Source organism: Streptomyces sp. NPDC055243, from assembly GCF_044544025.1.
GTDB lineage: Bacteria > Actinomycetota > Actinomycetes > Streptomycetales > Streptomycetaceae > Streptomyces.
Map to the genome: position 1 here is coordinate 1 of NZ_JBITWR010000014.1, position 56,856 is coordinate 56,856.

The window sequence follows — 56,856 nt, forward strand, 5'->3', positions numbered from 1 at the left end:
CGGGTCCGGCCGGGGGCCGGGGGGGGGGGGGCGGCGCCCCCGTGCCGGCGCCCTGCGCCCCGCTGGCTTTCCCCCCTCCCCGGCGGGGGGGGGGGGCGGCGGGGGCCCGCCCCCCCCGCCCGCACGTGCGTCAGCCGGTGTTGCGCAGGCCCGCCGCGACACCGTTCACGGTGAGGAGCAGCGCGCGGCCGAGGAGCGGGTCCGCCTCCTCGCCCGCCGCGGCCGCGTCGCGCTGGCGCTTGAGAAGCGCGACCTGGAGGTAGGAGATCGGGTCCAGGTACGCGTCCCGGATGCCGAACGTCTGCTGGAGCTCCGGGTGGGAGTCGAGCAGTTGCTCGCCGCCGGTGACGCGCAGGACCTCCTGCACCGTCAGCGCGTGCTCCGCCTCGATCACGTCGAAGACGTGCTTCAGCTCGTCGGGGACGAGCGTGTCCACGTAGTGCCGGGCGATCCGCAGGTCCGTCTTGGCCAGGGTCATCTCCACGTTCGAGATGAAGTTCCGGAAGAAGTGCCAGTGCTCCTGCATCTCGCCGAGCACGGTGTCCAGACCGGCCTCGCGCAGCGCCTTCAGGCCCGAGCCGACGCCGAACCAGCCCGGCACGATCTGCCGCGACTGCGTCCAGCCGAAGACCCAGGGGATGGCGCGCAGGCCGTCGAGCGAGACGCCCGAGCCGGGGCGGCGCGACGGCCGGGAGCCGAGGTGCAGGTCGGCGAGCTGGTCGACGGGCGTCGACGCGAGGAAGTACGTCGGCAGGTCCGGGTCCTCGACCAGCTTGCGGTACGCGGAGTGCGCGGCGTCCGAGACGACGTCCATCGCCGCGTCCCAGCGGGCGAGCGCCTCGTCCGACTGGCGGGGAGAGGTGTGCAGGGCCGAGGCCTGCAGCGTCGCCGCGACCGTCAGCTCCAGGTTCTCCCGGGCCAGCGAGGGCACGAGGTACTTGTCGGAGATGACCTCGCCCTGCTCGGTCACCTTGATCTCGCCCTCGAGGGTGCCCCACGGCTGCGCGAGGATCGCGTCGTGCGAGGGGCCGCCGCCGCGGCCGACGGTGCCGCCGCGGCCGTGGAAGAGGCGAAGGCGCACGCCGTAGCGGTGCGCGACGTCACGCAGCCTGCGCTGGGCGCGGTGGATCTCCCACTGCGAGGTGGTGATGCCGCCGAACTTGGAGGAGTCCGAGTAGCCGAGCATGACCTCCTGGACGTCGCCCCGAAGCGCGACCAGCTTGCGGTAGGACGGGTCGGCGAGCATCTCGTCGAGGATGACGTCGGCGGCGCGCAGCTCGTCCGTCGTCTCCAGGAGCGGCACGATGCCGATCTTCGCCCAGCCGGCGTGCAGGTCGATGAGCCCGGCCTCGCGGGCCAGGACGGCCGCCGCGAAGACGTCGTCCGCGCCCTGGCACATGGAGATGATGTAGGACTCGATGACCTCGGGCCCGAAGACCTCCAGGGCCTTCTTGACGGTGAGGAAGACCCCGAGGGTCTTCTCCCCCGCGGCGTCCAGCGGAGCCGGGGAGGGACCGAGCGGCCTGCGCGAGCGCAGCTCCTTGGCGAGCAGCTTCTGCCGGTACTCGCGCGGCATGTCCACGTACCGCCAGGACTCCTCGCCCAGGCGGTCGAAGAGCTGGCCGAGCGCGTGGTGGTGGGCGTCGGCGTGCTCCCGTACGTCCATGGTGGCCAGCTGCAGACCGAACGCGGCGAGCGTACGGATCGTGCGGTTCATCCGGCCGTCGGCGAACAGGGCGCCCTTGTGCGCGCGCAGCGACGTCTGGACGAGGGTGAGGTCGTGCAGCAGCTCACCGGTGCCGAGGTAGTCGCGCCCGTCCTCGTGGGCGGTGCCGCGGGCCAGGCGCTCCTTGGTGTTCTCCAGCTTCTGCCGGATGCAGGTGGCCTTGAGGCGGTAGGGCTCCTCGGAGTTCAGCCGCTTGTAGCGGGGGCTGATCTCGGGCAGCCGCTCCAGGTCGAGCTGGAGGGATGACTTCAGCTCCTCGGTGGCTCCGGTGTAGCGGATGGAGTTCGAGAGGAAGCCGCGCAGCTCGTCGACGAGCAGGAGCGCGTCGTTGATGCCGTGCTCGTGCTGGAGGATCAGGACGTCCCAGGTGACGGCGGGCGTCACGTTCGGGTTGCCGTCGCGGTCGCCGCCGATCCAGGTGCCGAAGGTGAGCGGCCGGGTGCCTTCCGGCAGCTGGACGCCGACGCGCTCCAGCTCGGCGGTGAGGTCTTCGAGTACGTCCCCGACGGCGCCGGCGTGCAGCTCGTCCAGGTAGTAGATGGCGTTGCGCGCCTCGTCCGCGGGTTCGGGCCGGACCACGCGCAGCTCGTCGGTCTGCCACACCAGGTCGATGCTCTCGGCCAGGCGGGTGTCGTGGCGGCGCCGGTCGGACTCGATGACCGGGGTCTCCAGGAGCTCGGCGATGCGGCGCAGCTTGTTGAGGACGGAGCGGCGGGCGGCCTCGGTGGGGTGCGCGGTGAAGACGGGGCGCACGTTCAGGTGCTGCACGGTCTGGCGCAGGTGCTCGGGGTCGGCGTCCTTGAGCCGGTCCGCGGTACGGGACAGGAGTCCGCCCTCGGCGGCACGCCGGGCGCGCAGCTCGCGACCGCGGTGGACCTGCTCGGTCACGTTCGCCAGGTGGAAGTACGTGGAGAAGGCGCGGACCAGCTTGGCCGCGGTCTCCAGTTCGGTGCCACCGAGCAGGCGGGCGGCGGCCTCGCCGTCCTCTCGGGTCAGGCTGCGGACCTTCTCGACCAGTTCGAGGAGCTCTGAGCCCTCTTGACGTACGAGGGTCTCGCCCAGCAGGTCGCCGAGGCGGCGGATGTCGGCGCGCAGCTCGGTGCTGGCTGTGGTGGTCTGGTCGTCGGCACTGCTCACAGGTGCGGCTCCTTGCAGTGTTGAAGCACGTCAGGTCTGGGAGGGGGGTCCCCGGCCGGATAGGAATCCGCGTTCCGGGGGAGTTAGAGAGAGCGGACCGCGCTGTCCGACCGTTTCCAAGGATAGGTGTCACATCGCGGCACGGACTCGCGGCCTCTTGCCGCGGGGTTCCGCGCTGCCATACTTACGACGCCGTAGGTTACGGGACCGTAGATAACGCGGGACCCGTGATCGTGCGCCCGCCGCACTCGCGCCGTGACCCTCATACCCTCGACCCCACAGGGGACGTGCCCATGACCACATCTTCCGATGCGTATTCCGACACCGATGTGATCGAAGACGCTTCGCGATCGACGACCGACGCCCCCACGAACGTCTCCTCGCCTTCTTCGGCCCCCTCCGCGACGCTGGGCGGTGAGCAGAAGCGCTCCCTTGAGCAGATCACGCTGCTTCTGTTCATCATCGTCCCGTTCCTCGCCCTGGTCGCGGCGGTGCCGTTGGTCTGGGGCTGGGGGGTGAGCTGGCTGGACCTCGGCCTGCTGGTGTTCATGTACTACCTGGGCTGCCACGGCATCACGATCGGATTCCACCGCTACTTCACGCACGGCTCCTTCAAGGCGAAGCGTCCGCTGCGGATCGCGCTGGCCGTGGCGGGGTCGATGGCGGTGGAGGGCCCGCTGGTGCGCTGGGTGGCGGACCACCGCAAGCACCACAAGTTCTCGGACGCGGAGGGCGACCCGCACTCCCCGTGGCGCTTCGGCGAGACGGTCCCTGCCCTGATGAAGGGCCTGTGGTGGGCGCACATCGCCTGGATGTTCGACGAGGAGCAGACCTCGCAGGAGAAGTACGCGCCTGACCTGATCAAGGACCCGGCGATCCGTCTGGTCTCCCGCCAGTTCCTGCTCTGGACAATCGTTTCCCTCGCGATTCCGCCGCTGGTCGGCGGCCTGGTGACGATGTCGTGGTGGGGCGCCTGCACGGCGTTCTTCTGGGGCTCACTGGTCCGGGTGGCTCTCCTCCACCACGTCACGTGGTCGATCAACTCGATCTGCCACGCGGTGGGCAAGCGCCCCTTCAAGTCGCGCGACCGCTCGGGCAACGTGTGGTGGCTCGCGGTCCTGTCCTGCGGCGAGTCCTGGCACAACCTGCACCACGCCGACCCGACGTCGGCGCGGCACGGTGTGCTGCGGGGCCAGGTGGACTCCTCCGCGCGGATCATCCGCTGGTGCGAGCAGCTGGGCTGGGCGACGGACGTGCGCTGGCCCTCGGAGTCCCGTATCGACTCCCGCCGGAAGCCGAACACCGTCGGCCCGGCATGATTGACGACGTGGCGACCGACTCCAGCAATTCCAGTTCTGCCAGCAAAGAGAAGCAGCCCCGGCGTACGCGCCGGACGCGGATGACGGGTGCCGAGCGCCGGGAGCAGTTGCTGGACATCGGGCGCACGCTCTTCGCCGCCAAGGGCTTCGAGGGCACGTCGGTGGAGGAGATCGCGGCGAAGGCCGGTGTCTCCAAGCCTGTCGTGTACGAGCACTTCGGCGGCAAGGAGGGTCTGTACGCGGTGGTGGTGGACCGCGAGATGCGGGCGCTGCTCGACGGCGTGACGGGAGCGCTGACGGCGGGCCATCCGCGCGAGCTCCTGGAACAGGCGGCGTTCGCCCTCCTCGACTACATCGAGACGTACACGGACGGCTTCCGCATCCTGGTCCGCGACTCGCCGGTGGCGCAGTCGACGGGCACGTTCGCTTCCCTGATCTCGGACATCGCGACGCAGGTGGAGGACATCCTGGGCCAGGAGTTCAAGACGCGGGGCTTCGACCAGAAGCTGGCGCCTCTCTACGCCCAGGCGCTGGTGGGCATGGTGGCGCTGACGGGCCAGTGGTGGCTGGACGTCCGCAAGCCGAAGAAGGCGGAGGTGGCGGCGCACCTGGTGAACCTGGCCTGGCACGGCCTGGACGGCCTGGAGCCGAAGCCGCGCCTGATAGGCCACCGCAAAAGCTGACGCCCCAGGGCGGACACCTGCACACCGGGGATTCGGACCCCCGGGGTACAGGTGCCCGGGAGGCGCCCCCGCCCGAAACCCCGCGGGCGCCCACCCCACAAGCTCCGGCGAACTCCCCGCGGTCCCCCGGCGAGCACCCCGCAGCACCCGCGCCCTGCACCGCCGAACTTCGCCCGGCCCCCTGCCGTGGGCGCCCCCTCCGAGACCGCCGCCTCGCAGCAGATGTCTCCCTCCCACCCACCCACCCGATCACCCCGCAGCGAGCACGCTGACTGGTGGGGTGATCCCTGAGCATCCGACGCCACGGGGTAATGGGTGGGTGGGTGGGGGCATCCGCCGCGAAGCGGCGGTTCAGGTCGAGACGGACGGAAGGCATCGGGCACTGCCGGGCGCTCGGGTGGGTGGGCGGGAAAGCATCCGCCGCGAAGCGGGGGTTCAGGTCGAGACGGACGGAAGGCATCGGGCACTGCCGGGCGCTCGGGTGGGTGGGCGGGAAAGCATCCGCCGCGAAGCGGCGGTTCAGGTCGAGACGGGCGCAAGGCATCGGGCACTGCCGGGCGCTCGGGTGGGTGGGCGGGGGCATCCGCCGCGAAGCGGGGGTCAGGGTGGAGTGGGAGGGGCCCCCTCCAGGAACTCCAGGCGGTTGCCCACCGGGTCGTTCGTGTAGAAGCGGCGGTGGCCCGGCAGCGCGTCGTCCCACGTCACCGGCGCGCCCCGCGAGGCAAGCCGCTCCGCGTACGCGGTGATGTCCCGCACCCGCAGCCCCGGATGCGCCTTCCTCGCCGGGCGGAAGTCCACCTCTATTCCGAGGTGGAGCTGCACAGCCCCGGCCCCCGCCCCGGCCCCGCCCCCCGCCAGGAACCAGCACCCGCCCCGCCCCACCAGCGCCCCCGGCTTCGGGATCTCCGTCATGCCCAGCACCCCGCAGTAGAACGCCCGCAGCTCCGGCTCGCTCCCCGGGGGAGCCGCCAACTGGACGTGGTCGATGCCAGTCAGCATCCGGCTCAGACCTCCCTCCGGGCCACTCCGAAGACCCGGCGGAAGGGGAAGACCGTGCTGCCCCCCGGCCCCGCCGGGTACGCCTTCCTCAGCAGCTCCCCGTACTCGGAGAGGAACTCCCGCCTCGCCCCCTCGTCGCCCGCCAGGGCCGTGAGCACAGGCCGCAGGCCCGTTCCCTTCACCCAGTCCAGGACCGGGTCCGCCCCCTCCAGCAGGTGCAGGTACGTCGTCTCCCAGACGTCCGCCTCGCACCCCAGGGAGACCAGCCGCTCCAGGTAGGCCGTCGGCGGGAGCACCGCGTCCGCGTGGCGGAGCCGGCCGCCGAGCCGGCCGCGCCAGCGCTCCGACTCGCTCAGCTCCCGCATCAGGACATGGCTCGGGGCGTCGAAGTTGCCGGGCACCTGGAAGGCGAACGTGCCGCCGGGGGCCAGCGCCGCGATCCAGGCGGGGAAGGAGTCCGGGTGACCCGGCACCCATTGCAGCGTCGCGTTGGACAGGATCAGGTCGTACGTTCCCGCGGGCGGCGCCCAGTCCGCCGCGTCCGCCGCGGCGAAGTCCAGGCGTCCACCGCCGGAGGTGGGGCCCGCGAGGCGCTCCGCCTGCTCCAGCATCTGCGGGGAGTTGTCGAAGCCCGTGACGTGCGCCGTGGGCCAGCGCTCGGCGAGCAGCCGCGTCACGTTGCCGGGGCCGCAGCCCAGGTCCGCGATGCGCGGCGCACGCCCTTCGGCGGCGGGCAGTTCGGGGACGCGGGCCAGCAGGTCCACGAAGGGGCGGGCGCGGTGGCCGGAGTGGCGCAGGTACTGGCCGGGGTCCCAGGTGGGGGCGGGGCTACCGGAAGCGGCGGGCATCAGAGGGCCTCCTCGGGCCAAGGGGCAAGGGGCAAGGGGCAAGGGGCAAGGGGCGAGCGGTAAGGACCTCGGCGTCGCACAGACTTCGTGCACGCTTCGGACCGGCGTCACGTCACCTTCGTACCGGCGTCACATCGCTTCGTACCGGCGCCACGGACGTCGTATCGCCATCCTGAACCCCGAAGTATCTTGACGTCAAGAGACTTCATGTCGACAGACCCCCTACACTGATCGTCATGGAGGACGAGGTCGACCGTCTGGTCGCAGCATGGCGCCGGGAGCGCCCCGACCTCGACGTGGAACCACTCGAGGTGCTCAGCCGCGTCAGCAGGCTCGCGCGGCATCTCGACAGGGCCCGTCGCCTCGCGTTCTCCGAGCACCATCTGGAGCCGTGGGAGTTCGACGTACTGACGTCGCTGCGGCGCGCGGGCGCCCCCTACCAGCTCTCCCCCGGACAACTCCTGACCCAGACCCTGGTGACCTCCGGCACGATGACCAACCGCATCGACCGGCTCGCGAAGAAGGGCCTGGTCGAGCGCCTTCCGGACCCCAGCGACCGACGGGGCGTGCTCGTGCGGCTGACCGAGGAAGGGCAGGACCGCGCCGACCAGGCACTCGCCGGGCTCCTCAAGCAGGAGCGGGCGATCCTGGCCGAGCTCTCGCGCGGACAGCGTGGCGAACTGGCCGCGCTGCTACGCCAGTTGACCGCCCCGTTCGACAACATCCCCGGCTAGGTCGACCGGCCCGACCCCTGCCCTGCGCGCCAGCGCGACGGCCGCGAGCGTGGAGTGGACGCCCAGCTTCCCCAGCACGTTCTGCATGTGCGTACGCACCGTGTGCGGGGAGAGGAAGAGGCGCTCGGCCACGGCCTTCCTGCCCAGGCCCGCCACCATGCAGCGCAGCACCTCGCGCTCGCGCGGCGTCAGGGACTCCACCAGGCGCTCGGACTCCGTGCGGTGCTTGCGCGCGGCGGTCAGCTCACGCAGGACGCCGGTGAGCAGCGCGGGCGGCAGATGGGTCTCCTCCCGCAGCACTCCCCGTATGACCGTCAGGAGCCGGGAGAGCGAACAGTCCTTGGCGACCCAGCCCGAAGCGCCGGCCTGCAGCGCGAGAGCGGCCCTGCGCGGGTCGTCCTTCTCGGCGAGCACGACCGTGCGGACCATCGGCTGGCCCGAACGGACCCCGGCCACCAGGGAGATGCCGTCCACCAGACCGTCCGCGTTGCCCTCCTGCACCGAAGGTGCGGGGCGCACGCCCTGCACGGCGCTCGCGGAGGCGCCCAGATCGGCGTCGACGAGCAGCACGTCGTATCTGCGCCCCTCGGCTATCGCCCGCTCCAGGCAGCGCAGCGCGGCCGGACCGCTGCCCGCCGCGGACACGTCCACGTCGGGTTCCGCCGCCAGGGCCGCTGCGAGCGACTCGGCGAAGATGCGATGGTCGTCGACGACCAGGACTCGGATACGAACCACTGAAACCCCCTTCCCCAAGCTCTCCTCGGAGAGCAGGGGATGTCCCCGTCGAAAAGACGTCGGAGGACGTACGGTGCGGGCACGACACTCGGAGCGGGGGTCGCCGCAGTCGCCCGGCCGCCGCCGGGCTGGACCACTACCCCCACGCCGGGTGTCGTACCCGACTGTCTCGCCCCCTGATCAGTGCCGGCCCCCACCGGCACTGCCACTCAGAGTAGGGCCGCACGGCAGGAGCGGAAGGTAATTTACAGAACTGACTGGCCAGCGCGTTTATGGTGAGCCGTATGTTTCGTATTGAGACAGGAGTCGACAAAGACCGGTTCGCTCTGCTCCTTGCCGGGCTCCAGGACGCGAACAACGCCGCGTCACCCGTGATCCGCGCACTGCGCGGCACCCCGCAGGACCGCGAAATACCGCTGGCCGTCTGGCTGCTGGAGCGCACGGAGGGCCTGGTGGGCGGCCTCGCCGGGCACACCTGGGGCCGCTGGCTCCATGTGGACCACCTCTGGGTCAGCGAGCGCCACCAGGGGGCCGGCCTGGGCGCGCGGCTGCTCGCCGAGGCGGAGCGCATCGCGCGCGAGGAGCGGGACTGCCTCAACTCCCGTGTGGAGACATGGGACTTCCAGGCGCCCGGCTTCTACCGCGGGCAGGGGTACGAAGTGGTGGCGGTGATCCCCGACTACCCCGAGGGCGCGAAGGAGTTCACCCTCACGAAGCGGCTGGGGTAGCCGGGGGCTGGATCAGCCGGGGCCGGGGAAAGTCAGCTCTCCCGGCGCGCTCCCGTCGACGGGACCGCCGGGAACACCCGCGGGGCCGTGAAGCCCGCCGAGGCGAACGCCTCCAGGATCGTCTTCGTCACCGGCTCCGCGTCCACCTCCTCCACCAGGACGATCGCCGAGCCGCCGAAGCCGCCGCCCGTCATCCGGGAGCCGATCGCCCCGGCCGCGTTCGCGGTGGACACCACCAGGTCCAACTCCTCGCAGGAGATGCGGAGATCGTCGCGGAGCGAGGCGTGGCCCTCGGTCAGGACCGGGCCGATCGCCCGGACCTCCCCCGCGTCGAGCAGGCCGATGACCTGCTCCACCCGGTGGTCGTCCGAGACGATGTGGCGTACGTAGCGGCGGATCTTCTCGTCCGTCAGCTTCTCCAGGGCGGCGGGGAGTTCGGCGTACGGCACGTCCCTCAGGTGGGAGACGCCGAGGACGCGCGCGCCCTCCTCGCAGCCGGCCCGCCGCTCGGCGTACGCCCCGTCGCCCAGCTCGTGCTTGACCCGGGTGTCGACGACGAGCAGCCGCAGGCCGTGCGCGGCGAGGTCGAAGGGGACCTGCCGTGTCGTCAGGTCCCGGCAGTCCAGGTGCAGGGCGTGGCCCTCGGTGGCGCACGCGGAGGCCATCTGGTCCATGACACCGCAGGGCACGCCGACGAAGGCGTTCTCGGCGCGCTGGGCCAGGACCGCCAACCCGGGCCGGTCCAGGCCCAGTTCGTACAGGTCGTTCAGGGCGAGTGCCGTGACGACCTCCAGGGCGGCCGACGAGGACAGGCCCGCCCCCGTCGGCACGGTCGAGGCGAGGTGGATGTCCGCGCCCCCGGAGATCTCGTGGCCCGCGTCCCGCAGCGTCCACACCACGCCCGCCGGGTAGGCCGCCCAGCCGCCCTGGCCGTACTTCGACAGGGGTGTCAGCTCGTCGACGCGCAGCTCGGCGACGGGAGCGTCGATGTCCGCCGAGTGCAGCCGCAGCACGCCGTCGGTGCGGCGCGCCACCGCCGCCACCGCGGTGTGCGGAAGGGCGAGCGGCATCACGAAGCCCTCGTTGAAGTCCGTGTACTCGCCGATGAGGTTGACCCGGCCCGGCGCCGACCAGACCCCGTCCGCCTCGTACCCGTACAACTCGGCGAACTGTCCCGCTACGTCCATCAGTTACCCCTTGATACCGGTCAACGCCGGGCGAATGCCCACGCGTCGGCGACGATGCCCGCGAGGTCCGCGCGGGACGGATTCCAGCCGAGCCGTTCCCGCGCGGTGGCCGCGGACGCGACGAGGACCGCCGGGTCGCCGCCGCGGCGCGGGGCCATGACCTCGGGGATCGGGTGTCCGGTGACCTTGCGGACGGTTTCGATGACCTCGCGCACGGAGAAGCCGTTGCCGTTGCCGAGGTTGCAGATCAGGTGCTCACCGGGGGTGGCCGCCTCGACCGCCAGGAGGTGCGCCTGCGCGAGGTCCGCGACGTGGATGTAGTCGCGGACGCAGGTGCCGTCCGGGGTCGGGTAGTCGTCGCCGAAGACGTTGATCGCCTCGCGGCGGCCCTGCGCGACCTGGAGGACCAGCGGGATCAGGTGCGACTCGGGGTCGTGCCGCTCGCCGTACTGGCCGTACGCCCCCGCCACGTTGAAGTAGCGCAGGGAGACCGCGGCCAGGCCGTGGGCGGTGGCCTCACCGGTGATCATGTGGTCGACGGCGAGCTTCGAGGCGCCGTACGGGGAGGTCGGGGCGGTCGGGTCGGTCTCGGTGATGGGGGTGCTGACCGGCTCGCCGTACGTCGCCGCCGTCGAGGAGAAGACGAGCCTGCGGACCCCGGCGTCGCGCATCGCGGCGAGCAGCGCCATCGTGCCGCCGACGTTGTTGTCCCAGTACTTCTCGGGCTTCACGACGGACTCGCCGACCTGCGAGAAGGCGGCGAAATGCAACACGGCGTCGAAGGAGGAGTCCAGCCACTTGGCGGCATCGCGGATGTCGCCCTCGACGAACGTCGCGCCGGCCGGGACGCCCTCGCGGAATCCGGTGGAGAGGTTGTCCAGGACGGTCACCTCGTGCCCGGCCTCGATCAGATGCTGTGCCACCACGCTTCCCACATAGCCCGCCCCGCCGGTGACCAGGTACTTACCGCTCATGAACTCGCTACCTCTCGCAGTCGCTGGGCCGCGGCTTCCGGCGGCACGTCGTTGATGAACACGCTCATGCCGGATTCGGAACCCGCGAGGAACTTCAGCTTGCCCGAAGTGCGGCGAATGGTGAAAAGCTCGAGGTGGAGCGCGAAGTCGTCCCTATTGACCCCTTCGTGCTCGTCGAGCGCGCCGAACGGTGCCTGGTGCCACGCCGCGATGTACGGAGTGAGCGCCTGGGCCCCGGTCCCGCCCTCACCTTCGCCGAAGATCCGGTCGAAGCGCCTCAACAGTTCCAGATAGACCTGGGGAAACTCTGTGCGCGCGGCTTCGTCGAGCCCGAGCAGGTCCGGCACCCGGCGCTTGGGGTAGAGGTGCACCTCGTACGGCCAGTGCGCGGCGCGGGGGACGAACGCCACCCAGTGCCCGGTCTCCAGGACCACCCGCTCGGCGGCCGACTCGTCGGCCACGACGTCGTCGAAGAGGTTGCGGCCCGTCGCCTCCTTGTGCGCGGCGAGCGACCTCAGCATCAGGGACGTGCGCGGGGTGACGAAGGGATAGGCGTAGATCTGGCCGTGCGGGTGGCCCAGGGTCACGCCGATCTCGGCGCCGCGGTTCTCGAAGCAGAACACCTGCTCCACGGAGGGCAGGTGCGAGAGCTCGGCGGTCCGGTCGGTCCACGCCTCCAGGACGAGTCCCGCCTGCTCCTCCGTGAGGTCGGCGAAGGACGAGTCGTGGTCGGAGGTGAAGCAGACGACCTCGCACCGTCCGGCGTCCCCGGCCAGCGAGGGGAAGCGGTTCTCGAAGACCACCACGTCGTACGAGGAGTCGGGGACCTCGCTCAGCCGCTCGCCCGCGGAGGGGCACAGCGGGCATTCGTCGGCCGGCGGGTGGTAGGTGCGGCCCTGGCGGTGCGACGCGATGGCGACCGCGTCGCCCAGGAGCGGGTCCCTGCGGATCTCCGCCGTGGTGGCGATGGGGTCCAGGGGCCTTCGGTCGATGGCGTCGCGCACCGCGTCGTCGCGCGAGTCGTAGTAGATGAGCTCACGACCGTCTGCGAGACGGGTCGAGGTCTTCTTCACGTCCGGGGCTCCTCACCAACACCCACCCAACATAACCGAACATAACAAATCACAAGGCAACAGCGGCGTCAATGCGGTCGGAGCCATGGGTCCGATCACAATCCAACAAAGAACACCAACAGAAGTCTTCAGTTATTGAAGTGAGGAGCGTAGGTTCCGGTCTGATCAGTTCGCGCAACGAAGCGAGTTCCCCATGCAGTCCCCCACACAGACCCTGGCCGAGGGGCTTCGGCTGCCCACCAACGGCCTCGACTACGCGATCCTCGCGATCTACTTCATCGTGGTCCTCGGCATCGGCTTCGCCGCCCGGCGCTCCGTGAAGACCAGCCTCGACTTCTTCCTGTCCGGCCGCTCACTGCCCGCCTGGGTCACCGGCCTCGCGTTCGTCGCCGCGAACCTCGGCGCCACCGAGATCCTGGGCATGGCCGCGACCGGCGCCCAGTACGGTGTCGCGGTCGTCCACTGGTACTGGATCGGCGCCATCCCCGCGATGGTCTTCCTCGGCCTCGTGATGATGCCGTTCTACTACCGCAGCAAGGTCCGCTCGGTACCCGAATACCTGCTCCAGCGCTTCGACAAGTCGGCGCACCTGCTGAGCTCGGTGCTCTTCGCGTTCGCCGCGATCCTCATCGCGGGCGTGAACCTCTACGCCCTGTCGATCGTCGTCGAGGCACTGCTCGGCTGGCCGCAGTGGGTGGCGATCGTGGTCGCCGGCTTCTTCGTCCTCGCGTACATCACGATCGGCGGGCTCTCCTCGGCGATCTACAACGAAGTGCTCCAGTTCTTCGTGATCCTGGCCGCGCTCATCCCGATCTGCGTCATCGGCCTGAAGAAGGTCGGCGGCTGGGACGGTCTGTCCGGCTCGATCGAGAAGTCGCACGGCGCGGACTTCATGAGCGCGTGGGGCGGCACCGGCATCGGTGACGCCAACCCGCTGGGCGCGAACTGGCTGACGATCATCCTCGGCCTCGGCTTCGTGCTCTCCTTCGGCTACTGGACGACCAACTTCGCCGAGGTGCAGCGCGCCCTGTCCGCGAAGAACCTCTCCGCCGCCCAGCGCACGCCGCTGATCGCCGCCTTCCCGAAGATCTTCATCGTCTTCCTGGTGATGATCCCGGGCCTGGTCGCGGCCGTACTCGTCCCGAAGATCGGCACCGCCGGTTCGGACCTGACGTACAACGACGCGATCCCCTACCTGATGCAGGAGCTGCTGCCCAACGGCGTGCTCGGCATCGCGGTGACCGGTCTGCTCGCGGCGTTCATGGCGGGCATGGCGGCGAACGTGTCGTCCTTCAACACCGTCTTCACGTACGACATCTGGGCGAAGTACGTGGTCAAGGACCGCGAGGACGGCTACTACCTGAAGTTCGGCCGCGTGATCACCGCCATCGGTGTCCTCGCCTCCGTCGGAACGGCCTTCATCGCCTCGTCGTTCTCGAACATCATGGGGTACCTCCAGACGCTGTTCTCCTTCTTCAACGTCCCGATGTTCGTGGTCTTCATCATCGGCATGTTCTGGAAGCGGGCCTCGATGAAGTCCGGCGTGTGGGGCCTGCTCGCGGGCACGACCGCCGCGATGGTCAACTACTTCTACATCTACAAGCAGGGCGTCATCGACATCCCGACCGACCAGGGCGCCAACTTCGTCTCGGCGATCGTCGGCTTCGTGGCCGGAGCCGTGGTGATGGTCGTGGTCACGCTCTTCACCGCGCCCAAGCCGGAGGCCGAACTGGCCGGTCTGGTCTACGGGACGGCGTCGCCCGGCCTGGAGGAGCCGCCCGCCGAGGGCGACGACGCCTGGTACCGCAAGCCCGCGCTGCTCGGCTGGGGAGCGATCGTGCTCGCCGCGCTCTGCTACCTGCCGTACTCGCTCTAACCCCGATCGGAGGTCTGGAAGAACATGTCTGAACTGCGACGCGAAGTCTCCGAGCTGGAGGCCAAGTCCGCCACGGCGGCTCGCCTCTTCGACATCCGGCGGATCATCGGTGGTCTGTTCGTCGTCTACGGGATCATCGTGACGATCGCCGGAATCTCACCGTCCGACGCCGACCTGAAGAAGGCGGAGGGCATCAGCATCAACCTGTGGACGGGCCTGGCCATGCTGGCGCTCGGGCTCTTCTTCCTCGGCTGGCTCTGGCTGCGCCCCACGGTGGCGCCCGCCGAAGCGCCCACCGAGGCGGCGGAAGAGAAGTAACGCCGGAGAAGTAACGCCGGAGAAGTAACCCTTGAGCGGGGCCCGAGTTCACTGTGCCGGTGGCTCGGGCCCCGTCGGCATCTCCGTGTCGTTCGCGTAGGCCGCGGCGGGCCGCTCCGCCCGGTCGAGCAGGCCGGTCCGCGCGGCGAGCGCGGCGGCCTCCAGGCGGGACCCGACGCCCAGTTTCATCAGGACGCGCTGCACATGCGTGCGCGCCGTGCTGGGCGCGATGCCCATCCCGGCGGCGATCAGCCGGGTGTCCTCGCCGTCCGCGACCCGCACCAGGACCTCGACCTCGCGCGGCGTCAGCATCTGGAGCAGGCGCTGCCCCTCGTCGTCGGGCTGCGCCGCGGGATTGAGCAGTTCGCTGAACGCGCCCTGGAGCAGCTGCGGGGCGACGGCCGCCTCGCCCGCTCTCGCCTTCATGATGGCGCGCTCGACGCCCTCGATCCGCTCGTCGTGGCGTACGTACCCCGAAGCCCCCGACGCGAAGGCCGCGGCGATGCCGCGCGGGCTGGGCACCGGGCCGAGCACCACCACGGCGACCTGCGGACGCTCCCGCTTGATCTTCACCACCGGATCGAACATCCCGGGCTCCGCGGGCGTCGCCGTACCGAGCAGGCAGACCTCGGGAGCGCGGCTGATGACCAGCTCCGCCGCCCCGGCCGCGGGCGCGGCCGCGGCGAGCACACGGTGCCCGCGCAGCTTCAAGGCCGAGGCGAGTGCCTCGGCGAGCAGTCGGTGGTCGTCGACCACCATGAGTCGCACACCCATCGAGCAACCCCCCACCTTCCCCCACGGATCCCCCACGGATCGAGGGCCCCCCGGCCCCGCACCCACTCATCCCCCGGAAGCTACACGCTTGTTCGACGTCGCGCGCCCCCTACCGGCGATAAGCGGCCCGGAATGCCCAAATCCCGGCCATGTACGGGTGAGGGGGAGTACACGCGTACGGAAGACGCGCGGGGAATCGCGGGGGAAAGCGGGGAGAACGCAGCGGCCCCGCTCCTCTTCAGGAACGGGGCCGTCCGGTGCGTACGCGGAGGTCACACGGGTTACTTGGCGACGAACCCCAGGGCCGTGTACTCCTTCTCGTCCTTCGAGTACGGCTTGCTGATCAGCTCCTTGCCGAGGTACAGCCTGCCGTTCCCGTAAAGGAGTTCGTTCGATTTCGGGACCATGCTGCTGATCGCGCTGCCGACGGACTCGGCCGCGGGGGTCTCCAGGAGCTTGGTCTCCTTCATCGTCTTGCCGTTGAGGGAGACGACCTGGGCGCCCTTGTTGTAGCCCGCGTCCTTGTACGCCAGGATGTCGCCGCCGTCCATGCGGATCGGGAACATCTCGCCGTCCTCGCCCGCGTCGGCGCGGTCGCCGGTGGTCTTGCCGGTGGCCAGCGAGAAAGCGATGATCTCGTTCGTCTGGCTGTAGCCGTCACCGCCGCCGTCGTGCTGACGGGTGGGGACGTAGAGCTTGTCGTTGCCGACGGCCAGCGCGGTGCACGCGTAGATGACGTTGACCTCGCAGTCGTGGTCGTACTTGCCGTCGGGCAGCGAGATCTTGGCGCGGAGCTCGCCCTTGTCGTCGATCGAGAAGACGTCCGTGACGCCGCTCGCGGTGATCTCCTGGGTGTCCTGGCCGAAGACGACCGGGCGGGTCGAGATGATCTTGGCGTTGTCGACGCCCGGCGTCACCGGGTAGGTCCACTTGACCTTGCCGGTCTTGGAGTTGAGGAGCTGGACCTTCAGCTTCTCGTCGCCGTAGTCACCGCACTTCTGGACGACGACGAGCTGCTCGCCGCCGGCGTAGCCCTCGTCCTGGCACTTGTCGCCCACGGTGGGCTCCCACAGGTGGTCGCCCGTGGTGAGGTCGAAGGCCGCGCCACCCGCGCTGGAACCGGCGGCGACGGTGCTGCCGCTGATGGTGACCTCCTCGACGCGGGCGGCCGAGCTGCCCTCGTCGATGGTCTCGGTCCAGAGCCGCTTGCCGCTCTTCAGGTCGATCGCGGAGATCTGCGAGCAGGTCTCGTGGTCGCCCTCCTTCTTCCGCTTGGCCTCTTCGTACGCGACCGCGGCGATGCCGTCCTTGGTGACCTCGCGCGATCCCGCACACGTCTGGCCCGCGAGCGGCAGCGTCCACAGCTCCTTGCCGTCGGTCGGGTCGTAGCCCACGATTTCGTTGACGCCCGCCTTGGCGTACACGTCGTCGGTGAGCCAGGAGCCCTTGATGCTCCAGACGGCGTCCTTGGGGACCTCGGGCTGCGGGAGCTGCATGGAGACCGTGGCGCTGGTGTTGGCCGGGACCTTCTCGGTGCCGGGGCCGCTCGGGCCCTGCTCGTTGCCGCTCTTCTCCTCGCCGCCCTTGCCGTCCTTGCCGCCGGTCGAGCCCTCGGAGCTCGCCTCGGTGCTGTCCTTGTCCGACGTCGTGGCGTAGATGACGCCGCCGCCGACGATCAGGGCGATCGCGACGACCGCACCGATGATGATCTTCATCTGGCTGCTGAGCTTCGAACCGCCGCCCGAGCCCGCGGCGGCAGGCGCCATCGGCATCGTGCCGGGCTGCTGGTAGGCGCCGTAGGGCGGCTGCTGCCCGTACGGGAGCTGCTGGCCGTAGGGCTGGGTCGGCTGGCCCGGGTAGCCGTAGCCCTGGGGCTGGCCGGGGGGCGGGGTGCCGGGGGCCTGCGGCGCCTGCGGGTAGCCGTAGTTGGGCTGGCCCTGCGGCGGCGGAGGCGGCGTCTGCGGCGGGCCGACCTGGGGCTGACCCGCGGGCTGCGTCGGCGGCTGGGCCGGCGGCGGGGTCTGCGGGTAGCCGTACGACGGGTTGTTCGGCTCGGGAGCCTTGCCGAAGCCCACCGGCGGGGGGTCCTGGGGGGCGCCGAAACCGCCGGGCGGGGGGTCCTGGGGAGCGCCGAACCCGCCCTGCGGGGGCTCGTTGGGCGGCTGGGGCGGCTGGGTCATGACGTCGATTCCTTGGGGACGAGAGGTGAACTAGGCGACAAAGGGGGCGGCTTGGCCGCCGGAGAAGGTCACTTGCCGTAGGCCAGCATCAGCTTCTCCTGGCCCTTCGCGCTGCCCGAGAGCCGCGTGGTGGAGATGTAGAAGCGACCGTCCACGTAGTCGACCGTCTTGGAGAAGAAGCCGTTCTCGATCTCCGAGATCCCGCCGGGGTTCTTCAGGAGCGTCTTCGGCTTGTGCGAGCCCGAGATCGGGATCGAGACGACCCGGCCGCCGGCGTCGTACGAAGGATTCACGTAGGCGATGACCGAACCGCCCTCGACCTTCATCGGCAGCATCGATTCCTCAAGCGGGGATTTCGTGCGCCAGGCCTCCTTGCCGGTGGCGAGACTGATCGCCACGACCTCGTTGGCGCCGGACGTCGCCTCGGTCGGCAGGTAGAGGTTCTTGTCGTCGGTCGTCGCGCCCAGGCAGCCCTGCAGACTGCCGCCGAGGAACGTCGAGCCGTCGCACTCCGGGGCGAACTTCTCGTCGACGGTGACCTCAGAGCGGGTGGCGCTGCTGTTGGGCTTCAGCGTGGTGATGTTCCACTTCTTCTTGTCCTCATTGGTGAGGTAGACGATCGTGGGGCTCTCGGAGTAGATCCGGCCCACCCGCCAGCCCTTGGGGAACTTCTTCGTCCACACGGCGTCGCCGGTCTTCGGGTCGATCTGCTGAAGCTCGTCGTGCTCGGAGGACGAACCCGCACCGCACGAGTAGGAGACGAGCATCTTCTTGCCGCCGGCGAAGCCGCTGGGGAAGCAGGTGCCCTCCTCCTTCTTGCCGGCCACGAAGAGCTCCTTGCCGTCACGCATCCGCAGGGCGGTGCCGGACTGGGAGCGGCCGACCATCAGGGTGTCGCCGGTCAGGGAGAGGTCGGCGTTGGTGGCGAAGTCGAAGAGACCTTCCTCCTCGACCGGCTTCTTCCATCCCCTGTCACCCGTCTTCAGGTCGACGACCTGAACCTGGCTGCACTTGGCGTCGTCCTTCTGGCCGTCCTTGTACGCGACGACGATCTTGCCGTCGTCCGTCATCTGCGGGGTCGTGCCACAGATCTTCTGCGGGAACTTGATCGTCGGCCAGGCCTCTTCGCCCGACGTGACGTCGTAGGCGGTGATCTCCTTGTACGCGGCCTTGACGGCGACGTTGTCCTTGACCCACATGCCCTTGGCGTCGGCGCCGGAACCGGGCACCTTGGGCGCCTCCTTGTACCAGAGCACCTTCGCCTCGCCGGGCTGACGGCCGGCGTTGAGGTCCTCCTGCTCCTTCTCGCCGTCGCCGTCGCCGTCGCCCGGGTTGACCGGTGCGGAGCCGCTGGCCTTGGGGTCGTCGGTCTTCTCGGCGACCGGCTTCTTCTTGCCGCCGTCGTCACTGCCGACGACCGCCCAGGCGACGCCGCCGATGACGAGCGCGGCGGCCGCGACGGCCGCCACGATCAGACCGGGCTTGCCCTTGAAGGGGTTCTTGCCGCCACCGCCGCCGGGCGGGGTGCCGGGCACGCCGGGGCCGCCGGGGAACTGCTGCTGCGGGTAGCCGTACGGGGGCTGCTGGGCGTAGGGGCCCGGCTGCGTGGGCTGGCCGTAAGGGCCCGGCTGCGTGGGCTGGCCGTAGGGGCCCGGCTGACCGGGCTGCGTGGGCTGGCCGTAGGGTCCGGGCTGGTTGTACGGTCCGGGCTGGCCGGGCTGCTGCGGGTAGCCGTAACCCGGCTGGGGTGCGGGCGGAGTCTGCGGGTAGCCGTAGCCGTAGCCGGGCTGCGGTGCGGGCGGAGTCTGCGGGGTCCCCGACGGTGCGGTCGGCGGGGCCTGCGGCGGCTGGCCGGGCATCTGCGGCGGCTGCGCGGGCTGACCCGGTGGCTGCGGCGCCGCTCCCGGCTTCGGATCCTGCGGAGCTCCGAAACCGCCGGACGGCGGTTGGTTGGGCGGCTGAGTCATCAGCGCTTCCCCCTTCACTGATTTTTCGGCACGCCAAGTGGTGCTCAGGGCGCCCTTTCTATCACCCTGACCGCCTAGCACACCTGACCGGTCCGACCCCTGTTCCCAAGGGAGGACCGGCCCGTGATGCGTCCGTTACGAGACCTCTACGCGCTCTCCGCGAGCTCCAGCCAGCGCATCTCCAACTCGTCCCGCTCGCTGACGAGTTCACGCAACTCGGCGTCCAGTTTGGCCACTTTTCCGAAGTCGGTGGCGTTATCGGCGATTTGGGCGTGCAGCCATGTTTCCTTCGTGGACATCTTGTCCAGCTGCCGCTCGATCTTCTGGAGTTCCTTCTTCGCGGCGCGGGCGTCGGCGGAGGAGACGGTCTTCTGCGCGACGGCCGGCGCCGCGGCGGACGCGGCGGCGACGGGAGCCGCCGGAACACCGGCGTCCGCCATCCGCTTGCGCCGCTCCAGGTACTCGTCGATGCCGCGCGGCAGCATCCGCATGGTGGTGTCGCCGAGCAGCGCGAAGACCTTGTCGGTGGTGCGCTCCAGGAAGAACCGGTCGTGGGAGATCACGACCATCGAGCCCGGCCACCCGTCGAGCACGTCCTCGAGCTGGGTCAGGGTCTCGATGTCGAGGTCGTTCGTGGGCTCGTCGAGGAAGAGGACGTTCGGCTCGTCCATGAGCAGCCGAAGCAGCTGGAGCCGCCGCCGCTCACCGCCGGACAGATCACCGACGGGCGTCCACTGCTTCTCCTTGTTGAACCCGAACGTCTCGCAGAGCTGCCCCGCGGTCATCTCCCGGCCCTTGCCGAGGTCGACCCGCTCGCGCACCTGCTGCACGGCCTGCAACACCCGCAGCGTCGGGGCCAGTTCGGCCACTTCCTGCGAGAGGTAGGCGAGCTTGACGGTCTTGCCGACCACCACGCGACCCGCCTCGGGCTGCACGTCGCCGTCGGAGCGCTGCGCCTGCGCCATCGCCCGCAGGAGCGAGGTCTTGCCCGCGCCGTTGACACCCACCAGGCCGATGCGGTCGCCGGGGCCGAGCTGCCAGGTCAGGTGCTTCAGAAGCAGCTTGGGACCGGCCTGGACGGTCACGTCCTCCAGGTCGAAGACGGTCTTGCCGAGCCGGGTCGTGGCGAACTTCATCAGCTCGCTGGTGTCGCGGGGCGGCGGCACGTCGGCGATGAGCTCGTTGGCCGCCTCGATGCGGTAGCGGGGCTTGCTGGTGCGGGCGGGGGCGCCGCGCCGCAGCCAGGCCAGCTCCTTGCGCATCAGGTTCTTGCGCTTGGTCTCCTCGGTGGACGCGATGCGCTCGCGCTCGGCACGGGCGAAGACGTAGTCGGAGTACCCGCCCTCGTACTCGAAGACGGACCCGCTCTGCACGTCCCACATGCGCGTGCAGACCTGGTCCAGGAACCAGCGGTCGTGCGTGACGCAGACGAGCGCCGAGCGCCGCGTCCGCAGGTGCTCGGCGAGCCAGGCGATGCCCTCGACGTCGAGGTGGTTGGTCGGCTCGTCGAGCACGATCAGGTCGGGCTCGCCGATGAGCAGCTTCGCGAGCGCGATACGGCGGCGCTCGCCACCGGAGAGCGGGCCGATGACGGTGTCGAGCCCCTGCGGGAAGCCCGGCATGTCCAGGCCGCCGAACAGCCCGGTCAGGACGTCCCGGATCTTGGCGCTGCCGGCCCACTCGTGATCGGCGAGGTCACCGATGACCTCGTGCCGCACGGTGGCCTCGGGGTCGAGCGAGTCGTGCTGGGTCAGCACGCCGAGCTGAAGACCGCCGTTGTGCGTGACCCGGCCGGAGTCCGTCTCCTCCAGCTTGGCGAGCATGCGGATGAGGGTCGTCTTGCCGTCTCCGTTGCGCCCCACGACGCCGATCCGGTCCCCCTCGGACACGCCGAGGGAGACACCGTCGAGCAGGGCACGCGTGCCGTACACCTTGCTGACTGCCTCGACATTGACCAGGTTGACGGCCATTAACGCTCCAGGGAAGGGGATCGATCGACCTCCAGCGTAGTCGGAGGCGGCGGCCGCGGGACCGGCGGCCGTTCCCGGGGCGATCAGCCCGTACGGCCGCCGGAGCCGGACAGGGACGAACGCCCCGCCCGCTCCACCAGCAGCCACCCCACCAGCGCCATCCCCACCGCCACGGGCGCCGTCATCCGCACGGCCACCACCATCGCCGTACGCCCTTCGAGCAGTCCCCCGAACCCGACCACGGAGATCCCGAGCACCCCGAAGAGGCAGAGCACGACCCCCACCGCGGCGACGGGACCGGAGCCCCCTCCCGGCTCCCGCGCCGGCCCCGGCCTCTCGAAGCGGCGGAACGCCGCGACCAGCAGCCCGGTGAGCAGCGCCGCGGCCGCCATGCGCGGCGGAACCTGCGCCCACCACTGGCCCGAAGCGGGCTCCGGCAGCGGCACGTCCAGCGCGATCAGCACCCCGTACACCCCGAGCATCGCCGTCAGGTGCCACAGGAACGCCGTCATCGAGACCCCGTTCGCCGCCACCACGCCCCGCCACACCCGAGGCCGCGCGAGCCACCGCACCGCGGGCCCCCGCAGCAGCTCCACCGCGCCCACCAGCCACATCCCGTGGCAGAGCAGCGCGAGGGTCGGCGGGGCCATGTTCGAGACGCGCTCGCCGGGCATGCCGACCATCGAGAGCGGATAGGGCCCGAAGACCACCAGGGCCGATGCGCCCGCGAGCCCCGCCACGGCCAGGGCGGCGGGCACCCGCAGCCTGCCGTCCGCCCGCAGGAAGCCGAGCTGATGCACGGCGAGCCACACGAAGGCGAAGTTCAGGAACTCCACGTACGGCACGCCGAAGGCGAAGCGCGCCACGTCCACCGCCCCCGCGGCCAGCACGAGCCCGCCGAACGCGCCCCACCCGTACCGCTCGTGCAGCCTCAGCAGCGGCGGTGTGAAGGCGACCATGGCCAGGTAGATGCCGATGAACCACAGCGGCTGGGCGACGAGCCGCAGCGTCACGTCCAGCAACGCCCCGCCCTCGCCCAGCAGTTGAACCGCAAGCGCGGCGACGCCCCACACCCCGATGAAGACCATCGTCGGCCGCAGCAGCCGCTGGAGCCGCGCCCGCAGGAAGGCCGAGTAGACGGAACCGGCAGGTGCCTTCCGGCTCAGGGAGCGATACGACAGGGCGTGCGAGAAACCGCCGACGAAGAAGAACACCGGCATGATCTGCAGCACCCAGGTGAGCAGCTGCAGGCCGGGCACGACGGCGAGCAGGTTCCCCACCTCGGTGCGGCCGTCGGCGCCGACGGTCACGGCCGCCATCAGCCAGTGCCCGACGACGACCGTGCCGAGCGAGGCGACCCGCAGCAGGTCGATGTACCGGTCACGCCCGGTGGGCGTCTTCTCGGCCAGTTCGCGAACGCTTGATCCCATGCACGTACGGTCGCGCGCACCGCGGGCCGCGCGTCAGCGCGTACGTACTCAGATCCGCGCCTGAGTACGCAGCGCCCAGCAGTGCCCAGCAGCGCCCTAAAGGACGGTCGCACCCGTCGCGGGCGAGTCCGCCACCCGGGCCGAGCGGCAGGTGCCGGAGGCCGTGAGAGCCTCGGCGATCCGTTCTGCGGCAGCGGCATCCGCGGCCAGGAACGCGGTGGTCGGCCCCGAGCCGGAGACGAGCGCGGCCAGGGCGCCCGCGTCGGTACCCGCGGCGAGCGTGTCGACGAGCGAGGGGAAGAGCGAGAGCGCGGCAGGCTGAAGATCATTGGCAACGGCACCGCCGAGTGCCGTGACGTCCCCCGTGCGCAGGGCGTCGAGCAGTTCGGCGGACGCCTCCGGGGCGGGAGCGTCCGGCGTCAGCCGGTCGAACTCGCGATAGACGGCGGGCGTGGAGAGACCGCCGTCGGCCACGGCGAACACCCAGTGGAAGGCCCCGCCCACCTCGAGGACTTCGAGCTTCTCGCCGCGCCCGGTACCGAGCGCGGCCCCGCCCACCAGACTGAACGGCACGTCGCTGCCCAACTCGGCGCAGATGTCGAGCAGTTCGTCCCGCGAGGCCTCGGTCCCCCACAGCACGTCGCACGCCAGGAGCGCGCCCGCGCCGTCCGCGCTGCCGCCCGCCATGCCGCCCGCGACGGGGATGTCCTTGGCGATGTGGATGTGCACGTCGGCCGTACGCCCATGGCGCGCGGCGAGCAGCTCCGCGGCCCTGGCCGCCAAGTTCGTTCGGTCCAGGGGGACTTGCGAGGCATCGGGCCCGGAGCAGGTCACGCGCAGCTGCTCGGCGGGGGTCACGGTGACTTCGTCGTACAGCCCGACGGCGAGAAAGACGTTGGCCAGGTCATGGAACCCGTCGGCACGGGCGCCGCCCACGGCGAGCCGCACATTGACCTTCGCGGGAACGCGGACGGTCACGCTCACGCGCCCGCTCCCTTGTTCTCGGCGATCCGCGCGAACTCCTCCACCGTCAGCGCCTCGCCGCGCGCCTGCGGCGAGACTCCGGCGGCGACGAGCGCCGCCTCCGCCGCGGCGGCGGAGCCCGCCCATCCGGCGAGCGCGGCGCGCAGGGTCTTGCGGCGCTGGGCGAAGGCCGCGTCGACGACGGCGAAGACTTCCTTCTTCGAGGCGGTGGTCTTGACCGGCTCGGCACGCCGGACGAGCGACACCAGACCGGAGTCGACGTTCGGGGCGGGCCAGAAGACGTTGCGCCCGATGGACCCGGCGCGCTTCACGTCGGCGTACCAGTTCGCCTTCACCGAGGGCACGCCGTACACCTTCGAGCCGGGATCGGCGGCGAGCCGGTCGGCGACCTCGGCCTGCACCATCACGAGCGTGCGCTCGATGGTGGGGAAGGTGTCGAGCATGTGCAGCAGGACGGGCACGGCGACGTTGTACGGGAGGTTGGCGACCAGCGCGGTCGGGGCGGGGCCCGGCAGCTCGCGCACGAGCATGGCGTCGCTGTGCACCAGCGCGAAGGAGTCCGCCTTCGCGGGGAGGCGGGCCTCGATGGTGGCCGGCAGGGCGCCCGCGAGTACGTCGTCGATCTCGACCGCGACGACGCGGTCCGCGGTGTCCAGCAGGGCCAGGGTCAGCGAGCCGAGCCCCGGCCCGACCTCGACGACCACGTCTTGTGGGCCGACTTCCGCGGTGCGGACGATGCGGCGGACGGTGTTGGCGTCGATGACGAAATTCTGGCCGCGCTGCTTGGTCGGGCGTACGCCCAGGGCGGCGGCCAGCTCGCGGATGTCGGCGGCGCCGAGGAGGGTGCCGGGCTCACTGTTACTCACCACCCCAGGTTACGGGTCCTGACCCCTGGCCCCAGCCAGCCGCCGGCGCCCCGCAGCGCCCCTGCCCGAACAAGCCTCTCCCACCCGCCCGATTACCCCGCGGCGACCAAGGGTGGGAGGGGCGACGGGAGATCCGCGGAGGGAGCGGGGCCGGGAACGGCCGCCCCGGCCCTACAGCCGCGCCCCGCAATGCGGCCACGGGCTGGCCCCCCGCTGCACGTACAGCTTCTTCGCGCGGAACGTCTGTTCCTCCGCCGGAGCGTCCTGGGGGCGCCCCGACCCGCCGAGCCCCTGCCACGTCCGCGTATCGAACTGGTACAGGCCGCCGTAGGTCCCCGACGCGTCCACCGCGTTCGGTCGGCCGCCCGACTCGCAGTGCGCCAGCGACCCCCAGTTCAGGCCGTCCGCCCCCGACACCGAATTCGGCAGCTGCTTCGTCCCCACCTTCACGATCCGCGTCTGCGGCTCCCGCACGACCTCCGACCGCACCCGCCGCGGCTTCTGCTTGACGCCGTTGACCGTCCGCAGCGCGTACGTGACCCGCCGGGTCCCCTGGTGCCCCTGCCGCTCCACGACCTCCGTACCGGCGAAGATCGACGCGTCGTCCACCCGCCGCACGTCGAACGGGATCGGCTCCTCCCGCACCTCCTTGCGCCCGGAGATCCGCATGACGGTGACCGTCTGCCCGTCGCGCGGAAAGCTGTCGGCCGCGACGGAGGTCGTGTCCTGGCCGTTCAGGGTGATCCCGGACTCCGCGACCGCCTCCCCCACCGTCGCCGCGTTCGTACGGATGGTCCGCTCACGGCCGTCCGCCATGATCGTCACGGTGCGCTCGGTGCGTACGTCCAGATCGAGCCCGCCCCGCTCGATCCGCTTGCTCCGCGAGGCCGACAGATAGGCGCCCTCGGCCCGCACCCCGAGCTGCCGCAGCGCGCCGTCCACCGTGCGCGCCGTCGTCCACACCTCGCGCCGCTGCCCGTCGAGGGTGAGCTTGACCGGCCGGCCGTAGCGGACGGCGATCTCGTCGCCGCTGGCCAGGGCCGTGCTCGCGGTCGGCGCCACGATGTCGTGGGTGCCGAAGTCCACGCCCTCGTCCTCAAGGAGCTCCCCCACGTCGTCCGCGAAGGTGTGCAGGGTCCGCGACTCGCCGTCGACGCTCAGCCGCACGGCCTTGTCGTTGGCCACGAAGGCGGAGGTGCCGCCCGCGAGGAAGGCGACGACCAGCGCCTGCGGCAGCAGCCGCCGAAACGCCTCGGGCTTCCCCGACGGAGCCTTCGGTCTCGACCGCGGCTTCGTCTTCTTCCGCCGGGCGGCCCGCCGCGCCTCGGCCCGCCCTCCGTCGGGAGCGGACCCGGTGGCCTGCCGGGGGAAGCAGTCCCCGGGCTCGGCCTCGGCGGGCCACGGCTCCGGGTCCAGTTCCGGGTTCAGTTCCGGTTCCAGCTCCGGCTCATAGGTCGCGGCGCCTGCATAAGACGTCTCGTACTGCGGCGCATGACTCACGACGACGCTCCAGCGTTCTCGTTCTGGTCCGGGGTCCGGATCGGGCGAGGCGGACCAGAACCTAGCGGAGCATTCGTCACTCTCCAAAGCAGCACGACTACGCAGTGTCGCGGTGTTGCCCTGAACCGCGGGGCAATGGGCGTAATCGTTCGTTATCGCTCAGTAATCAAATGCGCGCGCCGTATTGACCGAGATCGCCTCGGCCATGGCGTCCTCGCCGATACCGCGCACCTCGGCCATGGCCCGCAATGTGACCGGAATGAGATACGGCGCGTTAGGCCGTCCGCGGTAGGGAGCGGGCGTGAGGAAGGGCGCGTCCGTCTCCACGAGCACCAGTTCGAGCGGGGCGACGGCCAGCGCGTCCCGCAGCCCTTGCGCGTTCTTGAACGTCATGTTGCCCGCGAAGGACATGAAGTAGCCGTTCTCCGCGCACACTTGGGCCATCGCCGCGTCGCCCGAGTAGCAGTGGAAGACGGTGCGCTCCGGCGCCCCCTCTTCCTTCAGGACCCGCAGCACATCTTCATGCGCCTCGCGATCGTGGATGACCAGGGCCTTGCCGTGCCGCTTGGCGATCTCGATGTGGGCGCGGAAGGACCGCTCCTGGGCGGCCTTGCCCTCGGGTCCGGTGCGGAAGTAGTCGAGCCCGGTCTCGCCCACGCCCTTGACCTGCGGCAGCGCGGCCAGCCGGTCGATCTCGGCGAGCGCGGCGTCGAGCGCGCCCTCGCCGCCCGCCTCGCGCGCGCCCTGCCGGGACCAGCCGTCGGGGTCGCCGAGCACGATGCGCGGCGCCTCGTTGGGATGCAGGGCGACGGTGGCGTGCACGCTCTCGTGCGCGGCGGCCGTCTCGGCGGCCCAGCGCGAACCCGCGATGTCGCAGCCCACCTGCACGACCGTCGTCACGCCCACCGCCGCGGCCTTGGCGAGCCCCTCGTCCACCGTCCCCGACTGCATGTCGAGGTGGGTGTGGGAGTCGGCGACCGGAACCCGCAGGGGTTCGGGCAGCGGCGGCGCGGCGTTCTTGGCGTCGGCGCCCTTGGAAGCGGAAGTGGAAGAGGAAGGCATGACCCGATCCTACGAAGGGGTCCTCACACCGACGTCATCCCGGCTCCCCGACGTCATCCCGGCTTCCCGGCGTCATCCCGCCTTGCGGTGGTGGAAGGGATGCAGCAGCGCCGACAGATGCCAGTGGTGATGCTTGGGCTCATGGGGCTCCGCGGCTGCGGCTCCCGAGCCGGCCCCGGCGTCGACCGCTCCCGCCGCCCGCGGCGCGTGATGCCGCTGCCCTCGCATCAGATCGAGCACCGACGACACCTGCCCGGCTCGCATGATCCGTACGACATGTCCGCCGCAGTTCAGGCACGTCGGCCGGGTCAGGGGCGACGGCACATGCCGGCCGTCCGCCCGGTACATCACGAATTCCTTGCCCTTGCCGTCCACGTGATGCTCGATGTCGTAGGACTGCTCCCAGCCGTGCCCGCACCGCATGCAGGCGAAGGCGTACGACTCGTGAACGACGCTTGTCGCGTCTATCGCTCGGGACGCCGTGGTGTGGTGACCGGTGTCGGCGATCTCACTCATGCCAGCTCCTCTTGTCCGCTGGACAAGCGCTGCCGGACCGGGGATTTCCTCCCGACCGGAAGCGTGGGGACGGGTGCGTCCCCTTTGACCAGTGGACGCCTTTCCCGGAGCGAGTGCATCAGACCTGTCGACAGTTGAAGGCGATTTGGCCTTTCCATAGCCTTCAGGCCCGCTGCACGGCCCGCACTTTGCCTTTTACGATAGTCCTTTGCCGTCCGATGGGGCGGCCTGAGCCGCATTCTTTGCCGCCACCACCGCATCGAACACATCGCGCTTGGGTAGCCCCGCGTCGGCCGCCACGGCGGCGATCGCCTCCTTGCGCCGCTCCCCCGCCTCCTCGCGCACCCGCACCCTGCGCACCAGCTCCTCCGGGCCCAGGTCACCGGCGCTCTTCTCCGGTGCTCCCTCGACGACGACGGTGATCTCACCGCGTACGCCGTCGGCCGCCCACTCGGCGAGCTCCTTCAGCGAACCGCGCTTGACCTCTTCGTACGTCTTGGTCAGCTCGCGGCAGACGGCCGCCCTGCGCTCGTCGCCGAACGCCTCGGCCATCGCGACGAGGGTGTCGTCGATCCGGTGCGGTGCCTCGAAGTAGACGAGAGTGCGACGGTCGTCGGCCACCTCGCGCAGCCGCGAGAGCCGCTCGCCCGCCTTGCGCGGCAGGAAGCCCTCGAAGCAGAAACGGTCCACCGGGAGGCCCGACAGGGCGAGCGCGGTGAGCACGGCGGACGGTCCTGGCACGGCGGTGACCCGGATGTCCTTCTCCACGGCGGCGGCCACGAGCCGGTAGCCGGGGTCGGACACCGAGGGCATCCCGGCATCGGTCACGAGCAGCACCCGCGCACCGCCGACCAGCGCCTCGACCAGCTCGGGCGTACGTGCGGTCTCGTTGCCCTCGAAGTACGAGACGACCCGCCCGCCCACCTGCACGCCGAGCGCCTGGGTGAGCCTGCGGAGCCGCCGGGTGTCCTCGGCGGCCACGACGTCGGCCGACTCCAGCTCGGTGGCGAGCCGCGGCGGCGCGTCCGCGACGTCGCCGATGGGCGTGCCCGCGAGCACGAGGGTTCCGGGGGACGGGTTTCCGGGGGAATCAGCGCTTCCTGTCACGGATCCATCCTCGCAGGGGCCGGGAGCGGGACTCACACAGTCGGGTTCCCTACGATGGCGCGGTGACCAGTACCGCGTCTTCCCCGGACACCCGCCAGGGCCAGGCAGCCGAGGAGCAGCAGCCGTCGTGGCAGCACAGGCTGCGCCGCTTCGGACATGTCGCGCGGCCCACGGCCGATGTCCGGGCCCGGCTCGTGCCCGCGTACACCGAGCCGAGCCCGCGGCTGTGGGCGTCGATCGGCATGCCCAAGCGGTACGCCGATCTACTGGTCCGGTGGTCGGGCTGGATCGGCCCGCTGCTGATCACGCTCGTCGCGGGGATCACCCGGTTCTGGAATCTCGGCAGCCCGAAGGCCGTGATATTCGACGAGACGTATTACGCCAAGGACGCCTGGGCGCTGATCCACCGGGGCTTCGAGGTCAACTGGCCCGAGAAGGTCAACGACACCGTCCTGGAGCAGGGATCGAACGTCACGATCCCCACGGACGCCGCGTACGTGGTGCATCCGCCGGTCGGCAAGTACGTCATCGGCGTCGGCGAGTGGATCTTCGGTTTCGATCCCTTCGGCTGGCGCTTCATGACGGCGGTGCTCGGCACCCTGTCGGTCCTGATGCTGTGCCGGATCGGACGGCGGCTCTTCCGCTCGACGTTCCTGGGCTGTCTGGCGGGCGGGCTGCTCGCGGTGGACGGGCTGCACTTCGTGATGAGCCGCACCGCGCTGCTCGACCAGGTCCTGATGTTCTTCGTGCTCGCCGCGTTCGGCTGCTTCCTGATCGACCGTGACAAGGCGCGCGCGAGGCTCGCGGCCGCGCTGCCCACGGACGGGGACGGGATCGTGCGCCCGGACGCGTACGTCGCCGAGAACCTGCGCCTGGGCCGGCGCCCCTGGCGCTGGGCGGCCGGTCTCTGCCTCGGTCTCGCCTTCGGGACCAAGTGGAACGGCCTGTACATCATGGTCTTCTTCTGCTTGATGACCGTCCTGTGGGATGTGGGCGGCCGTCGCGTCGCCGGGGCGACGCGCCCCTACCTGGCGGTCCTGAAGCGGGACGTGTTCCCGGCGTTCGTCTCGACGGTGCCGGTCGCGATCGGCACGTACGTCCTGTCCTGGCTCGGCTGGATCCTCTCCCCGACCGACGGCACGGGCGGCTACTACCGCAACTGGGCGGCCACGGACGGCAAGGGCGGCTCCTGGACGCTCCTGCCGGACTGGCTGCGCAGCCTGTGGCACTACGAACACGCGGTGTACGACTTCCACGTGGGGCTCTCCTCGCCGCACACCTACCAGTCGAACCCGTGGAGCTGGATCGTCGACGGGCGCCCCGTCTCGTACTTCTACGAGTCGCCGCTGCCCGGCAAGGACGGCTGCCCCTCGGGCACGGCGGAGAAGTGCGCGCGCGAGGTCCTCGCGCTCGGCACCCCGATGCTGTGGTGGGCCGGGGCCTTCGCGCTGCTTTACGTGCTGTGGCGGTGGGTGTTCCGCAGGGACTGGCGCGCGGGCGCGATCGTGTGCGGGATCGCGGCGGGCTATCTGCCGTGGTTCATGTACCAGGAGCGGACGATCTTCTTCTTCTACGCCGTCGTCTTCGTGCCGTTCCTGTGCCTGGCCGTCGCGATGATGATCGGCGCGATCCTGGGTCCGCCCGGTTCCGGCGAACGGCGGCGCGTGGTGGGCGCCGCGGCATCGGGTGTTCTGGTCCTCCTGATCCTCTGGAACTTCATCTGGTTCTGGCCCATTTACACCGGCCAGGCCATTCCCATCGATTCCTGGCGGGCCCGCATGCTCCTGGACACGTGGGTCTAGACATCTGGCTGTAGTGGGCACCTAGGACACCTTCGGATAACAGCCCTCTCGTACGTCTCCTCCGCCGCTTAGGGTTCGGGGCGAGCGTCCCTCCCGAATGCATTCGGGAGGGCTCCTGGGGAGGGGAACGCGATATGCGAAGAGGGGTAAAGGTCACTCTGGTCGGCGGGGTGTTCGCCGTCATGGTGGGGGGCGCGGGGTACGGCGCGTACAACGTGGTGAACGGCGTGACCGGGGGCGGCGGTTCGTCGGGGGCGGGCCCGCGGGCCGTGAAGACGGGGCCGCCGACGAGCGGTGAGATCGGCGAGACGACGAAGAAGTTCTTCGCCGCGTGGGCCGCCGGCGACGCCGAACAGGCCGGGCGGTACACGAACAACGCCGAAGTGGCCTCGAAGATCCTGACCGGCTACCGCGAGGACGCCCACCTGACGAAGGTGAAGCTCACGCCGGGCAAGACCACCGGCACGATCGTGCCGTTCTCGGTGGAGGCAACGGTGTCGTACAAGGGAAAGACCAAGCCCCTCGCGTACGACTCCGAACTGACCGTCGTCCGCGGCGAGACCACCGGCCGCGCGCTCGTCGACTGGGACCCCTCGGTCATCCACCCGGACCTGAAGCGGGACGACACCCTGGAGACCGGCGAGGCCGCCGCGCCGCCCATCCAGGCCGTGGACCGCAACGGCCAGGTCCTGGACAAGAAGGACTACCCCTCGCTCGGCCCGGTCCTGGACCAGTTGCGCGCGAAGTACGGCGACAAGGCGGGCGGCACACCGGGCGTCGAGCTCTACGTCCAGCACGCGGACGAGAACGCGGGCACCAAGACGCTCCTCACCCTCGCCAAGGGCAAGGCCGGGCAGTTGCGGACGACGTTGAGCGCGTCCGCGCAGCGCGCCGCGGAGAAGGCGGTGGCGCGGCACGCGGACTCCTCCGTGGTCGCCGTGCAGCCGAGCTCCGGCGAGGTCCTCGCGGTCGCCAACCACCGGCAGGACGAGTTCAACGCGGCCTTCGAGGGCACGATGGCCCCCGGCTCGACCATGAAGATCGTCTCGGCGGCGATGCTCATCGACAAGGGCGTGACGAAGGCGAGCGGCCCCGCGCCCTGTCCGGACAGCGCGGTCTGGCAGAGCAACCGGATCAACAACCTCCCCGGCCTGGCCCCGGACGAGGGCGCGACCCTGTCGGACAGCTTCGCGCGCTCCTGCAACACCGCGTTCGTGAAGCTGGTCGACGAGGACGGCATCACGGACGCGTCCCTCACCGAGGAGGCGCAGAACCGGTTCGGCCTCGGGCTCGACTGGAAGGTCGGCGTCCGGACGACGGACGGCTCGGTCCCGGCGTCCGGCGGCCCCGACCGCGCGCAGAACATGATCGGCCAGGGCAAGGTGCAGCTGAACCCGCTCAACATGGCGTCGGTCACGGCGACCGCGATGACGGGCGCCTTCCGGCAGCCGGTCATCGTGGACCCGGGCCTCGACGACCGGGAACTGGCCCAGGCGCGCGGCCTGCCCGCCTCCACCGTCCAGCAGCTGCGCCAGATGATGAACCGCACGGCGGTCAGCGGCACCGGCGCCCGTGCCATGTCCGGGCTCAGCGGCAGCATCGGCGCGAAGACCGGTTCGGCGGAGGTCACGGGCCAGGAGAAGCCGGACAGCTGGTTCACGGGCTACCGGGAGGACGTGGCGGCCGCCGCGGTGGTCCAGAAGGGCGGCCACGGCGGCGACGCGGCCGGTCCTATCGTGGCGGCGGTGCTTGCCGCAGGCAGTTGAGGTGATTGGTCGGGGGCTTCATGAAAGCCCCCTAGTGTTGGGCCTTCCGGTGCGGAGCTTGGGGGCTCCGGGATCTGCGGAGGATCAGTGGGCAAGCGAGGACGCGCCAGCGAGCGCAAGGGCATCAAGAACATCACGGGCACATCGGGCACCGGCGGCGCCAAGGTGCACCCCGGCGTGCTCGGCGGCGCCGCCGCCGTGGTGGTGTGCGGCGTGGGCATCGCCGCGTACAGCCTGATCGGCGGCTCGTCCGGCGACGAAGGACCGACGGTCGACGAGAAGCCGGTGGCCGCGGGCCCGCCGACGGCCGCCGAGGTCCGTGCCACCACGCGGGACTTCCTCGCCGCGTGGGAGAAGGGCGACGTGGCGAAGGCCGCGGCGCTCACGGACGACCGGACGGCCGCGAAGACCGCGCTGACCGCGTACGCCAAGGACTCCCACCTCACCGAGGTGAAGCTGGCGCCGGGCAAGCGGGCGGGCGCCAAGGTGCCGTTCTCGGTCACGTCCACGGTCTCGTACGAGGGAAAGAAGAAGCCCTTCGCCTACGGGTCCGAGCTCACCGTGGTGCGAAGAAAGCACGACGGCAAGACGCTGGTCGGCTGGCAGCCCTCCGTCGTCCACCCGGACCTGAAGGACGGCGACCGCCTGGTCACCGGCGAGGCCGGTGACCCGCCGATCAAGGCGGTGGACCGCGACGGCGGCGAGCTGACGAAGGCGAAGTACCCCTCCCTGGGCACGGTGTTGGACAGCCTGCGCGAGAAGTACGGCGAGAAGGCCGGCGGCACGGCGGGCGTGGAACTGCGCGTCGTGCGCAAGGACAGCGCGAAGGCGGCCGAGAAGTCGGCGACGACGAAGGACGACGCCAAGGCGACGCCCGACAAGACGCTGCTCACGCTCTCCCCCGGAACCCCCGGCACCCTGAAGACCACCTTCGACGCGAAGCTCCAGTCGGCGGCGGAGAAGGAGACGGGCAAGCGCAAGCAGGCGGCGGTCGTCCTGGTGAAGCCCAGCACGGGCGAGATCCTGGCGGCGGCCAACTCGAACCCCGGCGGCTTCAACACCGCGTTCCAGGGTTCGCTGGCCCCCGGCTCGACGATGAAGGTCATCACGTCGTCGCTGCTCCTGGAGAAGAAGCTCGCGGGGGTCGACAAGAAGCACCCCTGCCCGAAGTACGTGACGTACGGCGGCTGGAAGTTCCAGAACGACGACAAGTTCCAGATCAAGGACGGCACGTTCCGCGCGAGCTTCGCCCGGTCCTGCAACACCGCCTTCATCAGCCAGGCCAAGAAGCTCCAGAACGACTCCCTGACCAAGCAGGCGCAGGAGGTCTTCGGCCTCGGCCGCGACAACTGGTCGATCGGCGTCCCGTCCTTCGACGGTGCGATCCCGGTGCAGAGCGACGCGCAGATGGGCGCCTCGCTGATCGGGCAGGGCGGGGTCCGCATGAACCCGCTGAACATGGCGTCGGTGGCGGCCACGGCGAAGTCGGGCACGTTCAGGCAGCCGTACCTGGTCTCCCCGGACGTCGACAAGCGCACGCTCGCGACGGCGCCCCGGAAGATGTCGGGCGCGACGGCCTCGGCGCTGCGTGACCTGATGCACTACACGGCGGTCGCGGGCACGGCGGTGGAGCCCATGTCCGGGCTCGGCTCCGACATGGGCGCGAAGACGGGCTCCGCGGAGGTCGACGGCCAGAAGAAGCCCAACGGCTGGTTCACGGCGTACCGCGGTGACCTGGCCGCGGGAGCGGTGGTGCAGCAGGGCGGACACGGCGGCGAGTCGGCCGGGCCGCTGGTGCGGGCGATGTTCCAGGCGGGTCGGTAGCCGCGGTCGCACTCGGCGGGACCCGCTGTCCGGTATGCGGATACACGGTCGCGTGCCCGGTACACGGACCGCTAGCGTGCCGGGCATGAGCGCTACAGATTCCCCCGCCCACCCCCGGTTCGCCGCTGCCCTCGCGGACCTCGGTCTCGCTGAACTCGTCGGCGAGGTCCGCCGCTTCCCGGAGGCGACGCGCACCGCCCAGGAGGCCGCCGCGGCCATCGGCTGCGAGCTGAGCCAGATCTGCAAGTCGCTGATCTTCGCGGCGGACGGTGTTCCGGTCCTGGTCCTGATGGACGGCGCCTCAAGGGTCGACCTGGAGCTCGTGCGGCGTGAGCTGGGCGCGGAGAAGGTGACGCGCGCGAAGGCGGACGTCGTGCGGGAGACCACGGGGTACGCGATCGGCGGCGTACCGCCCTTCGGCCACGTGACGCGGACCCGGGTGCTCGCGGACCGCTCGCTGCTCGGCCACGAGGTGGTGTGGGCGGCGGCAGGAACCCCGTACGCCGTCTTCCCCATGGCGCCCAAGGACCTGGTCCACCACGCGAACGGCACCCTGGTGGACGTGCGCGAGACCGCCAAGTGACGCCGCTGGTCGCGTCGGCGGTGCTGCTTGCCGCCGTCACGCACGCGTGCTGGAACGCGATCGCGCACCACATCACCGACAAGCTGGTCGGCTTCACCCTCATATCCGGCGGCGGTCTGCTGATCGGCGTGCTCATCGCCCCGTTCGCGGCGATGCCCGCGGCCGGTGCGTGGCCGTACCTGATCGTCTCCGCGCTGATCCACATCGGCTACTACGCCCTGCTGATGAAGTCGTTCAAGCTCGGCGACTTCGGCCAGGCGTACCCGATCGCGCGCGGCACGGCGCCGCTGGTGGTCACCGTCCTCGCTGCGGTCTTCGCGGGCGAGATCCCGGACGGCTGGCAGGCGGCGGGCGTCGCGGTCTCCTGCGCGGGCCTGACGGGCCTCGCCCTGTGGGGCATACGCGGCTCGGGCCGGCGCCCCCACTGGGCGGCGATCGGCGCGGCGCTCGCGACGGGCGTCTCGATCGCGGCGTACACGGTGGTGGACGGACTCGGCGTCCGTGCCTCCGGTTCCTCCCTGGGCTACATCGCGTGGCTGATGATCCTGGAGGGCCTCGCGATCCCGGTGTACGCGGCGTACCGCTGGCGCGGGGCTTTCGTGGCCCGGCTGCGGCCGTTCGCGGCGGTGGGCCTGCTGGGGGCGGCCCTGTCCGTGGCCGCGTACGGCCTGGTCCTGTGGGCCCAGACGAAGGCGGACCTCGCGCCCATCTCGGCGCTGCGGGAGTCGTCGATCATCGTGGGCGCGGGAATCGGAGCGGTGTTCTTCAAGGAGAAGTTCGGGGCGCCGAGGCTGGTGGCGGCGGGGCTGATGGTGGCGGGGATCGGGTTGATGCTGCACGCGGGGTGAGAGCGTCTTTCTTTTCCCAGCCCCGCCCCTTCCCGAAAACCGTGCCTGCGCCCCGGACCTACCTGGGCTCCGCCCCGGACCCCGGACAAGATGTCCTCAAACGCCGGACGGGCTGGAAATCCAGCCCGTCCGGCGTTTGAGGACGAACTCGGCGGAGCCGGTGATGACGGCCCCCAAAGCTCCCGGAAGGCCCCCGCGCCAGAGCGGGTTTGCGGGAAGGGGCGGGGTTGGGGCAAAGGCCCCTACAACAGCCCCCGCAGGGCCCGCACCAGCCCCTGTGCCCGCGGGTCCGCCGTAACCCCCTTGTTCATCCCATTGGTCACGTAACCGAACCCCACCCCCGACTCCGGATCGGCGAAGCCGAGCGCGCCCCCGCGCCCGGGGTGCCCGAACGACCCGGCCCCCAGCAGGGGCGACGCACCGCCGTGCAGCATGTAGCCGAGCCCGAAGCGGGTGTTGACGATCAGGACGCGGTCCGGCCCTGCCGACACCTCGCCCCGCGCCAGCGCCACCGCCTCCGGGGTCAACAACCGCGCCCCGCCCTCGACTTCACCGATCAGCGAGGCGTAGAACCGCGCGAGCGAGGAAGCCGTCGCGATGCCGTTCGACGCGGGAAGGACCGCCGCCCGGTACGCCGGGTCGTTCTCGTCCGGTGACGGGGTGATCGCACCGAAGGCCCGCTGCGTGAGGGAGTCGGGATCGGCGTAGGCCTCGGCCACGTTCCGGCGGGGGCGGATTCTGAGGCCACCCGGAGCCGCGGGAGCCGAGACCTGCCCGAGCCGACCGACCCGCCCCGCCTCCCCCTCCGGAAGCCCGATCCACAGGTCGAGGCCGAGCGGCCCGGCGATCTCCGAGGCCATCCACTCCCCGATGCCCCGCCCCGTCACCCGCCGCACCAACTCCCCGGTCAGCCAGCCGTACGTATGCGCGTGATAGCCGTGCTCCGTGCCCGGCTCCCAGAACGGAGCCTGGGCCGCGACCGCCGCGGCGGCGAAGTCGGGGTCCGCCGCCTGGGCAGGTGTCAGCGGAACGTCGAGCGCCGGTACCCCCGCCCGGTGCGCGAGCACGTCGCGGACCAGCGCCCCTTCCTTGCCCCCGGCCTTGAACTCCGGCCAGTAGGAGCCGACGGGCGCGTCCAGGTCCAGCTCGCCGCGCTGGTGGAGGAGGAGCAGGACGGCCGCCGCCACGCCCTTCGTGGCCGAGCGCACCACCTGGGCGGTCCCCCGCTCCCACGCCCCGCCCCCGTCGAACGACTCCGTGCCGCCCCACAGCTCCACGACCGGCCGCCCGTCGCGGTACACGGTGACCGCCGCTCCCTGCTCGCCGAGTTCGCGGAAGTTGCGGACGAAAGCGTCCCGGACCGGCTCGAACCCCTCGGCGACCACACCGCGCACATCGACATCCATGCTAGGACCAACAGCCGCCCACTGCCATGGATTCCCTACCGGTTCACCTTCACCGTCTTCGGATCGAAGCCGAACGGCAGCTCAAGCCGGTGCGCGCCCATGAGGTCCTCGTCACCGAGCAGCTCCCCCGTCGGCCCGTCCGCCGCGATCACGCCTTCGCTGAGGATCAGGGCCCGGGGGCACAGTTCGAGCGCGTACGGCAGGTCGTGCGTGACCATCAGGACCGTCACGTCCAACGACCGCAGGATGTCGGCCAGTTCGCGGCGTGATGCCGGGTCCAGGTTCGACGACGGTTCGTCGAGGACCAGGATCTCCGGCTCCATCGCGAGGACCGTCGCCACCGCGACCCGCCTGCGCTGGCCGAAGGAGAGGTGGTGCGGCGGGCGGTCGGCGAACTCCGCCATGCCCACCTGCGCCAGCGCCTTCTGGACCCGCGCCTCCAGTTCGGGACCCCGCATCCCGGCCGCCGCCGGGCCGAACGCCACGTCCTCGCGCACCGTCGGCATGAAGAGCTGGTCGTCGGGGTCCTGGAAGACGATGCCGACCCGTCGCCTGATCTCCGCCATGTGCTTCTTGCCGACGGGCAGGCCCGCGACGGTGACCGTGCCCGCGCCGCCCGTCAGGATGCCGTTCAGGTGCAGGACGAGCGTCGTCTTGCCCGCGCCGTTCGGGCCGAGCAGCGCGACCCGCTCGCCGCGGCCGATCGTCATGTCGACGCCGAAGAGCGCCTGGTGCCCGTCGGGGTAGGCGAAGGCGAGGCCGGAGACGTCCAGAGAGGCGGGAGCAGTAGTCACAGGGTCCATCCCAGCAGGCAGACGACAAGAGCGGCGCCCGGCAGGGCGAAGGCGTACGTCCACTGTGCACGCGAGGCCGTGACCTCGTCGATCACCGGCATCGAACCGGCGTATCCCCGGCTGACCATGGCCAGGTGCACCCGCTCGCCCCTCTCGTACGAGCGGATGAAGAGCGCGCCGGCGGACTTCGCGAGGACGCCCCACTGGCTCACGCCCCGCGCCTCGAAGCCGCGCGACTCGCGTGCGATCTTCATGCGGCGCATCTCGTCGGTGATCACGTCGCCGTAGCGGATCATGAACGAGGCGATCTGGACGAGCAGCGGCGGCAGCTTCAGCCGCTGGAGGCCCAGGAGCAGCGAGCGCAGTTCGGTGGTCGAGGCGAGGAGCACGGAGGCCGCGACGCCGAGCGTGCCCTTGGCCAGGACGTTCCAGGCGCCCCAGAGTCCGTTCACGCTCAGGGACATGCCCAGTACGTCGACGCGCTCGCCCTCCGCCACGAACGGCATGAGCACCGCGAACGCCACGAACGGCACCTCGATGAGCAGCCGCTTCAGGAGGAAGGGGAGCGGGACGCGGGACGCGTACGCCACCACGCCGAGCAGCACCGCGTAGAGAGCGAACGCCCACATCGCCTCGCGCGGTGTGGAGACCACCACGACCACGAAGCAGAAGACCGCCGCGAGCTTGGTGTGCGGGGGCAGCGCGTGCACCGGGGAGTGGCCGTGCCGGTAGAGCCGGTGGGCGTGGCCCGAACCCATGTCAGGAGATCTCGGAGACGGACGCCGTGGATGCCGGGTCCGTGTCCGCCGTACGGCGACGCCGCAGCGCCCAGAAGACGGCCGATCCCGCGACGACGGTGACGCCGACGCCGATCACGCCCGCGAGGCCGCCGGAGAGGCGGCTGTCGGTGATGTCCTTGACGCCGTAGTCGGCGAGCGGGGAGTCCGACGTGGCGTGCTCCTCGGCCTTCTTGTCGATGCCCTTGTCGGCGGCGACCTTCTCCAGGCCGTCGGGGTTCGCGGAGGCGTAGAAGCTGACGAAGCCCGCGAGGACGAGGGAGGTGACCAGGCCCGCGATCCACACCTTTCGGTGGGAGCGCGCGGCTGCAGGGGCCGGGGTATCGGCGGCGGGGGCGTCGACCAGCTCGCCCGCGACGCGCAGCTTCAGCTTCTGGGTGAGGCCGCGGGCGCCGTAGACCAGGTCGGGGCGGACCGCGATGACGGCTCCGACGGTGAGCGCGGTGATGGCCGCCTCGCCGATGCCGATGAGGACGTGCACGCCGACCATGGCGGTGGCGACCTTGCCGATGGAGACGTCGGTGGTGCCGCCGAGCGCGTAGAGGAACGTGAAGGCGACCGCGGCGGCGGGCACGGAGAGCAGCGCGGCGACGAAGGAGGAGGCGGTGATGGAGCGGCGGGTGCGCGGGAGCACCTTCACCAGGCCGCGGAAGACGAGGTAGGCCACGACGGTCGTGACGATCGCCATGTCCGTGATGTTCACGCCGAGCGCGGTCAGGCCGCCGTCGGCGAAGAGGACGCCCTGCATGAGCAGCACGACGGAGACGCACAGGACGCCTGTATAGGGGCCGACGAGTATCGCGGCGAGTGCTCCGCCGAGCAGATGTCCGCTGGTGCCGGCGGCGACCGGGAAGTTCAGCATCTGCACCGCGAAGATGAACGCGGCGACGAGGCCGGCCAGCGGCGCGGTCCGTTCGTCCAGCTCACGCCGTGCGCCACGGAGGCTGACGGCGATCGCCCCGGCGGCGATGACCCCGGTGGCGGCGGAGACGGGTGCGTTGATGAATCCGTCGGGGACATGCATGCGCGCGCTCCTGGGCAGGACAGGAAGAGAGAAGCAGAGCGGATCGCTCGTGAACCGTTCAATGATAGTGCCTTGTTGCGAACGGTTTGCAAGAGCGGCGACTACCCAGTTATCCCGGTCACACCTGGAGCAGGAATCGGAATATATGGGACATTAGAGGGCAGAAGGCACGTGATGGTGAGGAGTTCGGCGATGTCCGCAGTAGAGCAGTTCGCACGTGCCCACGTCGTCACGGACTCCCCTGACGACCAGCTGGCCGTCCCCGCCGTCCTCCGGTACGACCCGGAGGCCGACCCGCAGTCGGTGCGGATCGGCCTCCCTGGTTCCCACGAGTGGACCTTCGCCCGGCAGCTGCTCGAACAGGGACTGCGGGCCCCGACCACCAGCGGCGACGTACACATATGGCCCTGTGGGCGGGTCCAGACGGTCATGGAGTTCCACTCGGCGCAGGGGGTGGCGGTCGTGCAGTTCGACGCATCGGCGCTGATCCGCTTCCTGCGCCGCACGTACGCGACCGCCCCCGTCCCGCACTGACGCGGGTCAGACGCGCGTGAGCTCCCGGTCCTCCTCGGGACCTCGCGCGCCCGACGCGTCGAGGTCACGCAGGCCCTCGCCCTCGACGTCGACGTTCGGCAGCGCGCGGTCCAGCCACTTCGGCAGCCACCACGCCCGCTTGCCCAGCAGCGCGAGCACGGCCGGGACCAGCGCCATGCGCACGATGAACGCGTCGAAGAAGACGGCGATCGCGAGACCGAAGCCGATCATCTTGACCATCTGCTCGCTGGAGCCGATGAAGCCGGCGAACACCGCCATCATGATCACGGCGGCCGCCGAGACCACGCGCGCCCCGTGCCGGAAGCCGGTCACGACCGCCTGGCCGGGCCGCTCCCCGTGGACGTACGCCTCTCGCATGCGCGTCACGAGGAACACCTCGTAGTCCATCGCGAGGCCGAAGACGACGCCCACCATGAAGATCGGCATCATGCTCATGATCGGGCCGGTCTGCTCCACGCCGAAGAGCGAGCCGAGCCAGCCCCACTGGAAGACCGCGACGACCGCGCCCAGGGCCGCGAGGACCGAGAGCAGGAAGCCGAGCGCCGCCTTGAGCGGGACCAGGATGGAGCGGAAGACGACGATCAGGAGGAGGAAGGCGAGGCCGACGACCAGGGCCAGGTAGGGCAGCAGGGCGTCGTTCAGCTTCTGCGAGACGTCGATGTTCATGGCCGTCGTGCCGGTGACCATGACGCTCGCGCCGGTGTCGGCCTTGATGTCGGCGCCCGCGTCGCGGATCGAGTGCACGAGGTTCTCGGTCTCGATGCCGCTGGGCTTGGAGGACGGGACGACGCTGATGATCGCCGTGTCGCCCTCCTTGTTGAGCATCGGCGGGGCGACCGAGAGGACGTCGTCGAGTCCGGAGATCGTCTTGCTGATCTCACCGGCCGCGGCCTTCGGGTCGGCCGCCCCCTTGAGGTCGGCGACCGTCATCAGCGGGCCGTTGAAACCGGGCCCGAATCCGTCGGAGACCAGGTCGTACGCCTTGCGCTGGGTCGTGGACGTCGGCTGCGCGCCGTCGTCCGGGAGGCCCAGTTCGAGGGAGGAGACGGGCAGCGCGGCGGCGCCGAGGCCGATGACGCCGACCAGCAGGACCGTCAGCGGGCGGCGGATGACGAAGCGCGCCCAGCGGGTGCCGAGGTTGTCCTTCGGCTTGGCGTCGGACTCCGCGGCGGCCTTCTTGCCGCCCCTGCCGAGCACCTTGCTCTTCTCGCCCGTGGGCTTGACCTTCTTGCCCGCGTACCCGAGCAGCGCCGGGATCAGGGTGAGCGCGATGAGTACGGCGATGACCACCGTGCCGGCCGCCGCGAAGCCCATCTTGGTGAGCATCGGGATGTTCACCACGGCGAGGCCGACCAGGGCGATGACCACGGTGAGCCCGGCGAAGACCACGGCCGAACCGGCGGTTCCCACGGCGCGGCCCGCCGCCTCCTCGCGGTCCCGTCCGTCGGCGAGTTCGCCGCGGTAGCGGGAGACGATGAAGAGCGCGTAGTCGATGCCGACCGCGAGGCCGATCATCATGGCGAGCGTGGAGGTCGTCGTCCCCAGGTCGAGCGCGCTGGCGAGCGCGGTGATCGAGGAGACCCCGATGCCCACGCCGATCAGCGCGGTGAGGAGGGGAAGACCCGCCGCGATCAGCGAGCCGAAGGTGATGACGAGGACGACGGCCGCGACCGCGATGCCGATGATTTCGGTGGCCCCGGTCTCGGGCATGGCCTGCAGCGCGTCGCCGCCGACCTCGACCGTGAGCCCGGAGTCACGCGCCTGCTCGGTGGTCTTCTCCAGCGCGTCACGGCTCTCGTCGGTCAGCTCCATCGAGGTGACCTTGTACGAGACCGACGCGTACGCGGTGGAGCCGTCCTTGCTGACCGTCTTGGTCTGGAAGGGGCTGTCCGCCCGCGCCACCTCGTCCGAACCGGACTTGAGGGCGGCGACGGTCTTCTGGATCTCGGCCTTGTTGGCCGGGTCGGTGACCTTCTCGCCGTCCGGCGCCTTGAAGACGACACGGGCACTCGCGCCGTCGGCACTGGATTCGGGCACGCGCTCTTCGAGCAGGTCGAAGGCCTTCTGGGCCTCGGTCCCGGGAATGGAGAAGGAGCTGGAGGCGGCGGTGGGCGCGGACGCGGCGCCGACTCCGGCGAGCGTCAGGAGCGCCACCCAGATCAGGGCGACGAAGTGCCGTCGCCTGAAGGCGAGTCGGCCGAGTTTGTAGAGGAAAGTGGCCACGAGGGCGAACTCCCGGTCAGGTCGTTGTGTCTGAGGGCAGGGGGGATCAGCCCGACGACGTGAGCGGTCGCGTCAGGTGGAGAGGGTGGGGCTGGTGAGGGGGTCGGGTCAGACGCCGAGAGCGGGGAGGATCACGGCGTCGATGTAGGAACGGAGGAAATCACGGTCGACCGTGCGGTCCTCGATCAGGTCACGGGCGACGAAGGCCCCGACCATCATGTGGATGACGTAGTTCAACGCCGGGTTGCCCGGGTCCACTTCGCCGCGGTCCACGGCCCTGCGCAGCAGTGCGTTCAGGCCGGTGATCTCCGGCTCGATGAGCAACTGCCGCAGCGCCTGGTGGAGTTCGGGGTTCTCGTGGATGGCGTGGAACAGGCTGCGCATCAGCGCGGCGTCCTGCTCCATCTGACAGTCGTCCGAACGGTTCACGGACTCGATCAGGTCGCCGCGCAGGGACCCGGTGTCGATGTCCTCGATGGACACCGGCTTGTTGTGCCGCAGCGCCCTGACGACCAGCTCCGGCTTGCTCCCCCACTGGCGGTAGAGGGTGGCCTTGCTGGATTTCGCACGGGCCGCGACGGCGTCCATCGTGAGCGCCTCGTAGCCGACCTCGCGGAGCAGGTCGAGCACGGCCGCGTAGAGCTCGGCCTCGCGCTCGGGTGTGATCCGGCTGCGCCGCACCGTTGCCGCCTCAGCCATGATCCCTCCGCTCCTCGTCGAAACCGCTGCGTACGCCATGACTGTACCCGCGGCCTTAACGAAACGAAACAGTTTCGTACGTGTGCTGCGTCACGCGCTCGCTCCCCGCACCGATCCACGCATCGATCCCCGCCCGTCCGCACCTGTCCGCCCCCGTGTACGAGTTGCCGGGCCCTCCGCACCGGAAAAGCATGGTGAAGTGACCGACGCGCGCGATGAAGCCCATGCTGACCACGCCTACCTGCGATTTCCGCACCTCAGCGGCGACCGTCTCTGTTTCGCGGCCGAGGACGATCTCTGGGTGGCCCCGCTGAGCCCGGACGGCGCCCCCGCGGGCAGGGCCTGGCGGGTGACCGTCGACCGGACCAAGGTGAGCCACCCGCGCTTCTCGCCGGACGGCCGCCACATCGCGTACACGACCTGGCGCAGCCTCGACCCCGAGATCCATCTCGCCCCGGTCGACGGCGGCCCGGCCCGGCGCCTCACCTACTGGGGGAGCACGGACACCCGGGTCTGCGGCTGGTCCCCCGACGGCGACATCCTCGCCGTCTCCTCGCACGGCCAGCCCTTCTCGTACTTCTGCTGGGCCTACAGCGTGCACACCGACGGCTCACCCGGCGGCAAGCTGCCCTGGGGCCCGGTGTACGACATCGCGGTCAACGACATCGACGGCGAGCGCAAGACGCTGCTCCTGACCGGCAAGCCCCCGCACGAGCCCGCCGCCTGGAAGCGCTACCGGGGCGGGGCGACGGGCCGCCTGTGGCTGCACGGCGAACAGCTCCTGCCCGACCTCGACGGGCACCTGGACGCCCCCATGTTCGTGGACGGCAGGATCGCCTTCCTCTCCGACCACGAGGGCGTCGGCAACCTCTACTCCTGCCTGCCGGACGGCTCCGACCTGCGCCGGCACACCGATCACGACGCGTTCTACGCCCGGCACGCCTCCAGCGACGGCACCCGCGTCGTCTACCAGTGCGCGGGCGACGTCTGGCTGGTGGACGACCTGTCCGCCGACTCCGTGCCGCGCCGCCTCGACGTGCGCCTGGGCGGGCCGCGCGCCGGACGGCGGATCTATCAGGTGCCGGCCGCGCAGCACCTCGACTCGATCTCCGTGGACACGACCGGCCGGGCCAGCGCCGTCGTCGTACGCGGCAGCCTGTACTGGCTCACGCACCGGGACGGGCCCGCCCGCACCATCACGGACACCCCGGGCGTGCGCGTCCGGCTCCCGGAGATGCTCGGCAAGGGCGGGCAGGTCGCCTACGTCACCGACGCGGAGGGCGAGGACGCCGTCGAGATCGCCTATCTGCCGCGCGCGAGCGGCGAGCGCGAACCGCGCAGGCTGGCGCAGGGCGAGCTCGGCCGGGTCCTCGAACTGCTCTCCGACCCCGACGGCGAACGGCTCGCCATCTCGTCGAACGACGGCAGGCTCCTCCTGGTCGACGCCACCGAGGAGTCGAACGGCGAGGTGACGGAGCTGATCCGCTCCGTCAACGGACCGGTGCGCGACCTGGCGTTCTCCCCGGACGGGGCATGGCTGACCTGGTCGCATCCGGGCATCGGCCGCTCCCTGCGGCAGATCAAGATGGCCCGCATCCACGGTCCCGGCGCCCGCACGATCGTCGACGTGACCAACGGCCGCTTCGAGGACGAGAACCCGGTCTTCACCCGCGACGGCCGCTATCTCGCCTTCCTCTCCTGGCGCGGCTTCGACCCGGTCTACGACGTGCACACCGGCGACCTGTCCTTCCCGCTCGGCTGCCGTCCCTACCTGGTCCCCCTGTCCTCGGCCACCCCGTCCCCCTTCGCCCTCTCCCCCGACGGCCGGCCGGCCGCGGGCGGGCTCGACCCGGCCGACAGCGGGTCGGAGGACGGCGCCGTCATCGTGGAGGTGGAGGGCCTGGAGAGCAGGGTGACGCCGTTCCCGGTCTCGGCGTCGAAGTACTCGGCGCTCCACCCCGTCAGCGGTGGCGGCCTGGTCTGGCTGCGCTGGCCGATCTCGGGCGCGCTCGGCGAGACGTTCGCCAACCCGGCGGACACCTCGGGACGCCCCACCCTGGAGTACTTCAACATCACCAAGGGCAAGAAGTCCGCGCTTGTCGACCACCTCGACTGGTTCGCGCTCAGCGGCGACGGCTCGCGGCTCGTGGTGGTCGACGAGGGCGACCTGCGCGCGGTCCCCTCGACGGAGACCGGCGACGTCGACACGACCGTCTGGATCGACCTGCGCCGCATCCTGCACGAGGTCGACCCGGCGGCCGAGTGGCGCCAGTCCTACGACGAGGCGGGCCGCCTGATCCGCGCCTACTTCTGGGAGCCTCGGATGTGCGGCATCGACTGGCCCGCGATCCTGGACCAGTACCGGCCGCTGGTGGACCGGGTCGCGTCCCCCGACGAGTTCGCCGACCTCCTGCGCGAGGTCCTGGGCGAGCTGGGCACGTCCCATGCGTACGTCTCCGCCGCTCGCCGCAACGAAGGGCCGCCGCACTACCAGCGGGCGATGGGGCTGCTCGGCGCCAACCTGGTCTGCCGGGACGGCAGTTGGATGATCAAGCGCATCCTGCCCGGCGACTCATCCGACTCCAAGGCGCGCTCGCCGCTCGCGGGCGCGGGCATCCGCGAGGGCGCGGTCCTCACCCACATCGACGGCCGCCCGGTGGACCCGGTGACGGGCCCCTTCCCCCTGCTCGCGGCAGCGGGCGGCACGACGGTGGAGCTGACGTTCCAGCCCGCTGAGCGGGAGGGCAGGTCGAGGAGGGTGGCGATCGTCCCCCTCATCAACGAACGCCCCCTGCGCTACCAGGACTGGGTGGCCAAACGCCGCGAGGTCGTACGGGAGTTGAGCGGGGGCAAGTGCGGCTACCTGCACATCCCCGACATGGGCGGCTCCGGCTGGGCCCAGTTCAACCGGGACCTGCGCCTGGAGGTCTCGCGCCCGGCCCTGATCGTGGACGTGCGCGGCAACGCGGGCGGCCACATCAGCGAGCTGGTCGTCGAGAAGCTGACGCGCAAGATCCTGGGCTGGGACCTGACGCGGAACGCCCAGCCGGTGTCGTACGCGTCGAACGCCCCGCGCGGCCCCGTGGTGGCCCTGGCCGACGAGGCGACGTCCTCGGACGGCGACATGATCACGGCGGCCTTCAAGCTGCTCGGCCTCGGCCCGGTGGTGGGCCAGCGCACGTGGGGCGGCGTGGTCGGGATGACCGGGCGGCACGTCCTGGGCGACGGGACGATCATCACGGTGCCGATGAACGCGGGGTGGTTCGACGCGTACGGCTGGTCCGTGGAGAACCACGGCGTGGCCCCGGACCTGGAGGTGCTGCGCACGCCCCTGGACTGGGCGGAGGGCCGGCACGCCCAGCTGGACGACGCGGTGGGGGTGGCGCTCGACCTCCTGGAACGGCAGCCGGCGGCGGACCCGCCGGGGATGGAGGACGTACCGGACAGGAGGCGGCCGAAGCTGCCGCCGAGGGGGTAGTCAGTGCGCGGGTTTCGCAGGCGGCCTACGGTGTCGGATCACTGGCCGTGATTGATCGAAATGCGGGGAATGTACCGTCATGTAAGTCTGGTCGAGGCCCTTCCAACCTCACCCTCTAGGAGTGAACCGCATGGGCATCAAGGACCAGTTCCAGGACAAGGCCAACGACCTCTCCGCCAAGGCGAAGGGCGCCATGGGCGGCGAGAAGGACGAGGCGAGCGAGCGCGCCTCGCAGGCTCGTGACGACGCGCGGGAGCGCGGCCAGCAGGCCCAGGAGGAGTCGCGGGAGCGTTCCGCGAAGTCCCCGGACGAGGCACAGCGGGCGGCGCAGGAGCAGCAGGACAAGTTCAACCAGGACTACGACGCCTGACGCTGCGCTGAGCTTTGACCAGTGAGCCCACCCGGGACGCCGGGTGGGCTTCGCTCTGCCTGCGGCGCCGGTTGCCTGCGGCGCCGGGTTACCTGCGGCGCCGCTGCGGGGGGCTGCCGTCACCTGCGGCTCGGTGGGTGCGGCCCCTGTCCCACCGCTTCGCGGCGGATCAATCCCACCCACCCACCCGATCACCCGGCAGGCGTCGCCGCCGCGCGCAGCGCGAAGCGGCTGCACCTCCGGGGCCTCTGCCACCGCTGCGCGCGGCCGAGTTCACCTGCCCCTCGGTGGCGCGCCACCACCCGTCCCACCGCGTCCTGCCCCTTGACGAGGCGCCACCACCTGCCCGTTGGGGACACACCCACCCCCTCTCCCACCGCTTCCTACCCCTTGGCGAGACGCCGCCCCCTGCCCGTTGGGGACGCGCCACCCGCCCTCCCACCCGCTTCGCGGCGGATCAACCCCGCCCGCCCTCCCCATGGCCCGCGGCGAATCACCCCCACCCACCCACCTGTTCACCACGGGGTAATCGGGTGGGTGGGCGGGAAAGATCCGCCGCGGAGCGGCGGGCCAGGGTCCGCCCCCACGGCGGGTCAGACGCTCACGGCGAGGCAGATCGGCCCCACTCCCCCGCAGTGAAGCGGGCCCCGCCCCACCCCCGCCGCGAGCGAGGCGAGGCGAGGCGCACGCCCCGCCCCCGGGAGTAGGACCCCCGCGAGCAACTACCGCCCCGCACGGCCCTGTTCATCGGCGGAGCCGCCCGCTCCCACGAGCCCCGTGGAGACCGAACCCAGCCGGGGTTCGAACCTCCGCATCTCACGCTGGCCGACCGAGCCGATGATCCCCGGAAGGTATCCCCGGATGCCCTGCATCCCCCGCAGCCACCACTGCGCGTACACATGGCTGGACCGGCGCTCGATGCCGGCGACGATCCGGTCCACCGCGGGACCCAGCGGATACGTCTTGTTGGACGGCCACGGCAGGCGCTGCCGCAACTCCCGCATCACGTCGTCCTGGTCCGCGCCCCGCACCATGTCCGTGTCCGTCCAGGACAGGTAGCCGACGCCCACCTTCACGCCCTTGTAGCCCACCTCGGCCCGCAGACAGTGCGCGTACGCCTCGACGCCCGACTTCGACGCGCAGTACGCCGTCATCATCGGCGCCGGCGTGATCGCCGCCAGCGAGGCGATCTGGAGGAGATAGCCGCGGCTCTCCATGAGCACGGGCAGGAACGCCCTGCCCGTCACCGCGCTGCCGATGAGGTTGACCTCGATCACCCGGCGCCACGCCTCGGGGTCGGACTCGACGAACGGCCCCCCGTTGGCGACGCCCGCGTTGGCGACGACGATGTCGACCTTCCCGAACCGCTCCTTGACCTCCTGGGCGACCCGCGCCATCGCCACGTGGTCCGTGACGTCCGCGTGCCAGGCCTCGCTCTCCGTGTGCAGCCGGGCCGCCACCTGCTTCAGCTCGTCCGGCTCCAGGCCCACGAGCGCGACCTTCGCCCCCCGCGCCGACAGCTTGCGCGCGAGCAGCTCCCCCACGCCTCGCGCCGCCCCGGTGACGACCGCGACCTGACCCTCCAGGCTGACCTTGCTCATGCGCTGCTCCCTTCGAGTCCCTGGACCTGCTCTTCGCCCACCCGTACGTACCGCTTCACGAGATCCCTGATCCCGTCCGTTATCGCTTCCGGCGCCTCGACGGGCGTCATGTGACCGAGCCCCGGCAGCTCGGTCAGGCCCAGGGAGTCCGGCAGCATCGCGGCGATGCGCCGCGCGCCCGCGACGGGCGTCATCCGGTCCGCCGTACCCGCGACGACCGCGGTCGGCACCGTCAACTCCAGGACGCCCGCGTCGAGTTCGATCTCGTCGAGCACGTGCGACCAGCGGTAGCGCACCACCCGAGGACATCCGTGCACGATCCGCGCGCACACCTCGACCCGCTCCGGGGGCGAACCCGGGCCCATCGTGGCGTACTTGAGGATGCGGCGGGCCAGCGGCGTCACAGGACCCAGCGGCGCCTTCGCGCCCAGGACCGACCGCGTCAGCCGCGTCCGGATCCGCCCGGCCCGCATCGGCACCACGAGCGACTCGGCCACCAGCCGCGAACTCCCCGTGCTGCACAGCAGAACCGCCGCCGCGTGCTCGCGGAACCCCGGCCGCGTACTCGCGGCCATGATCGTCATGCCGCCCATGGAGTGCCCGGCGAGCACGGCCCGCTCACCCGGCGCGAGCGTCGCCGCGAGCACCGCTTCGAGGTCGTCGGCGAGGGCGGTCGTGCTGTACCCCTCCGCCCCCGCGGGCGCGGCACTGCGCCCGTGCCCCCGCTGGTCGTACGCGATCACCCGGTGGTCGACCGCCAGGTCACGTATCTGCGCCGCCCAGAAGGCGGTCGAGCACGTCCATCCGTGGGCGAGGACCACCGCGGGCGCGCCCTCGGGGCCGTGCACCTCGGCGTGCAGCCGCGCGCCGTCCGCCGACACGACGGTCAGCTCCCGCGCGGCGGGAGGCGGGGCGAAGGGCCCGCTCGTCACGTGCGTCAGCCTGCTCATGCGCCTGCCTCGACCTTCTTCGCCTTGCGGGACTTCGGCGGCGCCGCGTCCGCACTCACCTTCGGCGGCCGCACCACCTCGTACTCGGCGAGATCCACCCGCCGCGTGGCGGCGCGGAACTCGGACGTCGTACCGGGCCAGATCGTGGTGTTCACGCCGTTCTCGTCGAGGTACCAGCTGTTGCAGCCGCCGGTGTTCCACACGGTGCGCTTCATCCGCTCCTGAACCTTGTCGTTCCAGGCGTTGACGGCGCTCGTCCGCACGGCGAGCGCGGCCCGGCCGCCGAGCACGTCCAACTGCCGCATGTAGTCGGCGAGATAGTTCAGCTGGGACTCGATCATCAGGATCATCGAGGAGTTGCCCAGGCCGGTGTTCGGGCCGATGACCGTCATGAAGTTGGGGAAGCCCGCGGCGGTCGCGCCGCGCAGCGACTTCATCCCGTCCTTCCAGGTCTCCATCATCGTCACGCCGTCGGGGCCCACCACGCGGTTGGCGATCGGCATGTCCGTCACGTGGAAGCCCGTACCGAAGATGATCGCGTCGACCTCGGTCTCGGTGCCGTCCGCGGCGACGACGGTGTTCCCGCGCACCTCGCTGAGCCCGCTGGCGACCACGTCCACATTGGGCTGCGCGAGCGCCGGGTAGTAGGTGTTGGAGAGCAGGATCCGCTTGCAGCCGATGCGGTACGAGGGCGTCAGCTTGGCCCGGAGCGCCGGGTCCTTGACGGCGCGCGCGATGTTCCGCTTGGCGAGCTGCTCGACCGCGCCGAGCTCGTTCGGCCGCTTGGTGAATGCCTGGACCTGCAACTCCCGTATGCCCCACAGGATTCCGCGCCGGGCGTGCGTGGTGAACGGCAGCTGGCGGTGCAGCCAGCGCTCGGCCTTCGTGATCGCACGGTCCATGCGCGGCATCACCCAGGGCGGGGTGCGCTGGAAGAGGGTCAGCCTGCCCACCTCGCGCTGGATGGCGGGCACGATCTGGATGGCGGATGCGCCGGTGCCGATCATCGCGACGCGCTTGCCGCGCAGGTCGTAGTCGTGGTCCCAGCGCGCGGAGTGGAAGACCTTGCCCTCGAAGGTGTCCAGGCCCGGGATGTCCGGGAGCTTGGGGTCGGAGAGGGGTCCGGTGGCGGAGACGACGACATCGGCGGTGAGGGTGCCGTTGCTGGTCTCGATCTCCCACCACAGCTTTTCCGCGTCCCAGCGCATCAGCTTCACCTCGGTGTCGAGGCGGATGTGCGGGCGCAGGCGGAAGGTGTCGGCGATCTGCTCCAGGTACTCCTGGATCTTGCCCTGGCCCGAGAAGGTGCGCGGCCAGTCGGGGTTGGGCGCGAAGGAGAACGAGTACAGGTGCGAGGGCACGTCGCACGCGCAGCCCGGATAGCTGTTGTCCCGCCAGGTGCCGCCCACCGCGCCGGCCCGCTCCAGGACGACGAAGTCGGTGACGCCCTCCCGGCGCAGCCGGACCGCGGCCCCGAGCCCACCGAATCCGGACCCGATCACCGCCACCCGCACATGCTCGTGTTCGCTCCCCGGCTCGCGCCCCTGCTCGCGCACCCGCTGGCGCTCGTCCTCGGCCATGCCGCCGCCTCCCGAACTGCTTCACGACTCTGCCAGTGACCACTGGCGCAATTGGGAGACTAGAACAGCTGCGTACTGATGGGTAGGGGTCAGGCGTCGCGAGTTACCGCCGGTAGCGCGAGGAGAACACCTGCACGATCCGGCAGCACATAGGCTGCTGCCGTGGCAGAGACACGCGAGTACCGCATGGAGGAGCTGGCCAAGGCGGCCGGCATCACGGTCCGCACCGTGCGCTTCTACCGTGAGCGCGGCCTTATCCCGCCACCCCGCCGCGAGGGCCGCATCGCCTGGTACGACGACCATCACCTGGCCAGACTGCGGACGATCGCCGCGCTCCTGGACCGCGGCCACACCCTGAGCGGCATCGCGGAACTCGCGGAGGCCTTCGAGAACGGCCGCGACGTCGGCGAGCTCCTGGGCATCGGCGAACCCACCGAGGAGACCCCGGTCCGCCTCACCCCCGAGGAACTGGCCGACCACTTCGCGGGCGAGGTCACCCCCGAGAACCTCGCCGCGGCCCTGGACCTCGGCTACCTCGGCACGGACGGCGAGGAGATCGTCCACGTGAGCCGCCGCCTCCTGGACGTCTCGTCGGCGCTGGTCCGCGAGGGCATCCCGCTGGCGGCGGTCCTGGAGGCGGGCCAGCGCGTGCGCGAACACGCGGACGCGCTCGCGGAGTTGTTCATCACGATCATCCGCACCCACACGCCCGCCGAGGCGGGCGACGTGAGCATCGACCGCCTGCGCCCGCTGGCGAAGAGCGTGGTGGAGGCGGAACTCTCGATGGCCCTGGACCGCCGCCTGGCCTCGGAGAAGCCGGACGACGACGCCTAACCCGTCCGGCACGCCTCATCCACGCCTCATCCACGCCCCACCCAAGACTCACCCACGCCTCACCGCGGCAGGAACCACCGCGCCTTGTAGATCCCGCCGTCGACCAGCTTGTACTCACCGCGCGGCTGATGGACGCTCACCTTCGTCGTCCACCAGGTCTCCTCAAGGCCGCTCTCCGGCACGGTGCTGATGACCTGCCCCGTCCGCGGATCGTTGCCGACGCCCTTGACCGACTTCCGGGAGATCTCCTCATGGCCCGCGAAGTCCTGCGTGAAGTCCCCGCTCGGGATGTCGTACTGGAAGACGGCCGCGTTCGTCGTCACCCAGAGCCGCTCCGGACGCCCGGCCACGGGAAAGAGGTCGTGGCCGCCCGCGGTCCTGCCCGGAGTCCCGATCGGGAGGCCCACCGACGACCGCCGCGTCAGCGCGGGCCGGGCCCGCGTGCCGCCCACTTCGTACGTGACCAGGTCGTCGTCGCCGATGGCCCACAGCACCTCGCGCGCACCGTCCCAGTGCAGCCCGTGCGCGCCCTTGAGTTCCGCCTCGGCGTACCGCGAGGCGCGCGGCCCCTGCGACGCCGCGTACAGCCTGACCAGCGCGCCCGTGCTGCACGCCACCGCCACGTTGCCGTCCGGCAGGATCTCCGCGCTGTGCGGGTTGAAGAGGTCGTCGCCGGGTCCGATCGCCGCGCCCCAGTAGCGCCGCCCCGACGGGTAGTCGACGACCCCGACGAAGCCGAAGGACGCGGTCGTCAGGACGTACGTACGCCCCTTGTGCCTGCGCACCTTCGACTCGCTCGGATACACCCAACTGTCCTCGGACCGCAGGTCCTTGTACCCCGCCTGCCGCATCGGCGAGAACGCCCACCGCACGACGGACGGATCGGCCTCCCCGTCCCAGACCTTGCGCCGCGGATCGAGCACGAGGATCTGCTGGGTCGCCTGTTCGGTGAGGAGCACCGGTGGAGTACGCCGGGGCACTCCACCGGAAGCGGAGGCAGAGGCATTTGCGGAAGTGGAGGCGGAGGCCGATGACGCGACGGCCGGCGGGAGCCCCGCCCCGATCCCGGCTCCCAGAGCCCCGAGCAGCACACCCCGACGCGACGGCCTCGACATACCGGACATGAAGTCTCCCCCACACGGCTGACAGTTGAGTCATTGTCAGGTACGTGCCCGCAACATGCCATGGCGCCGCGCGGCCTCACATGTCGTAGACCACCGTTACGGGCGCATGGTCCGACCACCGCTCCTCATGACTGGCCGCCCGCTCCACGAACCCCTTGACCGCGCGCTCGGCGAGCCCCGGCGTCGCCACGTGGTAGTCGATCCGCCAGCCCGTGTCGTTGTCGAAGGCGCGCCCCCGGTAGGACCACCAGGAGTAGGGGCCCTCGACGTCGGGGTGCAGCGCCCGCATCACGTCCACGTAGCCGGCACCCTCTTCGAAGACCTCACTGAGCCAGGCACGCTCCTCGGGCAGGAAGCCGGAGTTCTTCTTGTTGCCCTTCCAGTTCTTGAGGTCGGCCTCCTGGTGCGCGATGTTCCAGTCGCCGCAGACCACGACCTGGCGCCCCTCGGCGGCGGCCCGCTGCTTGAGCCCCTTCAGGTACGTGAGGAACTCCCCCATGAAGCGGACCTTCTCGTCCTGCCGCTCCGTGCCCACCTCGCCGGAGGGCAGGTAGAGGCTCGCGACCGTGACGCCGGGCAGATCGGCCTCGACGTAGCGCCCGCTGCCGTCGAACTCATCCGACCCGAACCCGACCTGCACGCGATCCGGCTCACGGCGCGTATAGAGGGAGACGCCCGCGCGCCCCTTCGCGGCGGCCGGCGCGTGCGTGACGTGCCACCCCTCGGGGGCCCGCACCTCCTCCGGCAGCTGCTGCGGCTCGGCCCGCACCTCCTGGAGGCAGAGCACGTCGGCCGAGGTCTCGGCGAGCCACTCCACGAAGCCCTTCTTGGCGGCGGCGCGCAGCCCATTCACATTCACAGAGGTCACAGTGAGCATCCGGGAACGATACCGGCACACTTAATGGATACCTCCACCCCACCGCATAGAAGTACGATGGTTCGCATGAGTATCCAGTCACCGTTGCGGCGGCCCGCCGTCGAGCTGCGCCCCACCCCCTTCGACCACCCCGACGCGGTCAGGCTCAACGACCGCGTCCAGCTCGAGTACGCGGAGCGGTACGGCGATGAGGGCGACGTCACACCTCTGGACCCGGCGATGTTCACGGTCCCGCGCGGTCTGTACCTCCTCGCGTACGACGAGAACGGCACCCCGCTGGCCACCGGCGGCTGGCGCGGCCACGAGGAGAACGACGAGGGCTACGCGCACGGCGACGCCGAGATCAAGCGCATGTACGTCACCCCGGAGGCCCGCGGCCTGGGCCTGGCCCGCCGCATCCTGGCGGCCCTGGAGGACGACGCGCGGGCGGCGGGCCGTACGCGCATGGTCCTGGAGACGGGCACGAAGCAGCCGGAGGCGATAGCCCTGTACACCTCGACCGGTTACACCCCGGCCCCCAGCAAGTTCGGCCACTACCGCTTCGAGGACCTGAGCCGCTGCTTCGCGAAGCAGCTGTAGTCCTTCAGCACCTCACGGCGGTTCTTCGGCGCTTCGGCGTCGAGGCACACGCAAAGATCCCGCCCGGTTCGAAGAACCGGACGGGATCTCATGTGCAGTGGACCTGTGGGGATTTGAACCCCAGACCCCCTCGATGCGAACGAGGTGCGCTACCAGACTGCGCCACAGGCCCTTGCAACGAGTGAAACTCTAGCATCCCGATCCGGGTGCTTGGAAATCCGTTCCTGGCTGGTCAGGCCTCACTCGTTGGCGGCCCGTGGCCGCTCGCCTTCCTCGTACTGGTCGAAGAGCGGCGTGCGTCCGCGCTCGCGGGCCCGGCGGGCGGACGCCGCCCGCCGTGCGTCGCTGCGGCCACCGACTCCGTCCACGCCGTCGGCGCCTTCCGTGCCCTCGGCGTACTCGCCGTACTGCGCGTACTCGCCCTCGTCCGTCTCGTCGGCCGCGGGCTCCACGGTGCTCGACCGCGCCGAGCTCCAGGCATCGGGTGCGCCCAGGTCGACGTCACCGGTGGCCCGGGGTGCGACCGGCGCGGTCACGTACGTCGGCAGGGGCACCGGCACCGGGTCCCAGCTGTCGCCGTGGCCGGGGCGGCGCTGCCGCTCGCGCTGCTGGTCGACCCACTCCGCGTGGTCGGTCTGCTCGACCAGGGCGCGGCGGTCGGCGGCGAGCGCGGACAGGCCCGTCTCGGTGTCGGGGGCCGGTCCTTCCTCCGTGTCGTCGACGACGGCTTCCGCGGCGCTCGACGCGCGCCTGCGCGGCTGGCGCTCCCGAAGCCGCTGCGCGGCGACCTCGGCCCTGCGCCGGTCCATGGTGTAGGTGAAGCGGCGCCGCTCCTGGCCGCGCAGGTAGACGATGTACGCGCTCAGGAGCGCGGCCGGCGCCGCGGGCGCCCAGAGGAACGCGAGCCCGCCCACCGCGGCGACGACCGTGCCGATCGTGAAGGCGACGAAGAGCATCACCGTCGTACGCCGACGGCGCGCCAGCACCTTCACGCGCCGGGCGCGCGCGGCGGCTTCCGCCGATGCCGCACGCTGGGCGGGCGACTGCTGGGGGCGCGCGGCGGACTGCGCTGGGGCCTGCGCCGGTACCGGTGCCGGGGTGTTCACCTGGGCCTTCACCGAGGACCTGGCCGGAGGCTTCGCCGCGGGGTGCGCCTGGGAGCGCGCCGCAGGCTGCTGCGCCGGCGGTCGCACCGAGGGCTGCTGCGCCTGGGGTTTGACCGGCGCCTTGCCCTGCGGCTCGGGCCGCTCCTCCTGGTCGCCCTGTCGATGCGGAGGCGCGACGAAGGCCCGGACGTCCACCGAGCCGGTGGCGTTGTCCGGGTCGCGCGACTCCTCCTCTTCAGGCGAGCGCGCTTGCAGGTCCTTGGCGTATCGGCGCTCCATCCCCGCCCGTCCGGACAAGAGCCGGATGGCGGTGCTGAAGCGTTCCGTCGGACGGGCTTCATTGAGCTCGTCCTGCCTACGGAGCCACATCGGCACCAAGTAGGCGGCCCAGGCCCCGACGATGACTGCGTAGATGAGGCCGCTGCTGCTCACGCCTCACACGGTAGAGGGGTTTGCTTGAGGCCATCTGCCAATTGAGCCGGTGTGTCGCACGATCTGGCTGATATCTCGAACTTTTTTTGTGACTGATGCGATCAACAGGCCACCGGGACCGTGAAATTAATGCCCTAGAGGGACCAACTGGGGCTCCAGACGGTCGATCACCGATCAATTTCAAACACTTATTCTATTTACGCGGTCTTCCGGGGTCGTGCCTGGTGCCAGCGCCGCAGCAACCCTTCCGGTACCTCTTCCGCGGTGAGCGCGAAGACAAGATGGTCGCGCCAGGCACCGTCGATGTGGAGATAGCGTGGACGAAGCCCCTCCTCGCGGAATCCGAGTTTCTCCACGACCCTGCGGCTCGGCCCGTTCTCGGGTCGAATACAGACCTCGATACGGTGCAGCCCGACCGATCGGAAGCAATGGTCCACCGCGAGGGCGACGGCGGTCGGCATCACGCCGCGGCCCGCGACCGACTGGTCGACCCAGTAGCCGACATGGCCCGAGCACATCGATCCCCAGGTGATCCCGGCGACCGTCAACTGCCCGACGAGACGCCCCTGGTACTCGATCACGAAGGGCAGCATGCGCCCGGCGTGCGCCTCGGCGCGCAGATGCCGGACCATCTGGCGGTACGTCGGGCGCTGCACGATCGGGCCGCTGGGCGTGGGCGGCGGGATCGTCGCCTCCCAGGGGCGCAGCCAGTCCCGGTTGCGCCGGTTGACCTCACGCCAGGGCCGCTGGTCGCGCATCTTTATCGGACGGAGGGCGACGTCGCCGTCCGTCAGCTCGACGGGCCAGGAAGGGCTGTTCAGCTCGCACCACCAGGGGGTCTGGGATGGTCGCCGCCCCGGAGCTGCTCGACGGCATGCGTCAGCAGGGGCTCCAGGACGGCCAGGCCGTCC

At 70.9% G+C, this 56,856-nt stretch carries 48 protein-coding genes and 1 tRNA gene (1 of these 49 only partly in view); 16 read left to right on the forward strand and 33 right to left on the reverse strand.

The window, feature by feature from the left end; translation table 11 throughout:
- Positions 1–130: 130 nt before the first annotated feature.
- Positions 131–2,863, reverse strand: a complete 2,733-nt coding sequence (gene ppc, locus ACIGXX_RS32655) for a phosphoenolpyruvate carboxylase (RefSeq protein ID WP_351162973.1) — start codon at positions 2,861–2,863, stop codon at positions 131–133.
- A gap of 293 nt (positions 2,864–3,156) precedes the next feature.
- On the opposite strand from ppc, the gene ACIGXX_RS32660 reads away from it, so the two are divergent.
- Together ACIGXX_RS32660 and ACIGXX_RS32665 are read left to right on the forward strand one after the other, a co-directional pair.
- On the forward strand, positions 3,157–4,182 hold the full coding sequence (locus tag ACIGXX_RS32660; protein WP_351162971.1) for a fatty acid desaturase: 1,026 nt from the start codon (positions 3,157–3,159) through the stop codon (positions 4,180–4,182).
- The gene (locus ACIGXX_RS32665; RefSeq protein WP_351162969.1) at positions 4,179–4,865 is read left to right on the forward strand and encodes a TetR/AcrR family transcriptional regulator; all 687 of its coding nucleotides are present in this window, start codon (positions 4,179–4,181) and stop codon (positions 4,863–4,865) included. The genes ACIGXX_RS32660 and ACIGXX_RS32665 overlap by 4 nt, the downstream gene beginning before the upstream one ends.
- A 600-nt stretch (positions 4,866–5,465) precedes the next feature.
- Here ACIGXX_RS32665 and ACIGXX_RS32670 read toward each other — a convergent pair.
- Entirely contained in the window at positions 5,466–5,864 is a 399-nt protein-coding gene (locus ACIGXX_RS32670) for a VOC family protein (RefSeq protein ID WP_399981081.1), read from the reverse strand.
- A 5-nt stretch (positions 5,865–5,869) separates the two neighbouring features.
- Positions 5,870–6,712 (reverse strand): trans-aconitate 2-methyltransferase, encoded by an 843-nt coding sequence (locus tag ACIGXX_RS32675; protein WP_383819282.1) that lies wholly within the window; start codon positions 6,710–6,712, stop codon positions 5,870–5,872.
- A 236-nt stretch (positions 6,713–6,948) separates the two neighbouring features.
- On the opposite strand from ACIGXX_RS32675, the gene ACIGXX_RS32680 reads away from it, so the two are divergent.
- Positions 6,949–7,446 (forward strand): MarR family transcriptional regulator, encoded by a 498-nt coding sequence (locus ACIGXX_RS32680; RefSeq protein WP_351162962.1) that lies wholly within the window; start codon positions 6,949–6,951, stop codon positions 7,444–7,446.
- Here ACIGXX_RS32680 and ACIGXX_RS32685 read toward each other — a convergent pair.
- Complete coding sequence (locus tag ACIGXX_RS32685; protein WP_160505515.1) at positions 7,405–8,181, reverse strand: response regulator transcription factor; 777 nt, start codon at positions 8,179–8,181, stop codon at positions 7,405–7,407. The genes ACIGXX_RS32680 and ACIGXX_RS32685 overlap by 42 nt on opposite strands.
- A 272-nt stretch (positions 8,182–8,453) precedes the next feature.
- On the opposite strand from ACIGXX_RS32685, the gene ACIGXX_RS32690 reads away from it, so the two are divergent.
- Positions 8,454–8,909: a GNAT family N-acetyltransferase gene (locus ACIGXX_RS32690; RefSeq protein WP_351162957.1), complete on the forward strand. Its 456-nt coding sequence runs from the start codon at positions 8,454–8,456 to the stop codon at positions 8,907–8,909.
- 32 nt (positions 8,910–8,941) lie between these two features.
- Here the strand turns inward: ACIGXX_RS32690 and galK are convergent, their stop codons facing one another.
- The 3 genes from galK to galT are packed head-to-tail and all read right to left on the reverse strand — an operon-like array spanning position 8,942 to position 12,143.
- On the reverse strand, positions 8,942–10,096 hold the full coding sequence (gene galK, locus ACIGXX_RS32695) for a galactokinase (protein ID WP_399981087.1): 1,155 nt from the start codon (positions 10,094–10,096) through the stop codon (positions 8,942–8,944).
- Positions 10,097–10,116: 20 nt separating this feature from the next.
- Entirely contained in the window at positions 10,117–11,070 is a 954-nt protein-coding gene (gene galE, locus ACIGXX_RS32700) for a UDP-glucose 4-epimerase GalE (protein WP_351162952.1), read from the reverse strand.
- On the reverse strand, positions 11,067–12,143 hold the full coding sequence (gene galT / locus ACIGXX_RS32705; protein ID WP_351162949.1) for a galactose-1-phosphate uridylyltransferase: 1,077 nt from the start codon (positions 12,141–12,143) through the stop codon (positions 11,067–11,069). The genes galE and galT overlap by 4 nt, the downstream gene beginning before the upstream one ends.
- Before the next feature lie 193 nt (positions 12,144–12,336).
- Here galT and ACIGXX_RS32710 point away from each other — a divergent pair, with 193 nt between their 5' ends.
- Both ACIGXX_RS32710 and ACIGXX_RS32715 read left to right on the forward strand, forming a co-directional pair.
- Positions 12,337–14,019, forward strand: a complete 1,683-nt coding sequence (locus tag ACIGXX_RS32710) for a sodium:solute symporter family protein (RefSeq protein WP_351162947.1) — start codon at positions 12,337–12,339, stop codon at positions 14,017–14,019.
- 24 nt (positions 14,020–14,043) lie between these two features.
- Complete coding sequence (locus ACIGXX_RS32715; protein WP_351162944.1) at positions 14,044–14,337, forward strand: hypothetical protein; 294 nt, start codon at positions 14,044–14,046, stop codon at positions 14,335–14,337.
- A 48-nt stretch (positions 14,338–14,385) separates the two neighbouring features.
- Here ACIGXX_RS32715 and ACIGXX_RS32720 read toward each other — a convergent pair whose 3' ends face one another.
- The 11 genes from ACIGXX_RS32720 to rsmI all read right to left on the reverse strand — a co-directional run bounded on the left by ACIGXX_RS32720 (position 14,386) and on the right by rsmI (position 28,693).
- Complete coding sequence (locus tag ACIGXX_RS32720; protein ID WP_399981092.1) at positions 14,386–15,111, reverse strand: LuxR C-terminal-related transcriptional regulator; 726 nt, start codon at positions 15,109–15,111, stop codon at positions 14,386–14,388.
- 281 nt (positions 15,112–15,392) lie between these two features.
- A complete protein-coding gene (locus ACIGXX_RS32725; protein ID WP_383819274.1) occupies positions 15,393–17,291 on the reverse strand; it encodes a PQQ-binding-like beta-propeller repeat protein in 1,899 nt (632 codons plus the stop codon).
- A 68-nt stretch (positions 17,292–17,359) separates the two neighbouring features.
- Complete coding sequence (locus ACIGXX_RS32730) at positions 17,360–19,258, reverse strand: PQQ-binding-like beta-propeller repeat protein (protein ID WP_399981096.1); 1,899 nt, start codon at positions 19,256–19,258, stop codon at positions 17,360–17,362.
- Positions 19,259–19,404: 146 nt separating this feature from the next.
- Entirely contained in the window at positions 19,405–21,228 is a 1,824-nt protein-coding gene (locus tag ACIGXX_RS32735) for an ABC-F family ATP-binding cassette domain-containing protein (RefSeq protein ID WP_351162936.1), read from the reverse strand.
- An 83-nt stretch (positions 21,229–21,311) separates the two neighbouring features.
- Complete coding sequence (locus ACIGXX_RS32740; protein ID WP_399981099.1) at positions 21,312–22,658, reverse strand: acyltransferase; 1,347 nt, start codon at positions 22,656–22,658, stop codon at positions 21,312–21,314.
- Between the two features lie 96 nt (positions 22,659–22,754).
- Positions 22,755–23,642, reverse strand: coding sequence for a 4-(cytidine 5'-diphospho)-2-C-methyl-D-erythritol kinase (locus ACIGXX_RS32745; RefSeq protein ID WP_366463717.1), 888 nt, complete (start codon positions 23,640–23,642; stop codon positions 22,755–22,757).
- Positions 23,639–24,508 carry a 16S rRNA (adenine(1518)-N(6)/adenine(1519)-N(6))-dimethyltransferase RsmA gene (rsmA, locus tag ACIGXX_RS32750; protein WP_351162930.1) on the reverse strand — a complete coding sequence of 290 codons (870 nt, stop codon included), beginning with the start codon at positions 24,506–24,508 and terminating at the stop codon, positions 23,639–23,641. The genes ACIGXX_RS32745 and rsmA overlap by 4 nt, the downstream gene beginning before the upstream one ends.
- Positions 24,509–24,679: 171 nt before the next feature.
- Complete coding sequence (locus tag ACIGXX_RS32755; protein WP_361469983.1) at positions 24,680–26,008, reverse strand: ubiquitin-like domain-containing protein; 1,329 nt, start codon at positions 26,006–26,008, stop codon at positions 24,680–24,682.
- 159 nt (positions 26,009–26,167) lie between these two features.
- Positions 26,168–27,070, reverse strand: a complete 903-nt coding sequence (locus tag ACIGXX_RS32760) for a TatD family hydrolase (RefSeq protein ID WP_351162926.1) — start codon at positions 27,068–27,070, stop codon at positions 26,168–26,170.
- 72 nt (positions 27,071–27,142) lie between these two features.
- Positions 27,143–27,586, reverse strand: a complete 444-nt coding sequence (locus tag ACIGXX_RS32765) for a hypothetical protein (protein ID WP_366463718.1) — start codon at positions 27,584–27,586, stop codon at positions 27,143–27,145.
- A 195-nt stretch (positions 27,587–27,781) separates the two neighbouring features.
- Positions 27,782–28,693 carry a 16S rRNA (cytidine(1402)-2'-O)-methyltransferase gene (rsmI, locus tag ACIGXX_RS32770; RefSeq protein ID WP_351162922.1) on the reverse strand — a complete coding sequence of 304 codons (912 nt, stop codon included), beginning with the start codon at positions 28,691–28,693 and terminating at the stop codon, positions 27,782–27,784.
- 62 nt (positions 28,694–28,755) lie between these two features.
- Between rsmI and ACIGXX_RS32775 the strand changes: the two genes are divergently transcribed.
- From ACIGXX_RS32775 to ACIGXX_RS32795, 5 genes are all read left to right on the forward strand, one after another.
- A complete protein-coding gene (locus ACIGXX_RS32775; RefSeq protein ID WP_366463719.1) occupies positions 28,756–30,495 on the forward strand; it encodes a phospholipid carrier-dependent glycosyltransferase in 1,740 nt (579 codons plus the stop codon).
- Between the two features lie 134 nt (positions 30,496–30,629).
- Positions 30,630–32,261, forward strand: a complete 1,632-nt coding sequence (locus tag ACIGXX_RS32780) for a penicillin-binding transpeptidase domain-containing protein (RefSeq protein WP_366463720.1) — start codon at positions 30,630–30,632, stop codon at positions 32,259–32,261.
- A gap of 87 nt (positions 32,262–32,348) precedes the next feature.
- Positions 32,349–34,085: a penicillin-binding transpeptidase domain-containing protein gene (locus tag ACIGXX_RS32785; protein WP_383819261.1), complete on the forward strand. Its 1,737-nt coding sequence runs from the start codon at positions 32,349–32,351 to the stop codon at positions 34,083–34,085.
- 85 nt (positions 34,086–34,170) lie between these two features.
- Positions 34,171–34,668: a YbaK/EbsC family protein gene (locus ACIGXX_RS32790; protein WP_351162916.1), complete on the forward strand. Its 498-nt coding sequence runs from the start codon at positions 34,171–34,173 to the stop codon at positions 34,666–34,668.
- Positions 34,665–35,516 (forward strand): DMT family transporter, encoded by an 852-nt coding sequence (locus tag ACIGXX_RS32795; protein WP_351162914.1) that lies wholly within the window; start codon positions 34,665–34,667, stop codon positions 35,514–35,516. The genes ACIGXX_RS32790 and ACIGXX_RS32795 overlap by 4 nt, the downstream gene beginning before the upstream one ends.
- Before the next feature lie 242 nt (positions 35,517–35,758).
- On the opposite strand, the gene ACIGXX_RS32800 is transcribed toward ACIGXX_RS32795, so the two are convergent.
- From ACIGXX_RS32800 to ACIGXX_RS32815, 4 genes are read right to left on the reverse strand one after another with little or no spacing between them, the layout of a single operon-like run.
- On the reverse strand, positions 35,759–36,922 hold the full coding sequence (locus ACIGXX_RS32800) for a serine hydrolase domain-containing protein (protein ID WP_399981112.1): 1,164 nt from the start codon (positions 36,920–36,922) through the stop codon (positions 35,759–35,761).
- A gap of 35 nt (positions 36,923–36,957) precedes the next feature.
- Entirely contained in the window at positions 36,958–37,725 is a 768-nt protein-coding gene (locus ACIGXX_RS32805; protein WP_366463864.1) for an ABC transporter ATP-binding protein, read from the reverse strand.
- Positions 37,713–38,474 carry a cobalt ECF transporter T component CbiQ gene (gene cbiQ / locus ACIGXX_RS32810; protein WP_351162908.1) on the reverse strand — a complete coding sequence of 254 codons (762 nt, stop codon included), beginning with the start codon at positions 38,472–38,474 and terminating at the stop codon, positions 37,713–37,715. Before cbiQ ends, ACIGXX_RS32805 begins: the two co-directional genes overlap by 13 nt.
- A gap of 1 nt (position 38,475) precedes the next feature.
- Entirely contained in the window at positions 38,476–39,537 is a 1,062-nt protein-coding gene (locus ACIGXX_RS32815; RefSeq protein WP_399981117.1) for an energy-coupling factor ABC transporter permease, read from the reverse strand.
- A 192-nt stretch (positions 39,538–39,729) separates the two neighbouring features.
- On the opposite strand from ACIGXX_RS32815, the gene ACIGXX_RS32820 reads away from it, so the two are divergent.
- Positions 39,730–40,071, forward strand: a complete 342-nt coding sequence (locus tag ACIGXX_RS32820) for an SsgA family sporulation/cell division regulator (protein WP_351162904.1) — start codon at positions 39,730–39,732, stop codon at positions 40,069–40,071.
- A 6-nt stretch (positions 40,072–40,077) separates the two neighbouring features.
- On the opposite strand, the gene ACIGXX_RS32825 is transcribed toward ACIGXX_RS32820, so the two are convergent.
- Both ACIGXX_RS32825 and ACIGXX_RS32830 read right to left on the reverse strand, forming a co-directional pair.
- Entirely contained in the window at positions 40,078–42,315 is a 2,238-nt protein-coding gene (locus ACIGXX_RS32825; RefSeq protein WP_399981121.1) for an MMPL family transporter, read from the reverse strand.
- Between the two features lie 108 nt (positions 42,316–42,423).
- Positions 42,424–42,996, reverse strand: a complete 573-nt coding sequence (locus ACIGXX_RS32830; RefSeq protein WP_366463869.1) for a TetR/AcrR family transcriptional regulator — start codon at positions 42,994–42,996, stop codon at positions 42,424–42,426.
- A 217-nt stretch (positions 42,997–43,213) separates the two neighbouring features.
- On the opposite strand from ACIGXX_RS32830, the gene ACIGXX_RS32835 reads away from it, so the two are divergent.
- On the forward strand, positions 43,214–46,492 hold the full coding sequence (locus tag ACIGXX_RS32835) for a S41 family peptidase (protein ID WP_351162898.1): 3,279 nt from the start codon (positions 43,214–43,216) through the stop codon (positions 46,490–46,492).
- Positions 46,493–46,622: 130 nt separating this feature from the next.
- Complete coding sequence (locus tag ACIGXX_RS32840) at positions 46,623–46,862, forward strand: hypothetical protein (protein ID WP_351162896.1); 240 nt, start codon at positions 46,623–46,625, stop codon at positions 46,860–46,862.
- A 722-nt stretch (positions 46,863–47,584) separates the two neighbouring features.
- Here ACIGXX_RS32840 and ACIGXX_RS32845 read toward each other — a convergent pair.
- From ACIGXX_RS32845 to ACIGXX_RS32855, 3 genes are read right to left on the reverse strand one after another with little or no spacing between them, the layout of a single operon-like run.
- Entirely contained in the window at positions 47,585–48,463 is an 879-nt protein-coding gene (locus tag ACIGXX_RS32845; RefSeq protein ID WP_351162894.1) for an SDR family oxidoreductase, read from the reverse strand.
- The gene (locus ACIGXX_RS32850) at positions 48,460–49,413 is read right to left on the reverse strand and encodes an alpha/beta hydrolase (protein ID WP_351162892.1); all 954 of its coding nucleotides are present in this window, start codon (positions 49,411–49,413) and stop codon (positions 48,460–48,462) included. The genes ACIGXX_RS32845 and ACIGXX_RS32850 overlap by 4 nt, the downstream gene beginning before the upstream one ends.
- Entirely contained in the window at positions 49,410–50,993 is a 1,584-nt protein-coding gene (locus tag ACIGXX_RS32855; protein WP_351162890.1) for an NAD(P)/FAD-dependent oxidoreductase, read from the reverse strand. The genes ACIGXX_RS32850 and ACIGXX_RS32855 overlap by 4 nt, the downstream gene beginning before the upstream one ends.
- 186 nt (positions 50,994–51,179) lie before the next feature.
- On the opposite strand from ACIGXX_RS32855, the gene ACIGXX_RS32860 reads away from it, so the two are divergent.
- On the forward strand, positions 51,180–51,827 hold the full coding sequence (locus ACIGXX_RS32860) for a MerR family transcriptional regulator (protein ID WP_383819361.1): 648 nt from the start codon (positions 51,180–51,182) through the stop codon (positions 51,825–51,827).
- A 59-nt stretch (positions 51,828–51,886) separates the two neighbouring features.
- Here ACIGXX_RS32860 and ACIGXX_RS32865 read toward each other — a convergent pair whose 3' ends face one another.
- Positions 51,887–52,786, reverse strand: a complete 900-nt coding sequence (locus ACIGXX_RS32865; RefSeq protein WP_399981127.1) for a DUF6528 family protein — start codon at positions 52,784–52,786, stop codon at positions 51,887–51,889.
- 241 nt (positions 52,787–53,027) lie between these two features.
- Positions 53,028–53,828, reverse strand: coding sequence for an exodeoxyribonuclease III (locus ACIGXX_RS32870; protein ID WP_361466335.1), 801 nt, complete (start codon positions 53,826–53,828; stop codon positions 53,028–53,030).
- Positions 53,829–53,894: 66 nt separating this feature from the next.
- Here ACIGXX_RS32870 and ACIGXX_RS32875 point away from each other — a divergent pair, with 66 nt between their 5' ends.
- Positions 53,895–54,407, forward strand: coding sequence for a GNAT family N-acetyltransferase (locus tag ACIGXX_RS32875; protein WP_351162882.1), 513 nt, complete (start codon positions 53,895–53,897; stop codon positions 54,405–54,407).
- 98 nt (positions 54,408–54,505) lie between these two features.
- Here ACIGXX_RS32875 and ACIGXX_RS32880 read toward each other — a convergent pair.
- The 4 genes from ACIGXX_RS32880 to ACIGXX_RS32895 all read right to left on the reverse strand — a co-directional run.
- Positions 54,506–54,579: transfer RNA gene (locus tag ACIGXX_RS32880), tRNA-Ala, on the reverse strand.
- 67 nt (positions 54,580–54,646) lie between these two features.
- Entirely contained in the window at positions 54,647–55,945 is a 1,299-nt protein-coding gene (glpR, locus tag ACIGXX_RS32885; RefSeq protein ID WP_399981132.1) for a gephyrin-like molybdotransferase receptor GlpR, read from the reverse strand.
- A 197-nt stretch (positions 55,946–56,142) separates the two neighbouring features.
- On the reverse strand, positions 56,143–56,766 hold the full coding sequence (locus ACIGXX_RS32890; RefSeq protein WP_351163264.1) for a GNAT family protein: 624 nt from the start codon (positions 56,764–56,766) through the stop codon (positions 56,143–56,145).
- Positions 56,763–56,856: the final stretch of a MogA/MoaB family molybdenum cofactor biosynthesis protein gene (locus tag ACIGXX_RS32895; protein ID WP_351162878.1), read on the reverse strand. The gene runs 407 nt beyond the window's last position; 94 of the gene's 501 nt are visible here — the last part of the coding sequence; its start codon lies beyond the right edge, outside the window; the stop codon is at positions 56,763–56,765. The genes ACIGXX_RS32890 and ACIGXX_RS32895 overlap by 4 nt, the downstream gene beginning before the upstream one ends.

Coding starts and splice junctions, on each gene's coding strand:
- ACIGXX_RS32690 (WP_351162957.1), top strand. CDS start 8,454: ATGGTGAGCCGTATGTTTCGTATTGAGACAGGAGTCGACAAAGACCGG.
- ACIGXX_RS32780 (WP_366463720.1), top strand. CDS start 30,630: ATGCGAAGAGGGGTAAAGGTCACTCTGGTCGGCGGGGTGTTCGCCGTC.
- cbiQ (WP_351162908.1), bottom strand. CDS start 38,474: ATGGGTTCGGGCCACGCCCACCGGCTCTACCGGCACGGCCACTCCCCG.
- ACIGXX_RS32790 (WP_351162916.1), top strand. CDS start 34,171: ATGAGCGCTACAGATTCCCCCGCCCACCCCCGGTTCGCCGCTGCCCTC.
- ACIGXX_RS32720 (WP_399981092.1), bottom strand. CDS start 15,111: ATGGGTGTGCGACTCATGGTGGTCGACGACCACCGACTGCTCGCCGAG.
- ACIGXX_RS32860 (WP_383819361.1), top strand. CDS start 51,180: ATGGAGGAGCTGGCCAAGGCGGCCGGCATCACGGTCCGCACCGTGCGC.
- ACIGXX_RS32665 (WP_351162969.1), top strand. CDS start 4,179: ATGATTGACGACGTGGCGACCGACTCCAGCAATTCCAGTTCTGCCAGC.
- ACIGXX_RS32710 (WP_351162947.1), top strand. CDS start 12,337: ATGCAGTCCCCCACACAGACCCTGGCCGAGGGGCTTCGGCTGCCCACC.
- ACIGXX_RS32870 (WP_361466335.1), bottom strand. CDS start 53,828: ATGCTCACTGTGACCTCTGTGAATGTGAATGGGCTGCGCGCCGCCGCC.
- ACIGXX_RS32800 (WP_399981112.1), bottom strand. CDS start 36,922: ATGGATGTCGATGTGCGCGGTGTGGTCGCCGAGGGGTTCGAGCCGGTC.
- ACIGXX_RS32855 (WP_351162890.1), bottom strand. CDS start 50,993: ATGGCCGAGGACGAGCGCCAGCGGGTGCGCGAGCAGGGGCGCGAGCCG.
- ACIGXX_RS32675 (WP_383819282.1), bottom strand. CDS start 6,712: ATGCCCGCCGCTTCCGGTAGCCCCGCCCCCACCTGGGACCCCGGCCAG.
- ACIGXX_RS32740 (WP_399981099.1), bottom strand. CDS start 22,658: ATGGGATCAAGCGTTCGCGAACTGGCCGAGAAGACGCCCACCGGGCGT.
- ACIGXX_RS32815 (WP_399981117.1), bottom strand. CDS start 39,537: ATGCATGTCCCCGACGGATTCATCAACGCACCCGTCTCCGCCGCCACC.
- ACIGXX_RS32680 (WP_351162962.1), top strand. CDS start 6,949: ATGGAGGACGAGGTCGACCGTCTGGTCGCAGCATGGCGCCGGGAGCGC.
- ACIGXX_RS32660 (WP_351162971.1), top strand. CDS start 3,157: ATGACCACATCTTCCGATGCGTATTCCGACACCGATGTGATCGAAGAC.
- galK (WP_399981087.1), bottom strand. CDS start 10,096: ATGGACGTAGCGGGACAGTTCGCCGAGTTGTACGGGTACGAGGCGGAC.
- ACIGXX_RS32730 (WP_399981096.1), bottom strand. CDS start 19,258: ATGACTCAGCCGCCCAACCAACCGCCGTCCGGCGGTTTCGGAGCTCCG.
- ACIGXX_RS32715 (WP_351162944.1), top strand. CDS start 14,044: ATGTCTGAACTGCGACGCGAAGTCTCCGAGCTGGAGGCCAAGTCCGCC.
- ACIGXX_RS32765 (WP_366463718.1), bottom strand. CDS start 27,586: ATGAGTGAGATCGCCGACACCGGTCACCACACCACGGCGTCCCGAGCG.
- ACIGXX_RS32725 (WP_383819274.1), bottom strand. CDS start 17,291: ATGACCCAGCCGCCCCAGCCGCCCAACGAGCCCCCGCAGGGCGGGTTC.
- ACIGXX_RS32840 (WP_351162896.1), top strand. CDS start 46,623: ATGGGCATCAAGGACCAGTTCCAGGACAAGGCCAACGACCTCTCCGCC.
- ACIGXX_RS32670 (WP_399981081.1), bottom strand. CDS start 5,864: ATGCTGACTGGCATCGACCACGTCCAGTTGGCGGCTCCCCCGGGGAGC.
- ACIGXX_RS32805 (WP_366463864.1), bottom strand. CDS start 37,725: ATGGACCCTGTGACTACTGCTCCCGCCTCTCTGGACGTCTCCGGCCTC.
- ACIGXX_RS32760 (WP_351162926.1), bottom strand. CDS start 27,070: ATGCCTTCCTCTTCCACTTCCGCTTCCAAGGGCGCCGACGCCAAGAAC.
- ACIGXX_RS32735 (WP_351162936.1), bottom strand. CDS start 21,228: ATGGCCGTCAACCTGGTCAATGTCGAGGCAGTCAGCAAGGTGTACGGC.
- ACIGXX_RS32850 (WP_351162892.1), bottom strand. CDS start 49,413: ATGAGCAGGCTGACGCACGTGACGAGCGGGCCCTTCGCCCCGCCTCCC.
- ACIGXX_RS32820 (WP_351162904.1), top strand. CDS start 39,730: ATGTCCGCAGTAGAGCAGTTCGCACGTGCCCACGTCGTCACGGACTCC.
- ACIGXX_RS32845 (WP_351162894.1), bottom strand. CDS start 48,463: ATGAGCAAGGTCAGCCTGGAGGGTCAGGTCGCGGTCGTCACCGGGGCG.
- galE (WP_351162952.1), bottom strand. CDS start 11,070: ATGAGCGGTAAGTACCTGGTCACCGGCGGGGCGGGCTATGTGGGAAGC.
- ACIGXX_RS32875 (WP_351162882.1), top strand. CDS start 53,895: ATGAGTATCCAGTCACCGTTGCGGCGGCCCGCCGTCGAGCTGCGCCCC.